This is a genomic window from Corynebacterium sp. HMSC065H09 (genome assembly GCF_001812845.1).
In the GTDB taxonomy this organism is placed as follows: domain Bacteria; phylum Actinomycetota; class Actinomycetes; order Mycobacteriales; family Mycobacteriaceae; genus Corynebacterium; species Corynebacterium jeikeium_D.
The window spans coordinates 1-57,671 of sequence record NZ_KV810576.1 but is presented as its reverse complement, the minus strand read 5'-3'; the positions used below and the strand labels follow the sequence as shown (position 1 = coordinate 57,671).

Annotated in this window: 43 protein-coding genes and 1 pseudogene (1 of these 44 running past the window's edge); 26 read left to right on the top strand and 18 right to left on the bottom strand. The window is 58.7% G+C overall.

Translation table 11 applies throughout. The annotated features are described in order from the left end of the window. Positions 1-1,082, top strand: partial view of an alpha-(1->3)-arabinofuranosyltransferase domain-containing protein gene (locus tag HMPREF2878_RS01500; RefSeq protein ID WP_070652736.1) — the 3' end only. The gene continues 2,551 nt to the left of window position 1, outside the view; the window shows 1,082 of its 3,633 coding nt (coding positions 2,552-3,633); its start codon lies off the left edge, out of view; the stop codon is at positions 1,080-1,082. A 6-nt stretch (positions 1,083-1,088) separates the two neighbouring features. Here HMPREF2878_RS01500 and HMPREF2878_RS01495 read toward each other — a convergent pair whose 3' ends face one another. After that, the gene (locus tag HMPREF2878_RS01495) at positions 1,089-2,297 is read right to left on the bottom strand and encodes an acyltransferase family protein (RefSeq protein WP_246821881.1); all 1,209 of its coding nucleotides are present in this window, start codon (positions 2,295-2,297) and stop codon (positions 1,089-1,091) included. Positions 2,298-2,553: 256 nt separating this feature from the next. Between HMPREF2878_RS01495 and HMPREF2878_RS01490 the strand changes: the two genes are divergently transcribed. Together HMPREF2878_RS01490 and HMPREF2878_RS01485 are read left to right on the top strand one after the other, a co-directional pair. After that, the gene (locus tag HMPREF2878_RS01490; protein ID WP_070601003.1) at positions 2,554-3,714 is read left to right on the top strand and encodes a cell envelope lipid trafficking protein PgfA; all 1,161 of its coding nucleotides are present in this window, start codon (positions 2,554-2,556) and stop codon (positions 3,712-3,714) included. Positions 3,715-3,806: 92 nt separating this feature from the next. Further along, entirely contained in the window at positions 3,807-5,639 is a 1,833-nt protein-coding gene (locus HMPREF2878_RS01485) for an MmpA family trehalose lipid delivery protein (protein WP_070652734.1), read from the top strand. Here the strand turns inward: HMPREF2878_RS01485 and HMPREF2878_RS01480 are convergent. Beyond that, complete coding sequence (locus tag HMPREF2878_RS01480) at positions 5,619-6,797, bottom strand: glycosyltransferase family 4 protein (RefSeq protein ID WP_070652733.1); 1,179 nt, start codon at positions 6,795-6,797, stop codon at positions 5,619-5,621. The genes HMPREF2878_RS01485 and HMPREF2878_RS01480 overlap by 21 nt on opposite strands. A gap of 93 nt (positions 6,798-6,890) precedes the next feature. Between HMPREF2878_RS01480 and HMPREF2878_RS01475 the strand changes: the two genes are divergently transcribed. The 5 genes from HMPREF2878_RS01475 (at position 6,891) to HMPREF2878_RS11090 (ending at position 11,672) form a co-directional block, all read left to right on the top strand. After that, positions 6,891-7,754, top strand: a complete 864-nt coding sequence (locus HMPREF2878_RS01475) for a class I SAM-dependent methyltransferase (protein ID WP_224784269.1) — start codon at positions 6,891-6,893, stop codon at positions 7,752-7,754. 98 nt (positions 7,755-7,852) lie between these two features. Continuing rightward, positions 7,853-9,430 carry a type I restriction-modification system subunit M gene (locus HMPREF2878_RS01470; protein ID WP_070652732.1) on the top strand — a complete coding sequence of 526 codons (1,578 nt, stop codon included), beginning with the start codon at positions 7,853-7,855 and terminating at the stop codon, positions 9,428-9,430. Further along, on the top strand, positions 9,423-10,460 hold the full coding sequence (locus HMPREF2878_RS01465; RefSeq protein WP_083310798.1) for a virulence RhuM family protein: 1,038 nt from the start codon (positions 9,423-9,425) through the stop codon (positions 10,458-10,460). The genes HMPREF2878_RS01470 and HMPREF2878_RS01465 overlap by 8 nt, the downstream gene beginning before the upstream one ends. Beyond that, a complete protein-coding gene (locus HMPREF2878_RS11365; RefSeq protein ID WP_141753107.1) occupies positions 10,457-11,233 on the top strand; it encodes a restriction endonuclease subunit S in 777 nt (258 codons plus the stop codon). Before HMPREF2878_RS01465 ends, HMPREF2878_RS11365 begins: the two co-directional genes overlap by 4 nt. Beyond that, positions 11,121-11,672 carry a restriction endonuclease subunit S gene (locus HMPREF2878_RS11090; protein WP_210387009.1) on the top strand — a complete coding sequence of 184 codons (552 nt, stop codon included), beginning with the start codon at positions 11,121-11,123 and terminating at the stop codon, positions 11,670-11,672. The genes HMPREF2878_RS11365 and HMPREF2878_RS11090 overlap by 113 nt, the downstream gene beginning before the upstream one ends. Positions 11,673-11,691: 19 nt before the next feature. Here HMPREF2878_RS11090 and HMPREF2878_RS01455 read toward each other — a convergent pair whose 3' ends face one another. After that, positions 11,692-13,095, bottom strand: a complete 1,404-nt coding sequence (locus HMPREF2878_RS01455; protein WP_049191019.1) for an Abi family protein — start codon at positions 13,093-13,095, stop codon at positions 11,692-11,694. 232 nt (positions 13,096-13,327) lie between these two features. Between HMPREF2878_RS01455 and HMPREF2878_RS01450 the strand changes: the two genes are divergently transcribed. The 8 genes from HMPREF2878_RS01450 (at position 13,328) to HMPREF2878_RS01415 (ending at position 27,912) form a co-directional block, all read left to right on the top strand. Beyond that, a complete protein-coding gene (locus HMPREF2878_RS01450) occupies positions 13,328-16,537 on the top strand; it encodes a type I restriction endonuclease subunit R (RefSeq protein WP_070652731.1) in 3,210 nt (1,069 codons plus the stop codon). Between the two features lie 238 nt (positions 16,538-16,775). Beyond that, complete coding sequence (locus HMPREF2878_RS01445; protein WP_070652730.1) at positions 16,776-18,011, top strand: acetyl-CoA C-acetyltransferase; 1,236 nt, start codon at positions 16,776-16,778, stop codon at positions 18,009-18,011. A 74-nt stretch (positions 18,012-18,085) separates the two neighbouring features. Continuing rightward, positions 18,086-20,317, top strand: coding sequence for a 3-hydroxyacyl-CoA dehydrogenase NAD-binding domain-containing protein (locus HMPREF2878_RS01440; RefSeq protein WP_070652729.1), 2,232 nt, complete (start codon positions 18,086-18,088; stop codon positions 20,315-20,317). A gap of 140 nt (positions 20,318-20,457) precedes the next feature. Next, positions 20,458-22,086, top strand: a complete 1,629-nt coding sequence (locus HMPREF2878_RS01435) for a protein adenylyltransferase SelO family protein (RefSeq protein WP_070652728.1) — start codon at positions 20,458-20,460, stop codon at positions 22,084-22,086. 479 nt (positions 22,087-22,565) lie between these two features. Further along, entirely contained in the window at positions 22,566-24,311 is a 1,746-nt protein-coding gene (locus HMPREF2878_RS01430; RefSeq protein ID WP_049191012.1) for a peptide ABC transporter substrate-binding protein, read from the top strand. 4 nt (positions 24,312-24,315) lie between these two features. Beyond that, the gene (locus tag HMPREF2878_RS01425) at positions 24,316-25,242 is read left to right on the top strand and encodes an ABC transporter permease (RefSeq protein WP_016421610.1); all 927 of its coding nucleotides are present in this window, start codon (positions 24,316-24,318) and stop codon (positions 25,240-25,242) included. After that, entirely contained in the window at positions 25,235-26,233 is a 999-nt protein-coding gene (locus tag HMPREF2878_RS01420; RefSeq protein ID WP_049171781.1) for an ABC transporter permease, read from the top strand. Before HMPREF2878_RS01425 ends, HMPREF2878_RS01420 begins: the two co-directional genes overlap by 8 nt. After that, positions 26,230-27,912, top strand: coding sequence for a dipeptide ABC transporter ATP-binding protein (locus HMPREF2878_RS01415; protein ID WP_070652727.1), 1,683 nt, complete (start codon positions 26,230-26,232; stop codon positions 27,910-27,912). Before HMPREF2878_RS01420 ends, HMPREF2878_RS01415 begins: the two co-directional genes overlap by 4 nt. A 346-nt stretch (positions 27,913-28,258) precedes the next feature. Here HMPREF2878_RS01415 and HMPREF2878_RS01410 read toward each other — a convergent pair whose 3' ends face one another. Further along, positions 28,259-28,930, bottom strand: a complete 672-nt coding sequence (locus tag HMPREF2878_RS01410; protein ID WP_083229239.1) for a YdhK family protein — start codon at positions 28,928-28,930, stop codon at positions 28,259-28,261. Positions 28,931-29,006: 76 nt separating this feature from the next. Further along, positions 29,007-30,491: a YeeE/YedE thiosulfate transporter family protein gene (locus HMPREF2878_RS01405; protein WP_070652726.1), complete on the bottom strand. Its 1,485-nt coding sequence runs from the start codon at positions 30,489-30,491 to the stop codon at positions 29,007-29,009. A gap of 204 nt (positions 30,492-30,695) precedes the next feature. Here HMPREF2878_RS01405 and HMPREF2878_RS01400 point away from each other — a divergent pair, with 204 nt between their 5' ends. Further along, positions 30,696-31,715 (top strand): hypothetical protein, encoded by a 1,020-nt coding sequence (locus HMPREF2878_RS01400; RefSeq protein WP_070652725.1) that lies wholly within the window; start codon positions 30,696-30,698, stop codon positions 31,713-31,715. Here the strand turns inward: HMPREF2878_RS01400 and HMPREF2878_RS01395 are convergent. The 3 genes from HMPREF2878_RS01395 to betT all read right to left on the bottom strand — a co-directional run bounded on the left by HMPREF2878_RS01395 (position 31,712) and on the right by betT (position 36,421). Then, the gene (locus tag HMPREF2878_RS01395; protein ID WP_083310797.1) at positions 31,712-32,530 is read right to left on the bottom strand and encodes a CDP-alcohol phosphatidyltransferase family protein; all 819 of its coding nucleotides are present in this window, start codon (positions 32,528-32,530) and stop codon (positions 31,712-31,714) included. The genes HMPREF2878_RS01400 and HMPREF2878_RS01395 overlap by 4 nt on opposite strands. Positions 32,531-32,671: 141 nt before the next feature. Beyond that, the gene (locus HMPREF2878_RS01390) at positions 32,672-34,240 is read right to left on the bottom strand and encodes an aldehyde dehydrogenase family protein (protein WP_070652724.1); all 1,569 of its coding nucleotides are present in this window, start codon (positions 34,238-34,240) and stop codon (positions 32,672-32,674) included. After that, positions 34,241-36,421 (bottom strand): choline BCCT transporter BetT, encoded by a 2,181-nt coding sequence (betT, locus tag HMPREF2878_RS01385; RefSeq protein WP_049190998.1) that lies wholly within the window; start codon positions 36,419-36,421, stop codon positions 34,241-34,243. It lies immediately after the preceding gene. Between the two features lie 347 nt (positions 36,422-36,768). Here betT and betA point away from each other — a divergent pair, with 347 nt between their 5' ends. Further along, positions 36,769-38,508: a choline dehydrogenase gene (betA, locus tag HMPREF2878_RS01380; protein ID WP_049193170.1), complete on the top strand. Its 1,740-nt coding sequence runs from the start codon at positions 36,769-36,771 to the stop codon at positions 38,506-38,508. 110 nt (positions 38,509-38,618) lie between these two features. Next, a complete protein-coding gene (locus HMPREF2878_RS01375; protein ID WP_070652723.1) occupies positions 38,619-39,725 on the top strand; it encodes an NAD(P)H-dependent flavin oxidoreductase in 1,107 nt (368 codons plus the stop codon). Positions 39,726-39,840: 115 nt separating this feature from the next. Here the strand turns inward: HMPREF2878_RS01375 and HMPREF2878_RS01370 are convergent, their stop codons facing one another. The 6 genes from HMPREF2878_RS01370 to HMPREF2878_RS01345 all read right to left on the bottom strand — a co-directional run bounded on the left by HMPREF2878_RS01370 (position 39,841) and on the right by HMPREF2878_RS01345 (position 45,971). Continuing rightward, positions 39,841-41,037 carry a globin domain-containing protein gene (locus HMPREF2878_RS01370; RefSeq protein WP_070652722.1) on the bottom strand — a complete coding sequence of 399 codons (1,197 nt, stop codon included), beginning with the start codon at positions 41,035-41,037 and terminating at the stop codon, positions 39,841-39,843. Positions 41,038-41,238: 201 nt separating this feature from the next. Then, positions 41,239-41,712, bottom strand: a complete 474-nt coding sequence (locus HMPREF2878_RS01365; RefSeq protein ID WP_049171799.1) for an Rrf2 family transcriptional regulator — start codon at positions 41,710-41,712, stop codon at positions 41,239-41,241. A gap of 112 nt (positions 41,713-41,824) precedes the next feature. Continuing rightward, the gene (locus HMPREF2878_RS01360; RefSeq protein ID WP_049171801.1) at positions 41,825-43,660 is read right to left on the bottom strand and encodes a phosphoenolpyruvate carboxykinase (GTP); all 1,836 of its coding nucleotides are present in this window, start codon (positions 43,658-43,660) and stop codon (positions 41,825-41,827) included. 298 nt (positions 43,661-43,958) lie between these two features. After that, positions 43,959-44,384, bottom strand: coding sequence for a DUF6802 family protein (locus tag HMPREF2878_RS01355; protein ID WP_049171803.1), 426 nt, complete (start codon positions 44,382-44,384; stop codon positions 43,959-43,961). A 34-nt stretch (positions 44,385-44,418) separates the two neighbouring features. Beyond that, on the bottom strand, positions 44,419-45,447 hold the full coding sequence (locus HMPREF2878_RS01350) for a hypothetical protein (RefSeq protein ID WP_070652721.1): 1,029 nt from the start codon (positions 45,445-45,447) through the stop codon (positions 44,419-44,421). Continuing rightward, positions 45,429-45,971, bottom strand: a complete 543-nt coding sequence (locus HMPREF2878_RS01345; RefSeq protein WP_070652720.1) for a hypothetical protein — start codon at positions 45,969-45,971, stop codon at positions 45,429-45,431. Before HMPREF2878_RS01345 ends, HMPREF2878_RS01350 begins: the two co-directional genes overlap by 19 nt. 324 nt (positions 45,972-46,295) lie before the next feature. On the opposite strand from HMPREF2878_RS01345, the gene trmB reads away from it, so the two are divergent. From trmB to HMPREF2878_RS01310, 7 genes and pseudogenes are all read left to right on the top strand, one after another. Then, the gene (trmB, locus tag HMPREF2878_RS01340; RefSeq protein WP_224433347.1) at positions 46,296-47,144 is read left to right on the top strand and encodes a tRNA (guanosine(46)-N7)-methyltransferase TrmB; all 849 of its coding nucleotides are present in this window, start codon (positions 46,296-46,298) and stop codon (positions 47,142-47,144) included. Between the two features lie 4 nt (positions 47,145-47,148). Beyond that, entirely contained in the window at positions 47,149-47,832 is a 684-nt protein-coding gene (locus tag HMPREF2878_RS01335) for an NYN domain-containing protein (RefSeq protein WP_070652719.1), read from the top strand. 122 nt (positions 47,833-47,954) lie between these two features. Then, positions 47,955-48,935 carry a lysylphosphatidylglycerol synthase transmembrane domain-containing protein gene (locus tag HMPREF2878_RS01330; protein ID WP_239272132.1) on the top strand — a complete coding sequence of 327 codons (981 nt, stop codon included), beginning with the start codon at positions 47,955-47,957 and terminating at the stop codon, positions 48,933-48,935. 62 nt (positions 48,936-48,997) lie between these two features. After that, the gene (locus tag HMPREF2878_RS01325; RefSeq protein ID WP_049171813.1) at positions 48,998-49,369 is read left to right on the top strand and encodes a DUF3054 domain-containing protein; all 372 of its coding nucleotides are present in this window, start codon (positions 48,998-49,000) and stop codon (positions 49,367-49,369) included. Positions 49,370-49,456: 87 nt separating this feature from the next. Then, a pseudogene (locus HMPREF2878_RS01320) lies at positions 49,457-50,982 on the top strand (peptide MFS transporter). A 252-nt stretch (positions 50,983-51,234) separates the two neighbouring features. Beyond that, positions 51,235-51,504, top strand: a complete 270-nt coding sequence (locus tag HMPREF2878_RS01315) for an ACT domain-containing protein (RefSeq protein ID WP_016421638.1) — start codon at positions 51,235-51,237, stop codon at positions 51,502-51,504. 14 nt (positions 51,505-51,518) lie between these two features. Next, the gene (locus tag HMPREF2878_RS01310; RefSeq protein WP_069359737.1) at positions 51,519-52,883 is read left to right on the top strand and encodes a PFL family protein; all 1,365 of its coding nucleotides are present in this window, start codon (positions 51,519-51,521) and stop codon (positions 52,881-52,883) included. An 18-nt stretch (positions 52,884-52,901) separates the two neighbouring features. On the opposite strand, the gene HMPREF2878_RS01305 is transcribed toward HMPREF2878_RS01310, so the two are convergent. The 4 genes from HMPREF2878_RS01305 to HMPREF2878_RS01290 form a co-directional block, all read right to left on the bottom strand. After that, complete coding sequence (locus HMPREF2878_RS01305) at positions 52,902-53,459, bottom strand: TM2 domain-containing protein (RefSeq protein WP_070652718.1); 558 nt, start codon at positions 53,457-53,459, stop codon at positions 52,902-52,904. Between the two features lie 215 nt (positions 53,460-53,674). After that, entirely contained in the window at positions 53,675-54,598 is a 924-nt protein-coding gene (locus HMPREF2878_RS01300) for a cutinase family protein (protein ID WP_070652717.1), read from the bottom strand. Positions 54,599-54,603: 5 nt separating this feature from the next. Next, positions 54,604-55,092, bottom strand: coding sequence for a DUF732 domain-containing protein (locus HMPREF2878_RS01295; RefSeq protein WP_016421642.1), 489 nt, complete (start codon positions 55,090-55,092; stop codon positions 54,604-54,606). A gap of 37 nt (positions 55,093-55,129) precedes the next feature. Continuing rightward, positions 55,130-57,241 (bottom strand): alpha/beta hydrolase-fold protein, encoded by a 2,112-nt coding sequence (locus tag HMPREF2878_RS01290; RefSeq protein WP_070652716.1) that lies wholly within the window; start codon positions 57,239-57,241, stop codon positions 55,130-55,132. Between the last annotated feature and the right edge of the window lie 430 nt (positions 57,242-57,671).

Here is a 57,671-nt window from a genome sequence, read left to right as displayed (position 1 = left end):
GCAGCCCCGATTCCGATGAAGAGGCGGAACTTTCCGCCGAGGATATAGCGGAGGACCTCACGCCGGTTCGTGTCCCGGTGGTACCGAATTCCTCGTCGCTGGCTCAGCGTTGGGTCTTTGGCCAGGAGATTCACGAGGGCACGCTGGTGCGCCTGTTCACCGTTCCGAAGCCGGTAAAGGTGAAGGTCGATGCTGATACCTGCCGCAGCAGCATCGGAGACCCGTGGGCCAGCCTCCAGCGCGGTGACGGTTCTGATCACCGCGGGCTGACCTGTGGTGAAGAGATTGAGCTCTCGCCGGGGCCATGGCGCATCGATGCCAAGTCCGATTGGGTATCGCTCACCTCGACTGACTACTTCGCACCGTCAGCTGAGCAGCAGAAAGCCACGCCAATCGACCTGAACAATCCTATTGACGCTGCCGACCACGATCGCATCGTGTGGTTGCCAATCTCTGTCAATGCTGGCCACGAGCTTCGTGTCGGAGGTGCCCCCATGAAGCCGGTAACGGTCTCTGGTTGGCAGCAGGGTTGGACGATTCCGGCTGGAATTGGTGGTGCAGTCGAGCTGACCTATCCACCGCAGCAGACCTGGCGTACTGGAATCCTCGCAGGCGGCGCACTCGCAGCTGTGTACGCACTGGTCGCTGTGGGGCTGGCTTTCGCTTGGCGACGATTCGCTCTCACCTCTCCGATTCCCGCATCTTCGCTGGGCAATGACTTGCCGCGGGCGGCTATTGGCATTGCGGCTGCCGCGACAGTGACCCTGGTATCCAGCTGGCCTGGCGTGGTCGTTGCCCTCGTGGTGGTTGCCGCTACCCTTGGTGCGGTTTTCTGGGCACGGAAGCGTGGGGACGTCGTCAAGCCATGGCTGAACGTGCGAAATGCACTAATTGTGGCGCTTGCTGCGATGATGTCGATTGCGGGCTTGGTGCTGGCGGCGAACCCATGGCCAAAGGATGACTACGCCGGTGCCGGCTGGCCGCTTCAGTTACTGCTGACGGCGGCGCTGACGATCGTGGCGTGCTGCTCGATGCTTTCCGGTGGCGGTGCTGATGACGACACCGACAACACCGCTGATTAAAAGCCGTTAGCGGTTGACCCAGACGCGTGCGAAGAAGCGGCGGGCAGGTTCCTCGACGAGCGCGTAGGAGGCGGCGGCCACCGGAATCGACAGTGCGACCGTGACAATGGTGACACTGAGCAGATGTCCGGTGAACAGCTTCACGCCAAGCAGCGGGAATGCAATGGAGAGCATCGCCACATGCCAGAGGAAGATACCGTACGACCAGCGCCCTAGCGCCTGCATGATGGGGTGTTCAAGGAAGCGAGACTCCGGCGCTATCGCCCAGGGGCCGATGATGGCGGCACCGAAGACCAGACCGCACAGCAGGCGGCGGGTGAATTCCCAGTTGGTGAGCTCGACTAGCCCTTCGGGACCCAGGTAGGAAGCCAGAACCAGCGCACCAACGGCGATCGCCAGCCACAGCGAACGGCGGCGTGCCCAGCGCTGCATGGTCTCCACCTTCGCGCGGGCGGCATCGGTATCGACGCCCTGGAGCGATTCCAGCTCGGCGAGAATCATGCCAGCTGCGAACCAGGAAAAGTAGGCAATCGGCTGAATATGCGGGTTAACGCCTTCTGGGTACGGCAGTGGCAGGTAGGGCCAGCCGAAGCTCAAGATCGCAAGCAGGGAAATTGCCACTATGCGGCGCCCCTGCTGGCGATGCGGGTCCAACCGGCTAAGCCCAATGGCAAACAGCGGCAGCGCGATGTAGAACGCGACCTCCACCGACAACGACCACAGGTGCGTCAACCCACCGTGCAGCGAGCCGGAGAAATACACCTGTGTCAGCGTCAGATTTGTTAGCCAAATCTTGAGATCCGCGCCGCGCCCCACCGGCAGTGCGATGAGCACAATAAGCACTAGCACCCAGTACGCGGGCATAATGCGCGCGACGCGCTTCTTGTAGTACTTCGCCCAGCTCTTCTTCCGTCCGCCGTCGGCATCGGACAATGCTTTACGACGGGGAATTCCGCCGTAACCCGAGCGGTGAGAACGCCACAACAGGAATCCGGACAGCACGAAGAATACGGCCACGAAGAAGTCGAAGCGGCCGAGGATGCGCTCCCACAGGGCTCCCACATCATGCCCGGTCTGGAATGCGACGTGCGTGCCGATGATGCCCATCGAAGCCACAGCTCGCAGGCCCTCCAGCGAAGGCAGGAAGCCTGGGCGGAATATGGTGGCAGAGCTCGATGCAGTGCTGGATCCCGAGCTGGATGCAGTGTTCGGCATAGCGCTCGACGCTGTGTCTTGCCTAGCGCTTGGAGCTGCCGCAAATGCCTTGGACGTCATAGTACTTTCTTACACGGATACCGGAATGAGTAAAATCACTTGTATTCTATTATGAAATAAGTCCTGTTCAGGCCGGTTTTTCCAAAACTCTTTTGTTTTCCCGACAAGTTATTTTTTAAAAACACACCACATAACTCCTAACTTCCTGCTAGGTTTTGCAGCAGAAAGTTACGTACAGTTAAAGGACTATCCGCTGATGAAGAGAACTCTCGGACATGCACTGATTATCATCGGTGCTGCATTGATTGTCATTGCCGTCCTTCTGCCAACCTTCCTGGTGCCTCGCCTCCGGGTCATCCCACTTGACACTGTGAGCGACACCATCACGGAGGTGCGCGACGGCACCCTGTTGGACTCCAGCCAGCTGGGCAAGAATGAGCCAACGCCAAACCGCAAGAATGACCCGCGTTGCAAGGCAGAGACGGACGAAGAGAAGCGCGACCTCCCGGTCCACTGCTTCATCAACGACAAGACTCCGATGCAGTCGAAGCGCCACGTTGAGATCGAGGAGCCGGCTGACGACAAGATCGCAACCCTCCAGGTCGGTACCACCCTGCTGCGCGATGACCGCGAAGAGCCGAAGAACCTCATCAATGCGACCCTCGACCGCATCACTGTTGACCGCAGTACTGCGTACCCGGTAGATGACCCGATCTCCAGCGTTGCTATTAACGCGCCCCAGGGTGGTTCGGACACCAAGCCGCCGACGTTCACCCGTCCGGGCATCCAGTACCAGTTCCCGTTTGGTGCCGAGAAGAAGTCCTACCCGTACTACGACGTCCAGGCGATGCGTAACTTCGAGATTGACTTCGTCGGTGAGGAAACTCAGGATGGCGTCAAGGTCTACAAGTACTCCATGACCATTCCGCCGCAGAACCTCTACGAGTCCCTGACCGAGCACTTCACTCGCGACGGCCGCAAGCTCACCGAGGCTGACAAGTCCTCGCTGGCTTCCATGCGCCTGAGCTTCCCGGCTCACAAGTGGGGCCTGGAGGGTGACGACGACGTCGAGTTGGATCGTTACTACACCAACGTCCGTACTGTTCGCGTGGAGCCAACCTCTGGCGTGATCGTCAACGGTACTGAAGAGATGTTCATGTTCTACGCCAAGGACGACAAAGAAGCGGAAGAAATTGCTTCCAAGGCTGGCCGTGAGAAGGAAGCCAAGGAGCAGAACCGCACCGCGATGAAGTACACCGCACAGTGGGACGAAGGCTCCAAGGGCCGTCAGATGGACCGTGCTAAGGAAGCCCGTAAGTCGCTGACTATCGGTGGCACTGTCGCACCGTGGATCCTCGGCATCCTCGGCCTGGTTCTCATCGTGATTGGCTTCCGCATTCGCAGCAAGTCTGCCTAAGGGACCAAGCCACGAGGCCCTTAAGATGCCTCAGGCACTCGCTTAGCTCGAGTTTCACTGAGGAAATCTAAAAATAATTTAATATAGGGCACGTGACACAACGTTTCCGCACTACTTTGACCCAGTCGGCTCGCTCTCATTCGGAGCGAGTCGCCTGGGTTTTTGTGTTGTCGTGGATTCTCTTGCTGACCGCTGCCGTGTGCTGGCCGCTCTTTGCCCCACACAAGGCACCGGCTGAGGGTCGCTTTGGGGCACCGATGTTTCTGCTGCGCGACATGGTCATCTCCAATCACCCACCGCTTACCGACGCGGCCCTGGGACTCGGCCCCGCTGCGGCACGAGCTGTTCCGCAGGACACCGCACTGTGGGCACTGGGCTACTTTGTGGATGCCAGCCATTGGGTGCGCTTCGCCATGGTGGGCGCCTGTTTGATTGGTGGTCTTGCAGCTGCTGAGCTCGCCCGCAGGTTCACTCGCCACGACTCTGGCACTAGTGGCGTATCCGGTGCCGGCCTTATCCCCATGACTCCGAGCTTGGCCAGTCAGCTGATCGCACCGACGATGCTGCTCTGGAACCCGTTCGTCGTCGAGCGTTTACTCCAGGGACAGTGGTCACTGGTCATCGCCGTATTGTTACTTCCTGCAGTAGTTCTGGCAACACAGATGGGTAGTGCTTTGTGGCGCACCAGCGCCATTGCCGCTGCGGGCCTCACACCGACCGGTGCCCTATTGGCTGGTATCACCGGCATTGCTGCCGCCCGCAATAACCGCGACCGCGCTTGGATTGCGGCCACAACACTGGCGGTCAGTTCACCGTGGTTGGTGGCATCTTTGCTTAACCCGAGTGCAGCTGGGTCCTCCGATGTTGCTGGCGCTGCCGCATTTGCGGCCCGAGCAGAGGCTCACGTCGGCACACTCGGCAGCCTGTTGGGGCTGGGTGGCATCTGGAATAAGCAGGCTGTGCCACTGACGCGCGAGGCTGGTTTTTCGGCGATCATGGTGCTGGCACTCCTGGTGCTTATGGGGCTGGGATTCCGTCGTGTCTGGCATTCGCAAGAGCGCTGGCGGGGGCTGATTATCGTCGGCGCCGTGAGCATTGTGCTCGTCGCTCTCGCCGCAACAACGCCGGGCATTTTGATGATGGGTTGGGCACTCGAGCACATCCCGGGGGCGGGTCTGCTTCGCGATGCACAGAAGTGGATCGCGCTCGTTGTCCCCGCCTATGTCATCCTCGCCGCCAGCGGTGCGGAGTACCTAGCACGCCGCGCGCGCAGTGCCACCGCCAATATCGGCCAGTGGTTGGCTACCGGCGTCAGCGCGCTCATCATCATTGCCGCTGTCCCCACGCTGCCCGCCGATGTCGCTCCGCTACGCCCCGTTCCGTCATGGGAGGGCTGGTCGGCGGTTTCCGGTGTCGTCGCGCTTGACGACGATCGCGTTGCGGTTCTGCCTGCCGGTTCTTACCGCATCATTGATGGGCGCCCTGTCCTCGACCCGGCTACGAAGATTTTGCCCGCTCCGGTGGTGAGCTCCGGCGAATTGATCGTCTCTGGGCAGTCGGTGTCTGGCGAGGGAACCACAACCGTTGAGCGCACACTGCTCGGTGGCGCGAAGAGGCAGGAGGAGCTTGCGTCTGCGCTCCAGAGCCTTCGAGACCAGGGCGTTGGCTGGGTCCTAGTGGAGAATTCGCCCGGCAACTTCGGCGATTCAGCTGACATTGTGGCAGCGCTAGATCCCGTCTATGAAACACCTGACCTGCAGCTATACCATGTCCCCGGCGTTATCGATCCGACCACAGAACCAAGCCAGGGGGCCTATACAGCTGCGTGGATGGCTTTTGGAATCTGGGCTCTTTGCCTGCTCGCTGGAATACTGGCTGGACTATTGGCTGGAGTAAAGGAAGCGCTACTGCCCCGCCGCAGGTAGCAGATTGTCCAGAGTTGGGTTTTCCAAGACATTCAGAACTGCCTCGCCGGTTTTGTCCCAGCCAAATTCTGCGGCACGGGCGACGCAGGCCTTGGACATGACGCGATGCAGTTCGCCGTTATCGAGAATCTGTCGTGTCTTGGTAATTAGGTCAGCTTCATCGCTGGCCAGCAGGCCAGTTTCACCGTCGTTGACCGAATCACGCAAGCCCGCCGAGGATCGGTAACCGACCGTCGGCACGCCGTGCTGTGCCGATTCGATGACGGCGAGCCCCCAGCCCTCCTTGCGCGAAGGCATCAGATGCAGACACGACTTGGAGAGGATGCGGTGTTTATCCGCCTCTGTGACCTGCCCGTGGAAGACCACGTGATCCGAAACGCCCTTGTCACGGGCATATTCCACGAGATTGTCGTGCCACCATCCCGAGCCAATAACATCGAGAATTGCACCTGGACGATCCTGCACAAGATCTGCGAGCACATCGATGGCGTGCTCAATCTGCTTGTGCGGGACCAATCGCGACAGCGTCACCAGATGCGGTGCCGGACCGTCGCACTCGGATAGGTCTGCCATGATTTCGGTCGACTGCAATTCCTCCGGAATCGGGTCCACACCATTGCGAATCACCGCGATGCGCCCCGGCGACACTCCAAGTTCTTCCAGTTCAGCGGCACTTGGCTCGGAAACGGTGATGTAGCGGCAGCGGCGGTGAACCATCGGCGACAGACGCGACTCGATGAACCACCCCAGCTTGCTAATAATCGGCCCTGCCACTGGCCACTGTTCGCGGTGGCAGTGATGTGTCAGCAGCACCGTCGGTGCGCCGGAGAAAATCCGCGCGAAAAAGGGGACACCGTTTTGGGTGTCGACCACGACATCCGGCTGGCCGCCGAGTGCCTTGGCAATTGGCCCCACACCAAGTCGCGCACCCAGCATCGCGGTCCAGGAGCGCACGTAGACGGAGAAGTTTCCACCAGCACGGGAGAAAGTCACGCCATCACGACGCGAAAGGGCTGGTGCGCCTGGGTAGTTGGCCGTGCGGAACACCACAGTATGGCCTTGGTCGGCAAGGTAACCTGCGACGCGCTCCAAATAGCGCTCACTACCTCCACCTTCGGGATGACCAGTGTCGCGCCAACACAACAGTAAGATTTTCATAACAATATGAGCCTAACGCTCGGCGCGGCTTTCGTTGCCGCTTTAGCTCAAATCCATACTCCCAAACCCAACCAGTCCATTAGATTGTTTGACGTGACCAGCTTTCGCTTTCCCGCTTTTATCGTCCCACCTGCCCTGGAAGAGCTGCGCAGCTTTGCTACGCTGTCGCGCTCATTCGGGTTGCTCAACGACTTCAAATACGAGCAAACCGATCCCGATATCTTCTATGGACACCTGGCCGAGGACACCATTGGCCTGCTAGAAGGAATCGCAGCTGGGGCGGATGGTGCGGTGGGGTCGACGGGCGCAGGGAGGCCGGTGGGCACGTCGTCAAGCGTTACGACGAACACCGCTCTGCGAGGCAAACGCATCCTTGATGTCGGCGGCGGCCCCGGGTATTTTGGCCGCGCATTTGCCCAGCGTGGCGTGGAGTATTACACCTGCGAGCCAGACGTGGGTGAGATGGCGGCGGCGGGGATCAAGCTGGAGTCGTCCGTACGCGGATCGGGGCTGGAGCTGCCATTTCGCGATGACGCCTTTGACCTCACCTACTCGTCGAATGTCGCCGAGCACGTGCCCGAGCCGTGGACGATGGGCGAGGAAATGCTGCGCGTAACCAAGCCGGGCGGGCTGGTCGTCTACTCCTACACCATTTGGTACGGCCCATTCGGTGGTCACGAGATGGGGATGACGCACTACCTGGGTGGCGACCGCGCGCGGCGCATGTATGAGAAGAAGCACGGCAAGCGGCCGAAGAACTACTTTGGCGAGTCCCTGTTCAAGGTCGGTTGCGGTGAAGGTTTGAAGTGGGCGCACGCTGCCGCGGAGGCCGGCGACTGTGAACTGCTGGCCGCGTTTCCGCGTTACCACCCGTGGTGGGCCTGGTGGATGGTTCACGTGCCGGGGCTACGTGAGTTCGCGGTGTCGAACCTGGTGCTGGTGCTGCGGAAGCGGTAGGGGGTCAGTTTCTCTCGGAGCGTGCTCCCCTGACTTCGCATTTTCCGCAACTAGACTGGGAGCTCAAGCATTTTACTGATTGAGCGGGGATTTTCACGATGAGCGACGCGGACCGGGCACAGCTGCACAGGACTATTTGGAACATCGCCAACGATTTACGTGGCAGCGTGGATGGTTGGGATTTTAAGTCTTATGTGCTCGGCATGATGTTCTACCGCTTTATCTCGGAGAAGCTCTCCGAGTACATCGACGAGGGCGAACGCGCCGCTGGAAATGAGGACGCGGACTACGCTTCCCTTTCTGACGAGGATGCTGAGTGGGGGCGCGCCAGCATCGTCGAGGAAAAGGGCTACTTCATTTTGCCCTCTGAGTTGTTTACCAACGTCTGCCAGCAGGCGGCTGACGAACACTACCGCGAGAACCTCAATGAGCGACTGCAAAAGGTGTTCAAAAATATCGAAGCATCTGCAAAAGGCACCGCTAGCGAAAGCGATCTTCAGGGGCTTTTCGACGACATCAACCTGGACAGCAACAAGCTTGGTAACTCAGTCATCGAACGCAATAACAAGATCTACGATCTGATGAGGCATATCGGCAATATGCCGCTCACCGTTAAAGCCGATGACAACTCCATCGACTTATTTGGTGATGCCTACGAGTACTTGATGGGCATGTATGCCTCTCAGGCAGGCAAGTCCGGAGGCGAGTACTACACTCCGCAGGAAGTCTCTGAGCTGCTGACTCGAATCACTGTGGTGGGCAAGAAGAGTGTGAACAGGGTGTACGACCCGGCTGTCGGCTCCGGTTCGCTGCTGCTGAAATTCAAGAAGGTGCTGGGCGAAGGTGGTGTCCGCGAGGGCTACTACGGCCAGGAAATCAACCTGACCACGTATAACTTGGCACGCATTAACATGTTCCTGCACGATGTGAACTTCGATAATTTCGACATTGCGCTGGGCAATACCCTCACCGAACCTGCGCACTGGGATAACCAACCCTTTGAGGCGATTGTGTCCAACCCGCCCTACTCCATCAAGTGGGAGGGCGATAACAATCCTCTGTTGATTAACGATCCACGCTACGCACCGGCGGGCGTCCTGGCCCCGAAATCGAAGGCCGATTTGGCTTTTACGATGCATATTCTCTCGTGGCTTGCGACGAACGGCACTGCCGCAATTGTTGAGTTCCCCGGTGTGCTTTACCGCGGCGGCGCGGAGAAGAAAATCCGCAAGTACCTGGTGGATAACAACTATGTGGATACGGTTATCCAGTTGCCGCCGGATCTTTTCTTCGGCACCACGATCGCGACCTGCATCATCGTGCTGAAGAAGTCGAAGAAGGACAATTCGGTTCTCTTCATCGATGCCTCGGCAGAGTTTGAGCGCAGTGGCAACAAGAACCGACTGAATGAGAAGAACCAGAAGAAGATTCTGGATGCCTTCACTGCCCGCGAGGATGTGGAGTATTTCACCAAGCTGGTGCCCGCTGAGGAGATTGCGGATAACGACTACAACATCGCAGTTTCCTCCTATGTCGAGCCTGAGGACACCCGCGAGGTCATCGACATCGTGGAGCTGAATAAGCAGATTGTTGGCATTGTGGAGCGCCAGCGCCAGCTGCGCGAGGCAATCGATGAGATTGTGGCAGATCTTGAGGGAACCCGCACCGATGTCTGACACGAACGGCGACATGAACATGGCGTCTGCTGGCGAGCTGGTGATGTTCCGCACGGATGACGGCGCTACTCGCATCGAAGTACGGCTTGTCGACGAAACCGTCTGGCTCACTCAGGCCCAGATGGTGGAGCTGTTCCAGTCGTCGAAGGCGAACGTCTCCGAGCACATCAGGAATGTGTTTGCGGAAGGCGAGCTCGAAGAGGATTCAGTTGTTCGGAAATTCCGAACAACTGCGGCCGACGGAAAGAACTACCAGGTCAAACACTACAACCTCGACGTGATTATCTCCGTGGGCTACCGAGTGAGGTCCCTGCGGGGTACTCAGTTCCGGCAGTGGGCACTAGGTGTCTTGCGCGAATACCTGATAAAGGGCTTCGCCATGGATGATGAGCGCCTGAAAGAGGGCGGAGGTGGAACGTACTGGCGTGAATTGCTGGAGCGTATCCGCGATATTCGCTCTAGCGAGAAGGTCATTCATCGTCAGGTTCTTGATTTGTACGCCACCAGCGTGGATTACGATCCGCGGGCCGCTGTGAGTAAGCAGTTCTTTGCGACGGTCCAGAATAAGCTTCATTTCGGTGCTCACGGCCACACGGCAGCCGAGGTGGTTTACGAGCGTTCGGACGCCACAAAGCCAAACATGGGGTTGACGAATTGGAAGGGCGAACGCGTCACTAAGGCCGAGGTGGAGATTGCCAAAAATTACCTTTCCGAGGACGAGCTAAAACGCCTGAATACCTTGGTTTCCGCCTACTTCGATGCGGCAGAATTCCGTGCGCAGATGCACCAGCCGACGTATATGGCGGACTGGATGGATCACCTCACCACAATGATTGCGGCCATGGGCGGCAAGTCTTTGGAGGGAGCAGGAACGGTTTCCCACCGTCAAGCAGTACAGAAGGCCCATGAAGAATACGAGAAGTACAAAACTGTGATGGATACCCAACCCAGTGGCGTGGAACGGGATTATCTCAAGGAAATCACTGCAGTTCAGAAACAGATTCAGCAAACACCGAAGGAGCAGAAGTGAACCAGATTGAAAAGCTCATCGAGGAACTCTGCCCGAATGGTGTGGAGCACAAACCGCTGGGCGAGGTTGGCACTTTCAGTCGTGGTGGTGGGCTCCAGAAGAAAGACTTCACCGAAAGCGGTGTCGGCTGTATCCACTACGGCCAGATTTATACCCACTACGGAATCTGGGCTACGGAAACTAAGTCGTTTGTCAGTGATGACTTCGCCGCTAAGAAGCGGAAGATGTTACCTGGCGATGTGTTCATCGCTACCACGTCTGAAAACGATGAGGATTTGGGCAAAGCCACGGCTTGGCTCGGCACTGAGGAAATTGTTACAAGCGGCGACGGTTATGTCTTTCGACACAGTATGAATCCAAAGTTTGTTTCATACTTTTTTAATAGTTCACTTTTCCACCGATCAATCGAGCGCTGGATTACTGGAACAAAAGTTCGTCGTATTTCTTCAGCGGCAATGTCGAAAGTGATGGCACCATGCCCTCCTTTAGAAATCCAACAAGAAATCGTAAAAATTCTCGATACCTTCCAATCGCTGGAAGCGGAGCTGGAAGCGGAGCTGGAAGCGGAGCTGGAAGCGAGGAAAAAGCAGTATGAATTTTATCGTGACCAACTGCTGACGTTTACCGAGAGAGAGAGTCCGGTGGGTGACCTTGAACGAAGTGGCCCAACGCATTTCCTCTGGTGGTACGCCTCGGTCCGGGACAAAAGAGTTTTACAACGGCTCAATCCCGTGGTTACGTACCCAAGACATCGACTACAGGGACGTCTATAAAACCTCAGCATCTATTACTGATGCAGGCCTCAATTCATCTTCGGCGAAATGGGTTCCAGAAAACTCCGTAATTGTGGCGATGTACGGTGCAACAGCAGCGAAAGTTGCGGTTAACAAGATTCCACTGACCACCAATCAAGCCTGCTGCAACATCACTGTAGATAGTGATATCGCACACTATCGATACGTTTATCACTGGATTGCTAAACAATACTTTATTTTGAAAAACCTAGGTGAAGGTTCCCAAAATAACCTTAACGCGAGAAAGATTAAGAACTTCCCAATCCCCATTCCTCCCCTCGAAGAGCAGCAGCGCATCGTGAATATTCTCGACAAGTTCGATGCACTCGTGAACGACCTCACCTCCGGCCTGCCAGCCGAAATTGAGGCGCGACGCAGCCAGTACGAGCATTACCGTGATAACCTATTCAGTTTCTAAGACCATTAGCAAAGCCAAATTAAAGGGATAATAAGGATGACACATACCGTTCGGCAGCATCCTTAACGCCTTTAGGGTTCTTATCTATTTCCTGAATAGGCGCATCGGAGAAACCATTTTTCTCATTTACCCCAAGCCACCAATCGTGCATGAACTTGTCAGAATTTAAATCTTTCCACTCTTTAGCGTATTTACACAAGACTTCATTAACATCCGCCACGCTTTCATTGACGAAGTTAAATGTCTCTTCGAACTGGAATTTAGGATAGTATCTCACTTCACCGATTAGATACGAGAAAATTGCCCCCTTCCCACGCAGGTATTTAAGGAAGTCTTTCCTTCCCCTCTCATTTCTCTCAGGAGAAAACAACTTCACCAACTGAGATTGCCTTATGCAATCTATGTCTGTTACACGGTCAACCAAGTCAGAAATCTCTGTGTTTTGGCGATACTCACCTGACCATATAGGCGACTCTTCCCACCCTTCAGGAAATCCCATATCTCCAATATTGACATGATTTAGCTCCGTGAATGATTTTATTAGAGCAATAATTTCCTTTGCCCATGCAGTAGATGGATCAATTCGACATAACAGGAAGTGTATTGCCACTATCGTTTTATAGAGTTTGTGCGGCAATTTATTAAAATCAGGTAGGTACGGATCGGAAATCTTCGGAGTAGAAAGTGATGTATCAAATACCCGGTTCCAGATCCGTGAATAATGCGCACAGCAGTTTCGAACATACCGAAGATGATTTATCCAATTGGCTAGCGAAGGATAATCACCCTTGCCTCTTTCGCTCACCAAACCAGCTCTCATTGCAATAAGAGAGCAATCCTCTTCGGGAAGTTGTGGAAAAAGTCGACTGAGATTCCCAAACGACATAATCTCAGTCGCCGCCCATACAGGCAAATGCGGACCATACTTCTTTCTAAAATGACTGACAAAATCCCCCTGACTTCTTTTCTCTTCACGGGTATAGTCAGCCAACCACTCCGCATGATATGACATCCTGATAGAAGTAGGCGCTGCAGTCCAAACCGTTCTTTCTCTCCTAAGCATAGTCGGCAATCGATGGGCGAAGGGGTCATGGGCCCCCAAGCGATTCCCTATTTGTCCCCTCATCCATATTTCGATTATTCGGAGCGCCTCAATTAATTTTTTTCTTACTTCGTCATCAAACTCATAAAGATTAATTATATCGGAGAACTTTACACCAGGATGGAACTCGCCGCCGTCCTTAAAATAATAAGCATATCCTGAGAATCGAAAATAGCTGCAATTTTGGAGGAATTTTTTTGCAGTTTCCATATCGTCAATTAACAATCCATGTGACGACAGCTTGGTTATCTGCGAATTTAAATCAAAAGACTTTTTCTTGTATTTGCTTTTACGATACGAGTTATACTGGTCAGTTTGCATAAAAAAGAGTAGCCGCCTCTCTATACAGAAAGGTCGGCTACTCGTGATGTCATCAATTTAGCCGGGGACGGACATACCTTCAACTGCAACTACCCCCATGGGGGGTGTTTTTGGTGCCTCTCAAGACGTTTCCTCGTCACGCTTTGTTTGGTCTTTCTCGTTCGCCTGTAGGTTACTAGGTTAAGCACTCGCTTTCTTTATTGGCATCGACTCGATGGATAGGGCAGGCTGTATGAATCAGGACGGCGTCGGCAAGCGACGAGTAACCAAGTACGACCCAATTGCTGTCGGTGAGCAGAGCACGGTCGTCGCGGAATACCAGGCCGAGGAGCGCACCTCGGAGGACTACCAAACCGAGGCACAACTGGAGCAGGAACTCATCAACATCCTCCAGTCGCAGGCCTACGACTACCTGCCCATCCACAGCGAAGCAGACCTCGTTGCCAACCTGCGCCGTCAACTCGAAACTCTCAACCACGTCACGTTTAGCGACGCGGAATGGGAACGGTTCTATCGCACCTGCGTCACCAGCGCCAACGACGGAATCAAGGAAAAGACCCGTCGCATCCACGAAGACCACATTCAGGTTCTTACGCGTGACGACGGCACGAGCAAAAACATCCGACTGCTGGATAAAGCAAATGTCCATAACAACCAGCTGCAGGTCATTAACCAGTACGAGGTGGAAAAGGGCGAAGGCGGTGCGAAACACTCCAATCGTTATGACGTCACCATTCTGGTCAATGGCCTTCCCATGGTGCACATCGAGCTCAAGCGCCGTGGCGTAGATCTGCGTGAAGCCTTTAACCAGATCAGGCGCTACCAGCGCGACTCTTTCTGGTCTGGTGATGGTTTGTTCGATTATGTGCAGCTGTTCGTCATCAGCAACGGCACGCTGACAAAGTACTACTCCAACACCACCCGTGAACTACACATCAAAGAAACGGGAGGAAAAGGCCGCCCGGCGCGCGGTGCTAAGAGCTTTGAATTCACATCGTGGTGGGCTGACGCAAATAACAAACCCATCCGGGATCTTGTTGGCTTCACTAAGACATTTCTGTCCAAGCACTCGCTTCTCAATATTCTGACTAAGTTCTGCGTCTTCACTGCTGCGGAAGAACTACTGGTGATGCGCCCATACCAGATCGTCGCCGCTGAGAAGATTCTGCAACGAGTTGAGATTTCCAATAACTATCGTGAACGCCTTGGCACCACGGAGGCTGGCGGCTACATCTGGCACACAACCGGTTCGGGGAAAACCCTCACCTCATTCAAAGCCGCACAGCTGGCTAGCAAACTTTCGCATGTAGATAAGGTTCTCTTCGTCGTCGACCGTAAAGACCTCGACTACCAAACCATGCGTGAGTACGACCGCTTCCAAAAGGGCGCTGCGAACTCCAACACCTCGACCGCCGTGCTGAAGAAGCAGCTGGAAGACGACGACGCATCCATCATCATCACCACAATTCAGAAGCTGTCGAACTTCATCGCAGGCAACAAACACCACGATGTCTACGGCAAGCACGTGGTCATCATCTTCGACGAATGCCACCGCTCCCAATTCGGTGACATGCACACTGCCATCACGAAGGCGTTCAAGAAATACAACCTCTTCGGTTTCACCGGAACGCCCATCTTCGCCGACAACTCCACCAGCGGAACCAAAGCCAACCTCAAAACCACCGAGCAGGCTTTCGGCAAACGACTCCACTCCTACACCATCGTTGACGCCATCAACGATAAGAATGTCCTGCCCTTCCGGATTGACTACGTCAACACCATCTCGGTTGGAAGCGTTAAGGACAAGGAAGTCGCAGGCATCGACACCGAAGGCGCACTCCTGGCGGAGCCACGCCTGAAAAACGTCGTCGACTACACGCTCGAACACTTCGCTCAGAAAACAAAGCGGGAAACCTTCTACGAACACCGCGTTGTCGAGAACGTATCCGCCTCAGCAAAGGCCCGGCACCGCGGTCGGATTAAGGAAATAAAGAAAGAACAACGAGTTCGTGGCTTCAACGCTATCTTCGCCACCGCTTCTGTTGAGGCTGCCTACACTTACTACAACCTCTTCAAAAAAGCGCAAGTATCACTGCCAGAAGCAGAGCGCCTGAAGATTGCCATGATTTACTCATTCGCACCAAATGAGGCCGAAAAGGATGAGTCACCGACGATTCCGTCGTCAAGCGAAAAGAAAAGCGATGCGGCAGCTACTGCCGTGGCCGACGAGGCAGGCCTGCTCCGTGAAGAAGGCATGGAGCCCGAGCAGCTACCCAAGGTTGCGCGCGATTACCTGGAAGCGGCGATTGCCGACTACAACGGGTATTTCAAGACCAACTACGACACCTCCGCCGAGAAATTCCAGAACTACTACAAAGACCTCTCCCTGCGAATGAAGAACAGGGAAGTCGATATGACCATCGTGGTCAACATGTTCCTCACCGGATTCGACGCCACTACCTTGAACACGCTGTTCGTGGACAAGAACCTGAAATACCACGGGTTGATTCAGGCATTCTCGCGTACCAACCGAATCCTCAATTCCGTCAAGACGTACGGCAACATTGTCTGCTTCCGAGACCTCGAAGACGCCACAAATCAGGCGCTGCGGCTCTTCGGCGATACCAAGGCGCAAAGCGTGGTACTGCTTAAGCCCTACGCTGAGTACTTTGCCGAATATGCCAAGCTAGTGAAGCGACTGCTCCAGGAATACCCGCTGGATAAGGTCATTGTTGGCGAGAAGGCGAAGAAGGAGTTCATCAAGCTCTTCGGCGCGATTCTGCGTGTCCAAAACATCCTGACTTCCTTCGACCAATTCGCTGTTGACGCGCTGTTGACGCCGCGCCAGGAGCAGGATTACCGCAGTATCTACCTCGACCTTTTTGCGGAATTCCGTACTGAAAGCGACGGGGACCGGGAGTCCATCAATGACGATGTCGTCTTCGAGATGGAGCTAATCAAGCAGGTCGAGATCAATGTCGACTACATTCTCATGCTCGTCGAGCAATACCGTGAAACCCACGGCAGCGACGAGAGAGAAGAAATTCGTGCCCAGATTTCTCGTGCTGCAAACTCCAGCCCATCGCTGCGGAACAAGCGCGACCTGATTGAAGAGTTCGTCAACACAGTGAGCCTGACACAGCCTGTTGACGAGCAGTGGGAGGAATTCATCAGAACCAAACGCACGGCAGAGCTCAATGCGATTATCACTGAAGAGAAGCTGCGGATGCCCACGGCGCAATCTTTTATTGAAGAGGCGCTGACCACCGGCATTGTCAGCACGCTTGGCACCGGAATTGTTCGAATTCTTCCGCCAATGTCGCGGTTTACCCCAGGTAATGAGCGTGAAAAGGTCAAGACACGGGTGCTGCAGCGCATCCAGGCCTTTGTCGAGCGCTATCGGAACTTGGGGTTCGCGGAGGATGATGGAGAGGCGGCTTGATGGTTGCGGGCGGGCGTAACGATTGGGCCTTCACATGGCAGACCGTTACCGCCTCGCTTCCGCGAAGCTGTGTTTAAAACTACTTATGTAATTACCCCCGGTTTCTCCCATAACCCCAGGTGAGAGACTACGGCGAGTTAACTTTCTCCCCAGCACCCCTCAAATCACCCCCGGCAATCCGCCATTCGTTATAGAGTGACGCACGACACTTTACGACGAATCTGTGAGGTAAAAACACATGACTTCCGCCACCATTCAGCCGGGCGGCGAAGCCTTCATCTACGAGGCAATTCGCACCCCGCGCGGCAAGGGCAAGAAGGACGGCTCCCTCCACGAGGTACGCCCGGTATCACTTCTCGTCGGCCTCATCGACGAAATCCGCAATCGTTTCCCTGACCTGGACGAAGAGCGCATCAGCGACCTCATCGTGGGCTGCGTCAGCCCGGTCGGCGACCAGGGCGCGGACATTGCCCGCACCGCAGCACTCACCGCAGGTCTGCCGTACCGCACCGGCGGTGTCCAGATCAACCGCTTCTGCGCTTCGGGCCTCTCCGCCATCAACTTGGCTGCTCAGAAGGTCCGCTCCGGCATGGACGAGCTCGTCCTCGCCGGTGGCGTCGAGTCCATGTCCCGCGTGCCAATGATGTCCGACGGCGGCGCAATGGCAATGGATGCACAGGTCTCGTTCGCAACTGACTTCGTCCCGCAGGGTATCTCCGCTGACCTGATTGCATCGCTTGACGGCTTTGACCGCGAGTCCCTCGACGAAATGGCTGCACTCTCCCACGCCCGTGCCGCAAAGGCTTGGTCTGAGGGCCGCTTCGACCGCTCCGTCGTCCCGGTCAAGGACGCTAACGGCCTGACCATCCTCGACCGCGATGAGACCATCCGCGAGGGCGTCTCCGCAGAGTCCCTGGCCGGCCTGCGCGCAGCCTTCACCATGATGGGTGAGCAGGGTGGCTTCGACGCAGTTGCACTGAAGAAGTACCCGCAGCTCGAGCGCATCAACCACGTCCACCACGCAGGTAACTCCTCCGGCATCGTCGATGGCGCTGCACTGACCCTGGTTGGTTCTGAGAAGGCCGGCGCAGACATGGGGCTCACCCCACGCGCACGCGTTGTCGCCACCGCTGTCAATGGTGTCGAGCCGACCATCATGCTCACCGGTATCGAGCCGGCCGTCCGCGAGGCTCTGGCCAAGGCCAACCTGACGGTCGACGATATCGACGTGTGGGAAATCAATGAGGCGTTTGCCGCCGTCGTCAAGCATGCCCAGCAGAACCTGGGCATCGACTACGACAAGCTCAACATCAACGGTGGCGCAATGGCCATGGGTCACCCGCTGGGTGCAACCGGTGCCATGATCACCGGCGCCGCAATCGACGAGCTGCACCGCACCGGTGGCCGCTACGCTCTCATCTCGCTCTGTGTGGCTGGCGGCATGGGTGTTGCAACCATCATCGAGCGCGTCTAAAGCAAACCGGAACGAAACTCACAGCGACAATTACCGCGGTCACACCGCGATAACCACAAAGGACTGACTGATTTATGAGCACAGATAACATGTTCCGGTGGGATCAGGACGACGCCGGAATCGTCACCCTCACCATGGATGACCCGAATGCGCCGGTCAACACCATGAACAAGACCTTCCAGGACGACATCCGCGCCACCGTGGAGCGCCTGGAAAACGAAATTGGCGACGGCTCTGAGACCTCCATCAAGGGCATCATCATCACCTCTGCGAAGAAGACCTTCTTCGCAGGCGGCGACATCAAGCAGATGTCCAAGGCCACTGAAGACGATGCAGCTGACATGTTCGGCATGGTCGAGGACATGAAGGCCTCCCTGCGTCGCTTGGAGAAGCTCCCGGTGCCGATTGTTGCTGCCATCAATGGCGCAGCACTGGGCGGCGGCCTCGAGGTCGCGCTGGCTGCTAACCACCGCGTTGCTGCCGATGCCCGCGGTTCCAAGATTGGCCTGCCAGAGGTCACCCTCGGCCTGCTGCCGGGTGGCGGCGGTGTCTCCCGCGTCGTGCGCATGCTGGGCATCCAGGACGCGCTGATGAAGGTCATTCTGACCGGCGCCCAGATGAACCCAGGCAAGGCTCTCGCAGCTGGCCTCGTTGACGAAGTTGTTGCTCCGGAGCAGCTCATCGACACCGCTCGCGCATGGCTGACCAGCGAAGACGCCAAGGCAGCACAGCCGTGGGACGAGAAGGGCTTCAAGATCCCGGGTGGCGACCCGAAGACTCCTAAGTTCGCGATGAATCTGCCGTCCTTCCCGGCAAACCTGACCAAGCAGCTCAAGGGCTCCCCGATGAAGGCTCCCCGCCTTGCGATGCAGGCTGCCATCGAGGGCTCTCAGGTCGACATCGACACCGCACTGCGTATCGAGTCCCGCTACTTCACCGAGCTGGTCACCGGCACCCAGTCGAAGAACATGATGCAGGCGTTCTTCTTCGACCTCAACCACGCTCAGGGCGGCGGCTCCCGTCCGCTGCAGGCTGATGGCACCCCGTACCCGAAGCGCGAGTTCAAGAAGGTTGCCGTTGTCGGCGCCGGCATGATGGGCGCAGGTATCGCCTACGTGTGTGCAAAGGCTGGCATGGAAGTTGTCCTGAAGGACATTTCCCTGGAGAACGCCGAGCGCGGTAAGTCCTACTCTGAAGGTCTGGAGGCCAAGGCTCTCAAGCGCGGTCGCACCACTGAGGAGAAGTCCGCAGCGCTGCTGAACCACATCAAGCCGACTGAGTCCTACGACGACCTCTCCGACGTCGATCTGGTCATCGAGGCCGTCTTCGAGAACACCGACCTCAAGCACAAGGTTCACGCCGAGATCGAGGCTGCAGTTCCGGAGACCTGCATCCTGGGCTCCAACACCTCCACCCTTCCGATCACCGAGCTGGCTTCCCACGTCAAGCGTGAGAAGGACTTCATCGGCCTGCACTTCTTCTCCCCGGTGGACAAGATGCAGCTGATTGAGATCATCTCCGGCGACAACACCGACCCGGCTATCCTCGCCGCTTCGCTGGACTTCGCTGTTGCAATCCGCAAGATCCCGATTGTTGTCACCGACTCCCGCGGTTTCTACACCTCCCGCGTCATCGGCACCGTCATCAACGAGGCCCTGCGCATGGTCGCTGAGGGCTACGACCCGGCCATCATCGAGGCCGCTGGTCGCCAGGCTGGTTACCCGGCACCGCAGCTCCAGCTTGCCGACGAGCTGAACCTCAAGCTCATGGAGAAGATCGCTGGCGAGACCCGCGCTGCCGCCGAGGCTGCAGGTCAGACCTTGGACGAGGGCGGCGTACCGGCTTTGGTCGAGGCCATGCTGCACAAGTTCGAGCGCCCGGGCAAGCTCGAGGGCAAGGGCTTCTACGAGTACGTCGACGGCAAGCGCTCCGGTCTCTGGCCGGGCCTGTTCAACGAGCTCCGTGAGGAGCTGAATATCACCCCGCCCGCTCCGGAGGACACCGACCTGCAGGAGCTGGTCGACCGCATGCTCTTCATCGAGGCCATCGAGACTCAGAAGTGCGTCGACGAGGGCGTTCTGCTTCACGACGCCGACGGCAACATCGGCTCCATCTTCGGTATCGGCTACCCGGCCTGGACCGGTGGTACTCGCCAGTTCATTAAGAACTACGACGGCGCCACTGTTGTCGACCCGGACGCAGCTCACCCGGAGCGCCGCGGTGTCGCAGGCTTCGTCGAGCGCGCCGAAGAGCTGGCCGCTAAGCACGGCGAGCGCTTCAACGCTCCGGAGTCCCTGAAGAAGTAGGACTACCCCGAGCGCACCCCGGTTGCTGGAATTGTTCCAGTAACCGGGGTTTTTCGCCTTCGAGGCCACGTCAACGGCGTAGCACCGCTGAACGCACCAGCGCGCCAACCCCAATCCGGCCTACCCGTTAAACTGCGCACATGGCTAGAAACGTCGCTGATCTGCCCACCGCACTGCCTGAACTCGCTATCGACCAGCAGGGGTTTGATGCCCCATCGCCGCAGTTGGTCATGCTTAACGACGAGCTCGCAACCCAACTCGGCCTCTCCCCGCAGTGGCTCCGGTCAGACGCTGGCCTGAAGTTCCTCACTGGCCGCGGCGCCGATCACGGAGTCGACAGCGGCGCCGGCACCCCACCCGGCGCATACACAACCCCGATGGCCACGGCCTACGCCGGCCACCAGTTCGGTAACTTCGCAGGCCTACTCGGTGATGGTCGCGCGCTCTTGCTTGCCACAGTTGAGGCTGAACCGGGGCTGACTGGGCTGCACTGTCCGCCTAACCAGCCCGACTGCCCCAAAGAGACAACCCACAGCGACAGCACCCAGGCCTACGAGATCCAAGCGAAAGGCACCGGCCCCACGCCCTTTTCCCGTGGCGGTGACGGCAAAGCCACGCTGACCTCCGCGCTGCGGGAGTACCTCATCAGCGAAGCCATGTATGCGCTCGGCATCCCCACCACCCGCGCGCTGGCGGTCATCAAAACCGGCGAAGAGATTTACCGCGGCTCGCAAACCCCATTCGACAACACCGACCCCACCACCGAACTTCAACCGGGTGGCATCGTCGTGCGCGTAGCATCCAGCCACCTGCGAGTTGGCACGTTCGAGCTGGTCGCTCGCTCCGGAACGGACACCGGAATCATGGATCGGCTCATCGAGTTCGCCGCGCAGCGGCATGGCTACGAGGGTTCGGCGGAGTCGGTTCTCCGGGACGTCGTCAAGCGGCAAGCCAATCTCGTTGCGGCGTGGCTGGCCTGTGGATTTGTCCACGGCGTGATGAACACCGACAATGCCAGCATCGCGGGCGAGACCATCGACTTTGGGCCGTGTGCGTTTCTGGATGCGCACGATCCGCGGGCGGTGTTTAGCAGCATTGATCGCGGCGGTCGATACGCGTTCGGCGCGCAGCCAACAATCGCGGGGTGGAACATGTCGAAGCTCGCGGAGACTTTGCTACCGCATTTCGCAGGCACCCCGGAGGAAGCCCTCGCACGCGCCCGCGACCTCCTGGGCGAATTCGCCGACGAGTTCACCGATGCGCTCAGCCGCAGGTGGCTGCCCAAGTTGGGGATTCTCCCCTCGCTTTACGACGAGCCGCTGGCCATCCCCCTGGTGCAGCAGTGGCAGGCGTTGCTGGCGAAGTTTGGGCTCGACCATACGAATGCTCATCGGGCGCTGATTGAGGTTCTGGCCGATGGTGATGGGGATACAGTTGCTGCGTTGGCTGCGCTGACCAGGCTGACCGCTGATCCTGCGTTCCCCGCCGCCGCGGCTGAGTGGGGGCAGTTGTGGAAGCAGACGCGGGAAGAGCTGGGAATCGACCAGACGACGGCCCTGACACTTATGGAGGAAACGAATCCGCTGTATATTCCGCGAAACTACCTGGTCACGGAAGCGTTAGCGGCGGCAGGGGCGGGGGATCTGACCGACTACCGGCACCTGCTGGAGGCGGTAACCAACCCCTTTGAGTCGCAAGACGTCCCTGCGGGGTTCACGGAGCCGGCACCGCGGGAGTTGGGTGCTTTCCACTCGTACTGTGGGACTTAATGCGCTGCCTCTCCGCCTCCTCCAAAGTCCACTTCCTCTTCCAAAGCCCACTTCACGACACAGGTGTCACCTCGTGCCAGCTGTGGAGGTGGCATGAGGTGACACCTGTGTCGTGAAGTCGCGGATGGGGCCGGACAGGAGCCCGGCGGTGGGACAGCCAGAAATTCAGCAGCCCCAACCCCTGCGGGGGTGCCAGGATGTTACAACGTTGCACCACTGCACAGGATTAACTCCCCAATCGAGGGTAAAAGACACCGTCAAATAAGGGATGGTTCGCCTGATTAATACTCATATGTTTTTTGGACTTGTATGGTTAGAGACTGTATTGAACGGTCGTATCCAAACCTTAGAGCCCACCACACCCAAGTTGTCACCACCACCATTGCCTATGCAGGTGGGAGGTGGGTATCTAAGTCATTTGGAGTGAGCCGATCACCAAATTCATATCGCCTATCTGGCAGAATCTAGAAAGGCTCGCGATGCATAGACCCGTTGCCTCCGGCCCCTTCCACACCCGGCAGAAACTCCGGCGGAAGCTCCGACAGCGAGAGAAGTCCCGTGCCACAAAACTGCACGCAACAACGCTCAGCGGAAAAGGAAAGTTCACGCTGCATGTCCGCCAGATCCTGGCGGCTTTGCTGGTAATCGCCTTGCCAGGAAGCGCGCTCGCTGCCTGCAGCACTGACCAGCAACAGGTCGGCGCGGGGTTCATTGTGGTCCAGAACTCCGAACCACAGTCGCCGCTGTACACCACTGACACCAATGAAACCGGTGGTGGCGATATCCTCCGCATGCTCTACTCAGGTCTGGTGCGCTACGACACCGACGGCTCGATGATCCTGGACCATGCGGCAGAAATTAAGCCCAACGAGGACTCGACTCATTTCGACATCACGCTGAAACCGGGCTGGACCTTCCACAACGGCGAACCAGTCACCGCGCAGAGCTACATCGATGCCTGGAATTACGCTGCCTACGGACCGAACCTGCAGAAGCAGCAGTCCTTCTTCGCCAACGTGCAGGGTTTTGATGCAGTCTCGGGAGAAAAGGCCACGGAGAAAACCCTCTCCGGCCTGAAAAAGGTCGATGACCTGAGGTTCACCGTGGATCTGACCAACCCAGATTCCTCCTTCCCGCTCAGCCTCGGCTATGTCGCGTTTATGCCGCTGCCGAAGGCCGCGTTCGAAGACAAGAAGGCTTTCGGTGAACACCCAATCGGCAATGGACCGTACAAGATGGCCGAAGGCCGCGCTTGGCTGCACAACAACCAGCTAACTGTGGTTCGCAATGATGACTTCGCCGGTGAGCACAAGGCCCGTAACAACGGCCTGGTATACCGCTTCTACTCGGACGTGGACACCGCATATGCAGACCTCCAGGCCGGCCGCCTGGACACGCTGCCACGCACAATTCCACCAACGGCTCTCGCCAGCTTCCAAACCGACTTCCCCGACTCCAGCGCAAATGTCCCGACCTCGTCTTCGCAGTACTTCGCAATTCCGCGAAATCTGCCAGGTTTTTCGGGTGAAGAGGGCAAGCTTCGTCGTCAAGCGATTTCTATGGCGATTGACCGGAAACTAATCACTGAGAAGATTTTCTTCGACACCCGCACCCCGGCGCGCGAGTTCAGCTCGTTGACGCTCGGTGACCTTGACCCGAACGTACCTGGCCAAGAGGTGCTGGAATACAACCCGAAGAAGGCCCGCCAACTGTGGGCCGAAGCCAACAAAATTGCGCCGTTTACCGGCTCGTTCGACATCGCCTACAACGCCGACGGCGGACACCAGCAGTGGGTCGAAGCGGTGACCAACATGATTGGCGAGACCCTCGGCATCGATTCCCACGGCAAGGCCTACCCGACCTTCAAGCAGCTGCGCGATGAAATCTCCAACGAGACCATCACCAGCGGCTACCGCACTGGCTGGGCAGCTGACTACCCATCTGTGGCCAACTACATGATCCCGCAGTTCGTCACCGGTGGTTCCTCGAATGACAACCACTACTCCAATCCGGAGTTCGACAAGCTGATTCAGGAGGCGGCCTCGGCAAAGAGCGCAGACGATGCCAAGCCAATTTATGTCAAGGCTCAGTCTGTGCTGATGGAGGACCTGCCAGCGATTCCGCTGTGGTACCCCAATGCTTCGGTGGCGTGGAACCCGAAGCTGCGCAATGCCGTAGTGATGTGGGACGGCATCTTGGACTACCCGATGATTGAGAAGGACTAGCACCATGGGTTGGTATATCGGAAAGAGACTCCTGCAGATGGTGCCGGTATTCTTCGGTGCCACACTGCTGATTTATGCAATGGTCTTCGCCATGCCAGGCGACCCCATCGCTGCACTGGCTGGCGATAAGCAGCTGCCACCGGAGCAGGTCGCAGCACTGCGCGCCCACTACCACCTGGATGAGCCTTTCCTCGTCCAGTACTGGGAGTACCTCAAGGGCCTGTTCACCCTGGATATGGGCGAGACCTTCTCCGGTCGCTCGGTCGGCGAGGAAATCGCGCTGGCCTTCCCTATTACAATTCGCCTGGCTCTGATGGCCGTTGCCATTGAGGCCATTTTCGGTATCGGCCTCGGCGTTATTGCCGGTATGCGCAAGGGCGGCTTCTTCGACTCCACCGTTCTGGTGATGTCCCTGCTGGTTATCGCAACTCCGACCTTCGTGCTCGGCTTCGTGGCCCGCTACCTCTTCGGTGTGCGCTGGGAGATTGTCTCCCCCACCGTTGGTAGCGATGCCTCCTTTACCTCCCTGCTGCTGCCGGCATTCGTGCTGGGTCTCGTCTCGGTTGCTTATGTTCTGCGACTGACGCGCTCCGAGGTCTCGTCGGCACGCCATGCTGACTTCGTACGCACTGCCCGCGCCAAGGGCTTGCCAACCTCTGAAGTCACCCGTCGCCACATCTTGCGCAACTCGCTAATTCCCGTTGTGACCTTCATCGGCGCTGATCTCGCGGCTCTGATGGGCGGCGCAATTGTCACCGAGGGCATCTTCAACGTGCCAGGTATCGGTGGCCTGATCTTCCACGCCGTCCAGATTGGTGAAGCTCCCACCGTGGTCAGCATCGTGACCATCCTGGTGGTTATTTACATGTTCGCCAACTTGCTCATCGACTTGCTCTACGCAGTCCTGGATCCGAGGATTCGTTATGCCTAAGCCAGATTCGACGCAGTTAGATTCGACTCAGCCAGAAAAGCAGGCCAACGCCGTGCATACCGGCACCGCGCAGGCCAACACCGCGCAGGCCCCCGCCGCGCAGGCGACGAACCCCGACCACAAGCAGTTGCCGGATACCCCACCACTGGGGCTCTGGGGTTCGGCCTGGCAGAACCTGCGTTACCGCCCACTGTTCTGGGTTTCCGCATTCATTATTTTGCTCTCCATCGCAGTGGCCGCGTTCCCGTCACTGTTCACCTCTGTGGATCCGACGGCGGCAAACCTGCGTGACTCGCTGGCCCCGGCCCGCGACGGCCACCCGATGGGCTTCACTCAGCAGGGCTACGACGTCTACGCCCGTGTCATCTACGGTGCCCGCGCCTCGGTCATCGTCGGCATCGGCGTCACCCTGGCCGTGACCGTGGTGGGCATCATCCTCGGTGCCATCGCTGGCTATCTTGGCGGTTGGGTCGACGCGGTGCTCTCCCGCATCACGGACATGTTCTTTGCCATCCCCCTGATTCTCGCCGGCATCGTGCTGATGCAGCTGTTTACCGAACGCACCATCTGGTCCGTGGTCTTCGTGCTCGCTGCTTTCGGCTGGCCGCAGATGGCGCGCGTGGTGCGTTCCTCGGTGATCTCGGTGAAGAACGAGGAATACGTCACCGCCTCCAAGGCGCTCGGTCTGTCCAGCACTGGCATTCTCTTCCGCCATGTGCTGCCGAACTGCCTCGCCCCTGTCATCGTCATGGCCACGACCTCGCTGGGTATTTACATCGTCGCCGAGGCCACGCTGTCCTACCTGGGCATTGGCCTGCCGACGACCACCGTTTCCTGGGGCAACGACATCTCTGTCGCACAGCAGGTGCTCCGCCAGGCCCCGTCCAACCTGTTCTGGCCAGCACTCGCCCTGGCGATTACCGTTCTCGGCTTCATCCTCATGGGTGACGCTTTGAAGGATTCTCTCGACCCGAAGGAGCGTCGTCGATGAACACCGACACCAATACTTCCGCAGCGCCCATTCTCACCTTGAAGGATGTCTGCATTGGCTTTCCGACGACCACAGCGTCCGGCCGCCGCAGTAAATCGTTGACCGATGTGGTGCATGACGTCGACCTGGAGGTTTTCCCCGGTGAGACGGTCGCCATCGTCGGTGAGTCCGGCTCGGGTAAGTCCACCACTGTCCACGCCGCGCTGGGGCTGTTGCCCGGTGATGGTGAAGTCACCGGTGGCACCATCACCTTCGATGGCCGTGACATCACACACTTGACAGACCGCGAGTTTGTTAGCATCCGCGGCAACGGCATTGGCCTGGTCCCCCAGGATCCGATGACCAACCTAAATCCGGTGTGGACTATCGGTTCCCAGATTAAGGAGGCGCTGCGCGCCAATAACATCGCCACCGGCTCTGAGGCCCACAAAAAGGCGATTGAGCTGCTGGAACAGGCCGGCCTGCCGAATGCTAAAAAGCGCATCGACCAATATCCGCACGAGTTCTCCGGTGGTATGCGCCAGCGCGCACTTATCGCGATGGGCTTGGCCGCGCACCCAAAGCTACTGATTGCCGATGAGCCCACTTCCGCACTCGACGTGACCGTGGCGAAGAAGATCCTCGACCACCTCGACAAGCTCACTAGCGAACTCGGCACGTCCGTGGTGCTGATTACTCATGACCTCGGTTTGGCTGCCGAGCGCGCTGACCGACTCGTCGTTATGCAAGCAGGACGTGTCGTGGAGACCGGCCCTGCCCTGGAAGTCCTCACTCGCCCGCAGCACCCATACACCAAGCAGCTGATTGCGGCCGCGCCGTCGCTGGCTGCCCGGCGCGGTGATCGCGTGGTGGCGGCGCCGACGACATCGGATGCGGATCAGAAGGAGATTCTGGTCGCGAAGAACTTGGTGCGCGACTTCGCCATCCCGGGCAATCGTCCGTGGCGTAAGGACTCCTTCCGCGCCGTCGACGACATCAGCTTCACGCTGCGTCGCGGTCGCACCATCGGTATCGTGGGCGAGTCCGGTTCCGGCAAGTCCACCGTGGCCAACATGGCGCTGGGGCTACTCGATCCCACCGAGGGCGAAGTGCTTTTCGACGGCAAACGCGTCCAGGGCCGGAATCGTAAAGAAGAGCTGGAACTGCGGCGTCGCATTCAGCCGATTTTCCAGAACCCGTATGCGACGCTGGACCCGATGCGTACAGTGCACTCCTCCATTGAGGAGCCGCTGCGGATTCACAAGATTGGTACCAAGAAGGAACGTGAACAGCGCGTATTCGAGCTGCTCGACCGCGTCGCGCTGCCCGCGGAGATGGGTCGCCGCTTCCCCGGTGAGCTGTCGGGTGGCCAGCGTCAACGTGTTGCGATTGCGCGTGCACTGGCCCTGAACCCTGAGGTTGTGGTCTGTGATGAGGCCGTGTCCGCCCTGGACGTAGTGGTCCAAGCGCAGGTGCTCGAATTGCTTGCCGAGCTGCAGGAAGAGATGGATTTGGCCTACCTCTTTATTACGCATGACCTCGCTGTGGTGCGACAGGTGGCTGACGAAATCATCGTGATGGAGCACGGCAAGATGGTTGAGCACCGTCCTACCGACGATCTCTTCGACCACCCGGAGAAGGAATACACCCAGCGGCTGCTGGACGCTATTCCGGGCGCTTCGCTGGATTTGGATTTGTAGCTGGGCGGTGCCGCGCCCCACCCCACACACCCCCACACGGCACTTCACTCCACCCTCTGGGCGGGGCAGATCGCACTTCACGACACAGGTGTCACCTCGTGCCAGCTGTGGAGGTGGCATGAGGTGACATAGGTGTCGTGAAGTCTCTAAGCGATTTTGAGTCGGGGTGAGTCGGTTGCGAGAAGAGAGAAAAGCGCCCGGACGGTACCGCCCGGGCTCAGCAAGTCGTTTGGGAATACGAAAACCGGGCAGCGCACCGGTATGCGCGCGACACCCGGTTTTGACTGATGGAGAGAAATCGCAGTGACCAGCCTAGAAGTAGCCGACTGATCAAACCGACTACTAGTTAGTCCTCCGGTGCGAGCTCGCTTTCGGTAACCCACTTGTGGTTCTTCATGGTCATGCCATCTTCGTCGATATCAACCATGTAGACCGGCTCCTGCGTGGAGTAATCAACAGTGCCCTTGGCACCCTTCATGCCCGCCATGTGCTCGGCATTGATGGTGATCTCGGAGCCGTCGGCAAGCGGAGCCTCGCCTGGGTTCTCCAGCTCCTCATGAACGACCCAACGGTGATCCTTCACCGGTTCACTGCCATCGGTCGGAGTGTAGGACACGGAGTACGTGGTGGTGTTGAAAACACCAACAACCTTGCCATCTGCACCCTTCATGCCCGGCATGTGATCAGCCAGAACCTTCACTTCACTGCCGACCGGGAACTTCGCGTTGTCAGCCGGAGCCATTCCCTCGGGAGCCGGACCGCCATCGGCCGGGTGATCATGGCCAGCCATCGCATCGTCATCATGGTCGCCGTGCTCACCGTGGTCATCGGCATCGTCCATGTCATCCATGTCGTCCGTGTCCTCAGAGCTGGTTGCCGTTGCCGACGAGCTGGTCTCGCTAACAGTGCTGCTTGCTTCGGTATTAGTCGAATCATCGGAGGAGCAACCGGCCAGCGCAAGCACGCTGGCGGCACCTGCGGCTACAAGCGCATTAAGTGGTCGGATATTCTTTGCCATGGTCAAGCTCCTTTGTTGTTGATGTCAATCAATCTATGCCCTCACCCTACCGACGCTCCCCTAGCGCCACCAGGACTTATCGCCCTCGGCGAACGGAAATCGTCCAGCCGGCCTCACCGGTCTGCTCAAAGTTGGTGACCTCGTGGCCATCCTTCGCAGCCCAGCGCGGAATCGCATCCGTGGCCTGGGTGCAGTCGAATGGAATCACCAGCTCCTCGCCGACCTCAATCTTGTTGATTGCATCCTTGGCCTCGATCAGCGGGAATGGGCACACCGCGCCGACGGTGTCGAGCTCATAACGCCCGCCACCCAGCGGCTTTAGCTTGCCGTCATCCTGCTTGACGACGCTCCGGTCGAGCAACGCCACCGGAGCGACAGCAAAGGCACCCGCCAGCGGGGAGGCCTCGGTGCCAGCGGCACCGGCACCTTCGCTACCCGGCAGGGACACAGGCGAAGTAGCAGTCGAAGTGACCGGAGAAGTTGCCGATACCGCCGTGTCGTTGGTGGTGGAAGGGGTGCTCGGGACGTCGTTAAGCGAAGATGCGGACGGCTTCAGCCAGAGCTTGGCGGCGATAGCGACACCTGCGGCGATGGACGCCAGCGCAAGCCAACCCTGGTAGCTGAACAGCGAGGTCTGGACCATGCCGTTACCGACGGTGCAGCCGCCGGCCCACGCAGCGCCGACACCCATGAAGATGCCGCCGACGACCGAGCGTGCACCCTGGGTGGCGTCCGGGACGCGGAGGCGGAATTCACCGGAGGCCTTGGCCGCGATGAAGGAGCCGACGAGGATGCCGAGGACGAGGAGGACGCCCCAGTCGAAACGCTCGGTGTCACCAGTAACAACGTAGTTGGCGAGGTTGGAGGACGGAGTCGTGATGCCGAGGCCGTCGTTGCGGCCGGTGGCGGCGGACAGCGGCCATGCGATAACGCCAAGTACACCGACGATGGCGGCGGTGGCGTACACGTGCCAGGTCTTTTCAGTCAGAATGTGCGCGAGACCGGACTTGCGCGGCGCCAGAGTGGCCGGGCGCGGGCCGGAGAATTCTTCGCGCAGGAAGCGGACAGCGAAGTATGCCGTGACGGCGCTCAGCGCGATGACCAGTGGCCAGATGCTAATGCCCAGAGAGGCGTGGATGCTGGTCAGGCCGACGGTGCGGTCCTTCAGGGAATCCTGCAGGCCGTTGAGGAAGCCAGTCTTCATGGCAGCAGCGGATAGGGCGTAAAAGACCAGTGCGATCCAGGAGCCGATCAGGCCCTCACCGGAGCGGTACCAGGTACCCGAGGCGCAGCCACCGGCCAGGACGATACCCAGTCCGAAGATAACGCCACCGACAATAACGGCCAGCGGTGCCAGCTCGTTGTATTCGGGAGTAATCACGCCGGCGCTGGTCAGTGCGGCCAGGCCGATGGCGTGGACGGAAATAACAATCAGCAGGGCGACAAAGCCGCGCCAGCTGCGCTGAGTGAAGATATCGCGCAAGAAGCCGGTGACGCAGAAGCGTCCTCGCTGCATAACAAAGCCGAGCACGGCACCCAGCGCTAGTCCTGAAATGAGCATGAGAGTGTTTCTCCTAAAATTATGAGCCAGTCCGCCATCAAAGCCATAATGAACAGACCTGTCTATTAGTGGATTAGAAGCTACTCTACACAGCGAAAAAAGTCCAACTTAATGAAGTTTTCACAGGGTAGAACACCTGCCAATAGACAGACCGAACCGTATAGTTGCTGGTGAGAAGCGCAAGTTGTGGCAAGCTAAAACACTATGAGCGCACAGAATTCAGCCCTGGTTGGACACCAGCGACACCAGCGGCTCCTTGCGATGCGCTCGATACTCGACCTTCCTTTTACCCATGCTTTCGCCCTTGACCCTCAGGCGGTCATCGATATTTCCGGCGTGGCCCGCCTCAACGAGCTCAATGCCAAAAATGTCGTGACAATCGACAGCTTGCGTTCACTCGCCCACACCAACACGCAGGACTTTTACGCCATCGATGACGCGGCAGAAGCTCTGGGCACCGCCTTGCGAATGGCGATTTCCTCCCGGCAGCTACTCTGGTTCAGCTCGCTGCCCGAAAGTGATGTGAAGAAGGTACAAAACATCCTCGGCGGCGACATCGTTCATGTGGTGGGCCCGGAACTGGCCGTCGATAAGCTCGATGGCAGTACCCTCGAGCTTCCCACTGCGCTGAAACAGCGCGGAGAACCACTGGTGCCCATCGCTATCTCGCCAAGCGAGCTGGTGCAGGCCTGGGCACACGGCAGTCTCGAGCAGCAAAAACTGCTCGCTTACCTGCTGGAGGGAACAAATACGCTGGTCATGCAGCAAAAGGATCTGCATGCACTACGCAAAGTCGGGACCAAACTCATCGAGCGCAACCCCGTGTGGCGCCTGCTCTACAACCCGAAAGTGTTGGCCTACCTGGTGGTGATGGTCTACTCTTCGCTCCGCGCGCTACCTGTGGTTTTCGTCCCCGGATTCCATGGCAATGTCTGGGTGCTGTGGAGCATCGACATCATTACCGCTATCCCCTACACCTGGGGAATTGTCGAGATGATCACCGGCCGCTCATTCGGCCGAAGAATGCTGGGGCTCCTGATCACCCTAGTGACTTTCGTCTCGCCTTACGTCTACTTCTGGGCCAATGGGCGCGATTATCCGATGTGGGTCACCATCTTTGTCATCGCGTTAATTGTCGCAGCCTGCGCCGTCGAATACGTCCGCTGGCTGCGCGACCGCGCCATCTCCGCAATCCTGCGCCAACCACCCACCAACTGCCGCTAGCGACCGCTAAGCGAGCGCCGCACGCCGCCAATAATCAGCCAGGCACCGGCGGCAACGTTGACAGCCACAAGCCCGTGGATAGACGCCTTGCTTAACGACGCTGCCATCGTCTCACTTGCGATAAGCATGCCGGTCGAGACAATCCAGATGAACGTTGCGGCAATGTTGGCAATCCGGCCGCGTTCCACGCGGAATGGATGCGTGTAGTGCAGCGGCACCAGCGTCATTGCGCTGAAGATAAAAATGGCAGCGATGCACACCGCCATGGGCGCGTTCCATACCCACAGCAAGACTGCCACGATGTTCCACGCGGCAGGGAAACCAACGAAGTAGTAGTCGCCGGACTTGGCGGCTTCGTTGGCATAGCAGAACATCGACGACACCAGGACCAAAATAATCAGGGCAATCGCCAACGGCCGTGGCCCCAGTGGCAGATACATAACCATGAAAGCCGCGGGTATGGCGGTCCAGGTGAGATAGTCGACGATGTTGTCCACCACTGCGCCGTTAAACCACGGGACGACTTCCTTGATGTGATGCTTACGCGCCATATTGCCGTCGACACCATCGACGACGAGGGCAATGCCCAGCCAAAACCACATCCAATGTGGGCGGCCCTCCAACAGTGCGACCGCAGCCAGCGTTGCCCACACCAAACCGGTCAGCGTAAAGGCATGCACAGCCCAGGCGATGACATGCTGGCGCCGGGTGAAGCGGGTGAAGGTCGCGGCGGTGCTGGCAGTATCGGCGCAGGCAGTATCTGGCCCACTGGCGGCACTAGAACTGGCATTGTCGGAGCGGGTAGTAGCGTTCACGGCAGATGTCCTTTAGAGAACAAATGCGCACAACTGCAAACCTTTATCGCAGTTGTGCGCAGAGTCGATTTTTTCAATCGGTGAGTATAACGGCCGATGGGTCGTTTTCCCGTATTTTTACTCGGACTTGTGCCGAGTTATTTAACGACGATCCTCGAACCAACCGGTAACAGCCGGTGCTGTGTTCTCGTAGACCAGCTTGGCTTCGGTGTACTCCTCCAGGCCGGTCGGGCCCAGCTCACGGCCAATACCGGACTGACCAAAGCCACCCCACTCGGCCTGTGGCAGGTAGGGGCCAAAGTCGTTGATCCAGACGGTACCGTGACGCAGCTCGCGGGAAACACGCTCAGACACCTCGCGGTTAGATGTCCACACCGCACCGGCCAGGCCGTATTCGGTGTCGTTGCCAATCTCGATGGCCTCGTCAACCGTGGTGAAGGTCTCCACCGTCACTACCGGGCCAAAGGCTTCGTCGTGAACGCAGTCCATTTCGCGGGTGACCTGGTCAATCACGGTTGGGAGGTAGAAGTAGCCGTCGGCAAGCGAGGCGGAACCATCGGCGGTGGTACCTGCGGCGATCTCGCCGCCTACGCGCACACGAGCGCCCTGCTCACGAGCTCGATCGACGTATGCCGCGACCTTATCCAAGTGCTGCTTCGAAATCAGCGCACCGGTCTCGGCCTTCTCGTCGAGCGGACCGCCGAGCTGGATGTGTCCGGCGCGCTCGACCAGATCGTCGACAAACTTCTCGGCGATGGACTCCTCCACAATCAAGCGAGCGCCCGCCGAGCACACCTGACCGGAGTGCAGGAACGCAGCATTGAGGGCATTGTCCAAAGCGGCTTCGTAATCGGCGTCGGCGAAGATGATGTTCGGGTTCTTGCCGCCGAGCTCAAGCGCGACCTTCTTCACAGACTTAGCCGCTTCACCAGCAATAATCTTGCCAGTGACAAGACCGCCAGTGAAGGAGACCATGTCCACCTTCGGATGCGAGGACAGCGGTGCGCCCGCTTCGGCACCAGCTCCGGTAATGAGGTTGGCAACGCCCGCCGGAACACCCAGATCATCGATGACGTGCATGAGTAGAATTGCTGTGTGCGGAGTCAGCTCCGCCGGCTTGAGCACAAAGGTATTGCCCGTGGCCAGCGCCGGTGCGACCTTCCATGCGGTCTGCAGCAGTGGGTAGTTCCACGGCGTAATCAGACCACAGACACCGACGGGCTCACGCACAAGACGCGCGACGACGGACGGGTCATCCGCATCCACGAGACGACCGGCATCATTGCCTGCAAGCTTCCCGAAGTACTCAAAGCAGGCAATGATGTCATCCATATCGGCTGCCGCCTCAGGCAGGCGCTTGCCGGTATCCATAGCCTCTGCCCAGGCAAATTCGTCCTTGCGCTGCCTGATGGCAGCACCGATATCGAGTACCAACTTGCTGCGCTCAGCTGTGCTCCAGGATGCCCAGGAACCTTCTCCGGTACGTCGGAAAGCAGCGTCGGCGGCGGCGATGGCGCGCTCGGTGTCGGTGGCGTCTGCTTCCGCGACCTCGGCGATGAAAGAGCCGTCGGCCGGGCACTCGATGGTGCGAGTGTTGCCAGCGGCTGCAGCGGACCAGGTGCCGTTGATAAACAGCGTGGCGGCCCCTTCGTGAGATTTGGCGGTCTCGGGTGCGAGAGCCTTATCAGTAGTGGAAGGCTTAAAGGTCATTTAGGAATCCTCCTTGGCATAGTCATCAGACCATTCGCGGACAGGTTCGGCATTATCGGACAGATCTGAGGTGCCCGGGAGATCAGACTGCATATGCAGGAACTCCAAGTGCCGTTCGTAGAGGTCGAGGACGTCGGAAATCAGCTGCTCTTGGGTGTAGCCATAGACGTCGTAGCCGAGCGAGCCGGTAAGCGTGAAGACCTCGAGGCGGTAGTAGTAAATATCAGCATCACTGTCCAGGTGTACCAGGCCAGCGAAAGACGGCGTCAAGTGTTCAACCGGATAGACCTGGTAGCGGAAGCTCATCTCCTCGCCGAAACCGACCTGCAGGTCAATCTGGTCGATGCCAACTTCTTCTGCTGGTTCACGGTGCAGCGTCACTTCGCCGCCACGGTCCCTGATAGCTTCTGCCACCTGTTCAAGCGCGGGCTGTACCACTCGGTCGAGGTAGCGCATGACTGGCTTCTTGCCCGGGAAGGACATGGAGCGGGCAAGTCGCTTACGCCAGTCGCCCTGTTCGCCATCTACGGCGCGGCCCGACATCGCCCCATGGAGGGCTCGACGTGTCGAATCCTGTTGCAGCAGCTCCAGTCGCAGCGACTTAAAGAGGCCATACATCACCAGATAGATGACAAAGGCGAACGGCAGGCCCATCACAATCGTCGCGGACTGCAGTGTCGGAATACCGCCGACGTAGAGCATCGCGATGGTCAGCACACCGACCACGACAGCCCAGAAAATACGGGTCCACTTCTTACCGTCCTGCTGTGTGTCGGTGATCTTCGAAGTGAAGTTACTCATCACCAGTGCTGCCGAGTCAGCCGAGGTGATGTAGAGCAGCAGACCGATCAGGGAGGCGACTGCCGCCACCAACATCGGTGCCGGGTACTGCTCTAGCAGAAGGTAGAAGGCGCGCTCCGGGTAATCCAATGCAGTCTGCCCAAACTCCGAATCGCCACCGATAACCAGGTCCAGAGCCGAGTTACCGAACACCGATACCCACATCAGAACGAAGAGGAATGGAATGGTCAGCGTGCCGACGACAAACTGACGCAGACTACGGCCACGGGAAATGCGAGCCAGGAACAAACCGACGAACGGTGCCCAGGCCACCCACCAAGCCCAGAAGAACAGGGTCCAGGAGTTCAACCATTCCTGCGCTCCGGAGAACGCGTAGGTATCCATAGTCATGGACGGGAACTTCGAGACGTACTCACCGACGTTCATCACCAGTGCGTCAAACAGGAACGCGGTGCGGCCGGTAACCAGGATGTAGAGCATCAAGCAGATGGCCAGGCCAACGTTGAGCTCCGAGAGACGACGAATTCCCTTGTCGACACCGGAAACTGCGGAGGCGATAGCCACCGATACGGCCACGACGATTAGAGCGATCTGCCAGGACGTACTCTCATCCACCCCGAACAGCACACGCAGGCCGTAATTCAGCTGGACGACGCCGATACCCAGCGAGGTTGCGACACCGAAAACGGTACCCAGCATCGCCGCGATTTCGACCGCTTCACCAGCGGGGCCGTGGATGCGCTTGCCGATAATCGGATAGAGCGCCGAACGAATGGTCAGCGGCATGTTCAGGCGATACGCGAAGTAGCCGAATGCCATACCCATCAGAGCGTAGAGTGCCCAACCGGTCACGCCATAGTGGAAGAGCGTGAACACCACTGCCTGACGTGCAGCTTCGATGGTCTCCGCGTCTCCGGTCGGCGGGCCATAAAACTGTGCCACCGGCTCCGCTACCGAGAAGAAGAGCAGGTCAATGCCGATACCCGCCGCAAAGAGCATAGAGGCCCAGGAGAACAGACCAAACTGAGGCTTGGCGTGATCGGGGCCGAGCTTAATCTGTCCCGTTCGCGAGATAGCGACGTAGAGCATGAAGAGCACTGCCACCGTCGCGGTCACAATATAGAACCAGCCGAAGTTCTTCGATACCCAGGCGACAATGCCAGCTAGGGTGTCCGCTGCATTGTCCGGGGCAAAAATAGCCCACAGGGCAATGGCAAGAATGCCAACACCTGAAATAATAAATACAGGCCAGTTGACCTCAGGCTCGGAGGTCACACTCGCTTGCGCTTGTTGTGGAGGGGCCGACTGCGATCGCTGCATTCCTTGCGACGATCCAGATTTTTCCTCCGTTACCTTCTCAGTTGGCGGAGTATCAGACATAGGAAAATCCTTCAGATTCGGGAACTAACCCAGCATACCTAGTTTGAATAATCCCTCAAGTTTAAGAATCGATTCAGAAGAATTCTCCACCCCAACATCAACATCTTCACCTGCATATTTATCCAGTTTTCAAGGCGTTTAAAATCATTCCAACTGGAATTGAATACCAATTGTGTGGCATTCTATATAGGTGAAGGGGATTTGAGATACGCCTCCGGCCACTTATTCCAATATCAATATATAGGGCCTGCCTTTAAATATTACTTGGGGCTTATCGGGGCTTATCGCAGTCCTTGAAAACCAGTCCGATATACATCGGCAAACAACCTACGGAGGTACACCAGAACATGGGAGCTTTCCCGGCTGTCTTCAACTTCGGTAAAAAGAATGGCAACACCACAGTCGAACACCGCGACGTCGTCATCGTTGGCGCGGGCTCTGCCGGCTCTGTGCTGGCTAACCGGCTGTCCGCAGACCACACTCAGCAGGTGCTCGTACTCGAGGCCGGCCGCATGGACTCCCTCTGGGACCTCTACATTCACATGCCTTCGGCGTTCTCCTTCCCAATCGGTAACAAGTACTACGACTGGAAGTACGAATCCGAGCCGGAACCGGAGATGAACGGTCGCCGTATCTACCACGCCCGCGGCAAGGTCGTCGGCGGTTCCTCCTCCATCAACGGCCAGATCTACCAGCGCGGTAACCCCATGGACTACGACAAGTGGGGCGACACCAAGGGGCTGGAGAACTGGGGCTGGAACCACGTTCTGCCTTACTTCAAGCGCATGGAAAATGCACTCGGCTCCGACAAGGACGACCCGCGCCGTGGCCACGACGGCCCACTGCGCATGAAGCGCGGTCCGGCCGATTCTCCGCTGTTCAAGGCCTTCTTCAAGTCTGTCCAGCAGGCCGGCTACAACTACACCCCGGACGTCAACGGCTACCGCCAGGAGGGCTTCGGCCCCTTCGACGCGAACATCGACAAGGGCCGTCGCCTCTCCGCTGCCCGCGCATACCTGCACCCGGCTCTGCAGCGTCCAAATCTGGAGCTTCGCACCCGCGCAGAAGCCACCCGCATTCTCTTCGAGGGCACCAAGGCCGTCGGCGTGGAGTACGCCTGGAAGGGGCGCACACGTCAGGTGCGAGCAGACAAGGTCATCCTCTGCGGTGGCGCTTTCAACTCTCCGCAGCTGCTCGAGGTCTCCGGCATTGGCGATGAGAAGGTCTTGAATGCCGCCGGAGTGAACGTCGTCAAGCACCTGCCTGGTGTCGGCGAGAACCTGCAGGACCACCTGGAGGTCTACATTCAGTACAACGCCACCCAGCCGGTGTCTTCACAGCCGTACCTGGAGAAGTGGCGTTGGCCGTTCATTGGCCTGTGGTGGCTGCTCACCCACAAGGGCCCGGTGGCAACGTCGCACTTCGAGGGTGGCGGTTTCGCGCGCTCCAACGACAACGAGCCCTACCCGAACCTGATGTTCCACTTCCTGCCGCTGGCCATGCGTTACGACGGCACGAAGATCGATAGCCCGCACGGTTTCCAGTTCCACGTTGGTCCGATGTACTCGGATGCCCGTGGCCATGTCCACATCACCTCCTCGGACATCAAGGTCAAGCCGTCGATCCTGTTCAACTACCTGTCCACTGATCAGGACCGCCGTGAATGGGTCGAGGCTGTGAAGGTCTCCCGTAAGTTGCTGGACACTCCGGCAATGAAGGAGTACACCGACGGCGAGATTTCCCCGGGTGCAGATGTGCAGACCGACGAGGAGATTCTCGAGTGGGTCCGCAAGGACGCCGAGACCGCACTGCACCCATCCTGCACCTGCAAGATGGGGCCGGCCTCCGACGAGATGGCCGTGGTCGATCCGGAAACCATGCAGGTTCACGGCACCGAGGGCCTCTACGTGGTTGACGCTTCGGTCATGCCGGGCATCACCAATGGCAATATCTACGCACCGACCATGATGATTGCCGAAAAGGCCGCTGACCTCATCGCCGGCAAGACCCCGCTGGCACCGCAGGACATTCCGTTCTACCGCGCTGGCCAGGGTATGCCGCTGGATCCGCCGGAGAGCACCAAGTAGTCCTTGAGTTCTTGAGGCGGTAGCGCGGCCTCTATTGCACAACGCCGTTCGTCGGCACCGGCCGGGTTCTCCCACGCGGGGGAATCCGGCCTTAGTGTTACTCTCGCCCTATGAGCAGCACAACCTCGCAATCACCCGAAAACCTCCGACGCTCATCAATCATTCTCGCACCGATGGCCGGTGGCCCATCCACGCCCGAACTCGTCGCTGCCGTTTCCAATGCTGGCGGGCTTGGCACCCTTGCCGCCGGCTATCTCACTGTCGAAAAGCTCACTGAACAGGCACAGCAGACGTGCACACTGCTTGACGACGGCAAAGGTTTCGGCATCAACCTCTTCTGCCCCAACACGGCTGACGCCGGTGTCGGAACCTCAGAGGAGGAACTTGCTCAGTGGACCGCTTTTCGTAATCGTCTGGCGCCGGCTGCTGCCCACTTCGACATCGATTTGCCTGACACTCCGACCTGGTCAGATGACTACTTCTCGGCGAAAGTCGAGGCAATTCTCGCTGATGATTTTCTGCCCAATCCCGATGCCCTGAAGTTCGTCTCCTTCACCTTTGGCCACCCAGACAACGAGGTCATTGCTCGGGTAAAGGAATCAGGCCGCAAAGTGATTTTGAATGCGACCTCAATTGAGGGTGTACGGGCGGCGACGGAGGCTGGCGCTGATCGCATTGTCCTGCAGGGACTAGCTGCGGGTGGGCACCGCGCATTTGTGAAGGGGAAGGATTCGTCCGACAGCATTGGGGCCTCTGTAGAAGAGCTCGCCCAAGCAGTCACCGAAGCATGTGCGGTAACCGATGTACCTATCATCGCCGCTGGTGGGGTGGGTAACCGAGAGGACGTCGTCAAGCTTGTGGAAGCCGGCGCGGTGGCTGTGCAAGCTGGCACACGGTTCCTCACCACCGCGGAGGCGGGTACGAAGGAGACGCACCGACGGGCACTGCGTGATTTGGTGGGGCGTGACACCGTTTTGACTCATGCCTTTTCCGGCAAGCCAGCGCGTGCCATCGAGAACACGTTTACCCGGGAGTTTTCTAGGATCGCGCCGGAGCTTTACCCGCAACTACACTACTTGACCACGCCGATTCGCGGCGCGGCGAATAAGGCCGGCGATCCTGAGTATCTCAACTTATGGGCAGGTATTGCTTTTTCTCAGTGCGAGAACCAAACTGCGGGCGATGTTGTTGCGGAGCTTTCCGGCTCAGCCGAGTAATACGAAGTCACCGAAGCCACAAACAGCACAATGACCAGCCCCGGACATATTTCGCGGCTGGTCATTCGGTTTTATTTGTGACGACGGCTTTTATGGCGACGGCGCGGTTGTGGCGCTAAGCGTCTAGCAGCCAATCGTTCGGGCTGAACAGCTCGAAGTGAACGTTATCGCGAGCAACACCGCGATCGCCGAGCTGCTGGCGAATGGCCTGCAGGAAGCCATTGCCACCACAGAGGTAGTACTGAGCGCCCTCCGGCAGCTCCGCATCCGCCAGATTCATCAAATCCGGCTCGTACCACACCTGCTGGCGAGCATTGGCCAATGCGGCGACAGCATTGTCACGCTCTGCGCGCAGGGCATCTGCGGTTTCTGCGCGGTCCGCGTGGAGAACGACGACATCACGCTTGGAATCGGCAGCCACCAGGGCATCCAGCATGCCGATCATCGGAGTTGCGCCAATACCTGCGGAAATGAGCACCACCGGGTCATCGGACTTGGTGTCCAACACCAGGTCGCCTGCAGGCAGAGAGATCTCGATGGCATCGCCCGGCTGCACCTTTTCCCACAGCTGTGTGGAAACTTCGCCAGCCGGCAGGTCCTCGGAGGCATCGACACGACGAACCGCGAAGGTCAGCACACCTTCCTTGCCACCGACCAGAGAGTATTGACGTAGCTGGCCGGCGCCGTCCGGCATGGTCTGACGCACGGAGATGTACTGTCCCGGGAGGTAGGAAACGGGGGTTTCGTCGTCAAGCTTGACGGAGAATACTGCGACATCATCACCGCGGTCTTCACGAGAGACGACGTGAGCGGCGCGGAAAACATCACCTGCTTCGACACCGAGGTCGTCATAGAGCCCCTTCTCGAAGTCGATGAGAACACGCTGCATCTCCAGGTAGACGGCATCCCATGCGTCGCGGACAGCTCCCTGAAAGACCTCTGAGGTAAGAATCTCCTCGATGGCATCGAAGAGGTGCTTGTGCACGATTGGGTACTGCTCCGGCTTGATACCAACGGAAATGTGCTTGTGGCCGATGCGGGAAAGCAGTTCCTCCGGGGCAGGAGCGTCTGGGTCGACCAGCGTAGCTGCGAAGGTAGCGACGGATGCCGCCAGCGCCTTCTGCTGAGCCCCCTGCTTCTGGTTGCCGCGGTTGAAGGTATCGGCAATGAGTTCGGGGTGAGCAGCGAACATCCGGTTGTAGAAGTTCGGCGTGATTTTCTCGATGTTGGCACCGACGACGGGCAGGGTTTGGGTGACGACTTCGGCCTGCTCTGGAGTCAGGCCGTTCTTGTTGACATTCAGGTTTGGCATGACTTCACACTATCACCATATTGCGCATTTTGTTTGCGCAATATTGTTTGTTGGCGCCAAAACTAGTCTTTGCAGTTGCGAATCAACCGCTTTTAGCTGCAGAAACGGCGCCGCCAAAAGTCTTGACAGACAAGCTTCGACAGCACCACTCTCAGCTCTTTTCAAATCGAAATCAGGCCTTCAGTTCTACGCCTAAACCACCTAAACCGGACGAATATTGAGCCTCGACCCCTCAGACAAGCTACCTCCCTCGGAAGTATCACCATCCGCACCATCAACCGACTTGGCGGGAATGAGATCAGCAATCAACACCGGATCGAGTGCCGCGAAGAACGCCTCCTGTGCAGCCGCTAACTTGCCACGCAACAGGCACGTCGGCAGCAATGGACAGTCAGTGCCGACACAATCGACGACCTCGTTGTTTTCCAGAGTGCGCAGCAGCTTGCCGACGGATTTTTCCGTAGCCGAATCTCGCAGATAGATGCCACCATTGCGCCCCTTGACCGCTTCCAAGAAGCCGAGCTCCACAAGCCGCGAGACAACCTTGGAAACATGCGCGCGAGACGCATTGAGAGACTCCGCTACCTCGGCAGCGGTGTATTTGCGCCCCGGCTCCCCCGTCGCCATCAAAGTGATGACACGCAGGCTCAAATCAGAGAAAAGCGTTAGTTGCATTGCGTGTCATCCTTCATCGTTGTACTGCACAAACCACCCCCTTGCCAGCCACTTCGGGCAACAAGGGGGTGGTTCTAGGTTCTAGCTTTTAGCAAGGCTAGCTAGCAAGATCTTAGTCCTGCAGGCTCTTCTCGATACGAGCCTTCAGAGCCTCGAACTCGTCCCAGACTTCCTGCGGAACGCGGTCGCCGAGGAACTTCAGCCACTCCTCGTTGTCCGGGAGGTCACCCTGCCACTTAGCAGCCGGTGCCTTCAGGGCTTCCTTGACATCGGCGAAGTCGATGTCCAGGCCAGTCAGGTCCAGGTCCTCTGCCTTAGCGGTGTGACCAACAACGGTCTCCTTGGCGCCAACGCGACCCTCAATGCGGTCGATGATCCACTTGAGAACACGGGAGTTGTCGCCGAAGCCCGGCCACAGGAAGCGGCCGTCTTCGCCGCGGCGGAACCAGTTGACCAGGAAGACCTCTGGCATCTTGTCGCCGCCCTTGACACCCATGTCAATCCAGTGCTGCAGGTAGTCACCGACGTTGTAGCCAATGAACGGCAGCATTGCCATCGGGTCGTGACGCAGGGAGCCAACCTTAGCCTCAGCGGAAGCAGCGGTCTGACCGGAAGCCAGGGTTGCACCGATGAAGGTTGCGTGGTTCCAGGACAGAGCCTGGGTCACCAGCGGCACAGTGTCCGGGCGACGGCCACCGAACAGGATGGCGTCAATCGGGACACCCTGCGGGTCGTCATACTCCGGTGCGGCGACCGGGCACTGCGAAATCGGGGTGCAGTAACGGGAGTTCGGGTGCGAGGACAGCTCGTCGGAATCCGGAGTCCAGTCATTGCCCTTCCAGTCAATGAGGTGCTCCGGCTTGCCTTCCATGCCTTCCCACCAGACGTCGCCATCGTCGGTCAGTGCGACGTTGGTGAACAGGGTGTTACCGGCCTCCATGGTCTTCATGGCGTTCGGGTTGGAGGAGTAGTTGGTACCCGGTGCAACACCGAAGAAGCCGTTCTCCGGGTTGACAGCGTACAGGCGGCCGTCCTCACCGAACTTCAGCCATGCGATGTCGTCACCGACGACCTCGGCCTTCCAGCCCTCGATGGTCGGAGTCAGCATAGCCAGGTTGGTCTTACCACATGCAGACGGGAATGCAGCGGCGATGTGGTAGGCCTTGCCCTCTGGGTTGGTGAGCTTCAGGATGAGCATGTGCTCGGCCATCCAGCCCTCTTCCTTAGCCATGACCGAAGCGATACGCAGTGCGTAGCACTTCTTGGCCAGGATGGCGTTTCCGCCGTAGCCGGAACCGTAGGACCAAATCTCCTTGGTCTCCGGGAACTGGGTGATGTACTTCTCATCGTTGCACGGCCATGCAACGTCCTCCTGGCCCTCCTCCAGCGGAGCGCCAACGGAGTGCAGAGCGTGGACGAAGTCCCCGTCCGGACCAATCTTGTCCAGGGCATCCTGACCCATGCGGGTCATGATTCGCATGGAGAGAACCACGTACTCCGAGTCGGTCAGCTGAACACCCAGCTTCGGCTCCGGGTCGGTAATCGGACCCATGCAGAACGGAACGACGAACATGGTGCGACCCTTCATGGAACCGCGGTAGTGCTCGGTCATTTCCTTCTTCAGCTCGACCGGATCCGCCCAGTTGTTGGTCGGGCCAGCGTCCTCTTCCTTTTCAGAAGCGATGAACGTGCGGGACTCCACACGAGCAACGTCCTTCGGGTTAGAGCGGGCAAGGAAAGAGTTCGGGCGCTTTTCCTCATTCAGCTTGATAAGAGTTCCCTTATCAACCAGGTCCTGGGTAAGGCGGTTCCACTCTTCTTCCGAGCCATCAGCAAAGACAACCTTGTCTGGCTGGGTCAGTTCTACGACCTCAGCAATCCAGCGCAGCAGTTCGGCGTTCTCGGTCGGGGCCTGGCCCTCGAGACCAGGAATAGAAGGTGCGGACATCAGTTCTCCTGACTCATTGATTCGCGTCTTAATTTAAGGCTACCGGGGGATACCGAAAGTTGCCGGGCCCCACATCGACAATCGGCTCGTTCCCTCATTTGCAAGCCGTTACATCACGGCTTTACAACAAATAATTTTCCTCGCCCCATTCTTGCGACCTGTTCATTTATGGCTATAACCAGCGAATAAGGCCAGCCTCACCACATAAAATTACAACCATTAACCCTTTGGCTGCAGTTACCCCCATTTGTAAGCAACCGAGACACGGGTACCCCCGCGCGCAGCGGTTCCAAAGTCATTAGCCCCAGCTGCCCCGCGCAGACTGCTCCCATGAGTACGCATCCCACTTCCCCGCTGCTGATACCGTTTCCGCTGCCGCTCCGCCTATCGCGTCAGCAGCCCTCACATCATCGCTGCTCCAAGACTCCCAAGTGCCGTCAAAACGGACCGTCGTAACGTGATCCACCGTGCCGTCACCGTCTAAATCCGAATAGATCGACAACCCGGAGTCGTCGGCAAGCGTAATTGACCCCTCGTCGTCGCCGAGGTCGTAGAGCTGCCCATCGACCTCCACGACCAACCCGGCGCCACCAACGTCCGCAGACTGCCCATCAATCGGCGTCGCCGCCTCCAAACCACACGGCGTAGCGGGCGAACGCACCTCCACCCCGCCCTCGGACGCGGGTTGGTCGGAAAAGTACTGCAGTAATGAAAACTCATCCATCGTGATATCCCCCTATTCCTCTTGGCTGTCACGGCTATCGTGCAGGCGCTCCGGTGTACTCCGCCAGCTGTTCTATTCGCCATCCCGGACCCCGCGCACCAAGGGCTTCGCGCACCGTCATCTCCACGGACTGTGTCCATTTTCGCCGCAGATGGGCGAGGTAATTTGCCCGCCACTGCGCGGTGCGTTGGCGTGCGTTACGACGAATCGTTGCGCCCACCGCCACCACCGCAACGCCGAGGCCTATTGCAAGTGCGACCAGCTGCGCCACAAGCGTCGGCACCCCAACCCACATCAGCACCCCGTGGACGATCCGCACTGCGCCGACCGCCGCGCCAAGCGAGGCCACCGCCACCAGCGCGTCCATGGCATAACTGGGGCGAGCCGGACTTTCTGGAGCGGGCACCGGGATTTCCACATGAAGGCCCAATTCGTCGCCACACCGCTGCTGCAGCCGCGTCGCTGCAATTTCGGCACGGTCCTGAAGTTCCGCTTGGTCACCCGCAGGGCCGTCAGCCACTTCCTGGAGCGCATCCCGCACTGCACTCTCAGCTGCCAACTGCATCTTCCGCTGCAATCGCGCCGCCGCCCCGGCTCCGCGCGATCGCTCCTGCGCCAGCTGAGCTCGCACGTTTCGAGCCCGGCGCGCACTCAGTGTTTCCCCCGAGTTTCTGGGCGGGCCTTCTGCCAGCAGAACCAGGGTTCTGGCCATCCTCTCGTCCAGCGCTCCCATCGGGATTGTGCTGTCGATTTCCTGGCGCCAGGCCTCGGCATACTCACCATTGCCAATCAGGCCAACTGCAACGCGGCCGGTGGCCTGGCTAATTGCTGCAACCGTGCTGACGCACTCCCGCGTGGGCTGCACCTCGCTGTCTGCAACATAGAGCACGACGGCGCTGCGTTTATCCACAAACTCCAGCCGACGTGGCGGCGTCGCAGTGTCAACGATCTGCGAGAAGTCCGCGCGGTCCGCCGCGTCCCCGGCTTTGGTGACAAGAAGCGGTGGCTGCTCAGACCCCTCCGCCGAGACCGGGCGTGGCTCAACTACGTCCGGTGTTGCCATAGCAACTCCTCCAGGCTGTCTCTAGCCGCGGGAAAGGCTGCCGCGATCTCAGTCAACTGCACTGCGAGTAGCCCGTCATCATCGCGTGATTCGTCTTCCGCACCGTAGCGTTCAGCAATCTTCCGCAACGCGGAGCTGAACAAAAAGGTGTGTTCAGCTGTCTCGTTTGTGGTGATGTCGCAGTACTCGTCGGCAAGCGAATGGCGAATCGGTTGTTGCTCGATGACCAGCGCGACAGGGGCGGACAGCTTGTCGGCCAGCTCCGCGTGACATTGCGAAAATGCCTCGCGCACAGCGGTTTCGCGCACGCCCCTGCGCAATCGCGCGCAGATTATCGGTGGCCGTTTCTCGCGCTCAAGCGCCTTGGCGACGCACACCTCCGCGCCGCTCGTGTTAGCGGTGTCCGAGTGCGCGGCCTGCCGTGATGACAGCCAGTCCACCACAGCACCGCGCAACGACGACGATGTAGATCCCGTTGTCGGCTGTGTTGTTTCCGTGACATCAGTTGCGGAAATAAGGTCCATTAGGCCTAGTCCCCTCCCATAAATCCCCTGCGTGGTTTAGTTAAAACCTGCGTAACCCCCATACGACCCGTAGGCCAGATTCCGCGCCCTGAAACGCTGCGCTAGGCAGACCCCAAGCACCGCTTCAACCAACGAATAAGCGCGGCTTCGCGTTCAGCCTACAGCGGACCGCGGATTCGGCAAGTCGGCAAAACAAATTGCCCCGCCGTGCCGCCAGTTCAGGACGACGCGGCATCGTCAACCGGCGTGAAACCGCCAGGACAACAACAAAAATCCTAGGGGCAATGATTGGATAGTTGGCCGATGTCGTGGACAATAGGGAACGTGACTACTTCTGATTTTTCTGAAAATATCGAACAGCCTGCGGTTTCGCAGGAATCCGAACCATTGCCAACTCGCGCAGACGAGCAGGCGGAGCAACCGCATGAGCGCCAGCCGAAGAAGGGCGAATTGCCTGCAGGTCGTCCGGAAAAGACCCAATTCGACGATGGTCTTGACTACCCGCGCATCGGCAATCTGTCCTTCCGCCGCGGCACTTTGACTCCCAACCAGGAAAAGATCTGGGAAGATAACTGGGACACTTACGGCAAGGTCCTCTCCGACGAGGTCATCGACGTGGAGGAATGGTTCGGCCGCAAGGGACCGACCATCGTCGAGATTGGCTGCGGCACCGGCACGTCCACCGTGGCTATGGCTCCGCAAGAACCGGACCACAACATCATCGCCGTTGAGCTCTACCGCCCTGGCCTGGCGAAACTGCTCTCCGCCACCGTGCGCAATGAAGTGTCGAACATCCGCATGGTCCGCGGCGACGGCGTCGAGGTCCTGCAGCGCATGATCGAGCCGGAGTCGCTGGCCGGCGTACGCCTGTTCTTCCCGGACCCGTGGCCGAAGGCACGCCACCACAAGCGCCGCATTGTGCAGTCCGGCACGTTGCGCCTGATTTCTTCGCGTCTGAAGCCCGGCGGCATTTTCCACGCCGCCACCGACCATGCGGACTACGCCGAATGGATCGAGGAGCTCCGCGAGGTCGAGCCGACGCTCGAGCCCATCGCCTGGCCCTGGCCGGAATCCCCCATGCTTCTCGACCGACCGACGACCAAGTTCGAAGCCCGCGGCCTGAACCTCGACCACGACATCCACGAGTTCATCTGGCGCAAGAAAGAGGCATAGGAACATGAGCACTACCCACAACACCTCTGCCAGCTACAACACCACCGAGACGCACCCCACCGCGCTGCTCGTGTGGGACGCGCCGAACTTGGACATGGGTCTCGGCGCCATTTTGGGCTCCCGCCCGACCGCCGCGCACCGCCCGCGCTTCGACGCCGTGGGCAAATGGCTTATCGACGAAGCCGAGCGCGTATCCCACAAAATCGGTTCCGATGTCCTCCCCGAGGCCACGGTGTTCACCAACGTCAACCCGGGCTCAGCGGAGATTGTCCGCCCCTGGGTCGAGGCTCTGCGCAATGTCGGTTTCGCGGTCTTCGCAAAGCCGAAGATCGAAGAGGACACCGACGTTGACCCGGACATGATTGCGCACATCCAACGGCGTTACGACGAGGGCGTGTTGCGCAGTGTCGTCGTTGCGTCCGCCGATGGCCAGAATTTCCAGGAGCTGCTGGAAAAGCTCGCATCCGAGGGGATTCGGGTAACCGTCATCGGTTTTCACGAGCACGCTTCCTGGGCGCTGGCCTCCGATGCGATTCGCTTCGTTGACCTGGAGGAAATCAAGGGCGTCTTCCGCGAGCCGCTACCGCGTATCGATCTCGACCGCCTGCCTGATGGCGGTGCGTGGCTGCAGCCGTTCCGTCCGCTCACTTCGTTGCTCAAGGAGCGCGACGGCAAGAACGACGACTAGGGAGACCACTGCGGCGACGTCTAGGGAGACGAACAGGAAGACGAACAGGCTTCTTATTTATGTCACGACTTAAAAAAGTCCTCAAAACCGGCAATTCGAGCTGGCTACGATCGATAATCCTCGTGGCCCTCGTGATTGCCGGTGTCGTCCTGACGGTAAGAAACTGGGACAGCGTCGTCCAGGGGCTCCAAATCCTTGCGGATGTCGACGCTAAGTGGCTGTTCATCGCTATTTTTTCCGTGGCTTTTTCGCTCTACGCGATGGCGGAAGTGATGCGTCTGCTGTTGCGAGCTGGAGGCGTAAAAGCAGCCACTCGCCGTAGCACCAATGCGCTAACCCTCGCATCCAACGCGTGGGCGGTCACCGTTCCCGGTGGTGCTGCATTCTCCACGGCGCTACAGATTAAGCGCATGATGCAGTGGGGCGCATCCGCGGTCCTTGTCAGCTGGTTCGTGCTTTTTTCGGGCGCGTTGTCGTTTTTAGGTCTGGCATTTCTGGGGCTTGGCAGCCTCTTCTTCGTCGGACAGGGTGGCACGACCGCGGTGCTCATCGCTATGGCAATTGCGGTTTTACTAGCCACCATTTTGCTGTGGCGGATTTCGCAGAACCCGGCTTTTCTCAACAAGACAGGCGCGTGGTGTCTGCGTGTCTTTAACAAGATTCGAAAGAAGCCCGCGGACACCGATGTCGACCGACTTGAAGAGTCCGTCAAACAGCTGACCAGCGTGAAGTTGCCCGTGCAAACTTTGGCTCTTTCCTTCACCTGGTCCTTTATCAACTGGGTCGCGGAAATTGTCTGTCTCTACGCCGCCATCCGTGCCGTTGGTGTCGATGACATCTCCGCTACGAAGGTGCTGCTGGCCTTCGTAACCGGCAAGCTCGCTGGTTTCATCCAGGCCACACCGGGCGGCATCGGCACTGTCGAGGCCGCTTTGACCGCGGCTCTCATCGCAGGCGGCACCACCGGCGCCGAGGCCTTTGCAGCGGTGCTGGTCTACCGCATCGTTTCCTTCGTCCTGGTGGCAATTGTGGGCTGGATTATCTACGCCCTCGGCTTCGACCACAAGGATCAGCCCGAGCATCAGCCAGTCGCTGACCGCTAATGGCTTCCTCGCCGCTGGTCGCTGGTCCCCCACCAATCTGAGGGGTCGCTAGACTAAGAAGCATGAACACACGCGTATCGACGTTCTTGATTGACATCCTCGCCATCTTTATTTTCGCCGTGTTAGCGCGCCTGGCTCACAACACTCCCGAGGATTCTTTTACCTTCATCAATATCCTCGATACCTGGTGGCCGTTCGCATTCGGTGTCCTCCTGGGCACCGCGCTGATTAAGAACGAGCCGAACCCGCGTGCAGTGAGTTCAGGCGCAATTGTGTGGCTCGGCACTGTCGTCGTCGGCCTAGCTGTGTGGGCCACCCGCAATTCGGCAGTCCCGCACTGGTCCTTCATTCTGGTTGCCTCAGTCATGAGCGCCTTGCTGCTGCTGGGTTGGCGAGCAGCGTCGAATGCGGTTGCTCGTAAGTCTCTGGACTAAGCCTTTGGCCCCGTTCCTAACCCTTCGGTTTAGTTCACTGACTAAATCTGGTTTTTAATTTTTGCGCCACGCCTCGATAATTGAAGAATGGACAAATCTTCTGACGAGGCTCTCGGCAATCAACCAACTGCTGAGACCCAACGAAATCATAAGCCCGCAGGGTCCAGCGAAGAACGCACGTTCATGGGCCAACCGTGGGGTCTCGCCAACCTCTTCGGCATCGAAATGTGGGAGGCTTCAGCTTCTACGGCATGCAGGCCATCTTGGCTTTCTACATGTACTACGAGACCACTCAGGGCGGTCTCGGCCTGGACAAGGGTGCTGCTACCTCCATCGTCGGTGCTTACGGCGGTCTTGTCTACATGGCCGCACTCGTTGCCTCTCTGGTTGCCGACCGTATCCTTGGCTCGGAGCGGACACTGTTCTACTCCGCCATCCTGGTCATGATTGGCCACATCTCCTTGGCATTCATCCCCGGCGTGATTGGCCTGGCTATTGGCCTTGTCTCCATCGCGATTGGCTCCGGCGGCGTGAAGACCAACGCACAGGTCGTGCTGGGTCAGCTCTACGCCAAGGACGACCCGCGTCGTGATGCCGGCTTCTCCATCTTTTACATGGGCGTCAATATCGGCGCCCTGTTCGGCCCACTGCTCACCGGCTGGATTTGGGGCATGAAGGGCTTCCACTGGGGCTTCGGCCTTGCCGCTATCGGTATGGCTGCCGGCCTGGTTCAGTACATCCTGATGCGCAAGTCCACCATCGCCGAGGCTGGCCATGAGATTCCGAACCCGCTGCCGAAGAAGCAGTACCCGGTATGGATTGGTATCGCAGTGGTCATCACTGTTGTCTCGGTTACGCTGGTTTCCACCGGAATTGTTCCGGTCACTACTCTTTCCACTGTGGTCACAGTGATTGCACTGATTGCCGCTGTGGTGCTGTGGTGGCAGATGTACTCCTCGCCACTTACGACGAAATCGGAGAAGACTCGTCTGGTCGGCTTCATCCCGATGTTCGTCTCAGGCGTGCTGTTCTTCGGTATCTTCCAGCAGCAGTTCACGGTGCTGGCCATCTACTCGGACATCCGCCTCGACCGCGAGATCTTCGGTTGGGAAATGTCCCCGGCCTGGATTAACTCGATCAACCCGATCTTCATCATCGCCTTCTCGATGGTCTTTGCAGCCGCCTGGTCCAAGCTTGGTGACCGCCAGTGGTCCACCCCAGTGAAGTTCGGTGTCGCCAACATCATCATCGGTATCTCGCTGTTCTTCTTCATCCCATTCTCCGGTGGCGGTGAGAACTCCACTCCGCTGTATGCGATTATCTGGATTCTCTTCCTGTTCACCATGGGTGAGCTCATGCTGAGCCCAGTCGGCAACGCCCTTGCTACCAAGGTCGCTCCGGCAGCATTCCCGTCGCGCATGATGGCCGTCTGGCTGATGGCAGTCGCTATGGGTACTTCACTGGCAGGCACCCTGGCCGGCTTCTACAACTATGAGGATGCCGCTGCTGAGAACACCTTCTTCATCACCCTGGGTATCGCCTCGGTTGTCCTGGGCTTGATTCTGCTCGCCCTGCGCAAGTGGATTGTCAAGGAGTTCGTCGACGTCCGATAGGGCCGTAGGGCCGGATCCGTAAGGCTGGCCCCCGCTCTGGCACAGCCCACGCCCACGCCCACGCCCCTCCCCCTCCTCCCCACTTCACGACACCTATGTCACCTCATGCCGCCTCCACAGATGGCACGAGGTGACATAGGTGTCGTGAAGTGTTTTTTGGGTGGCTCTGAACATGCTTCGCTACAAACCTGCCACCAGCACAACCGCCATCCACAAGTTTTCCCCGCCTCCCCACCGGCTAAAATTGAGGCCATGTTTGCCATCATTACCGTCACCGGCGAGGATCACACCGGCATCATCGCCGCCGTCACCACTGCTCTGGCGGAGCAGGACGTCAACATCGTCGATGTTTCCCAGACCCTCATGGATAAATGGTTCACCATGATCCTGCGGGTGGAGTTCAACGAGAAGGCCACCCCTATCAGCACGCTGCAGGGTTACATGGATTCCGTCGGCAAGCGGGAGGGGCTTGTCATTCGAATCCAGTCTGAGGCGCTGTTCAACGCCGTCAACGAGATTTAAAGGGCGCGACCAGGATGGATTTCAACTTCGCGCAATCTAAGTTCCTCGACACTATTGACATGATCGAGAAGTACCGTCTGGATATCCGGACGGTCACCATGGGGATTTCCCTGCTCGAGTGCTCTCGCTCTGAAATGGAAGCCACCGCACAGGCCGTGTATGACCGCGTAACCAGGCAGGCCGCTCGCCTCGTGGAGGTCTGCGAGGGTATCGAGGCGGAGCTGGGCATTCCGATCGTCAATAAGCGCATCTCCGTCACACCAGTTTCCCTCATCACGGCCGGTTGCGAAGGCGATCCCACAGTGGTTGCCAAGGCGCTCGACCGCGCCGCCCGCGATTCTGGGGTGAACTTCCTCGGCGGCTACTCGGCGCTCGTCGAAAAGGGCGCGACGACCAGCGAGAAGCGGCTCATCGACTCCATTCCCCACGCTCTTAGCGAGACCGAATTGGTGTGCAGTTCGGTCAACGTTGCGTCGTCACGCGCGGGCATCAACATGGATGCGGTGCGCCGCATGGGCGAGGTAGTGAAGGAAGCTGCGGCGCAAACCGCTGACCGCAGCTCGATTGCCTGTGCCAAGCTGGTGGTTTTCGCCAATGCGGTGGGCGACAATCCGTTCATGGCCGGCGCGTTCCACGGCGTCGGGGAGCCCGATTGTGTCGTATCCGTCGGCGTTTCGGGTCCGGGGGTGGTCGATCGCGCGCTCGGCGATCTACAGGGCGCCAGCTTCAACGAAGTCGCCGAGGAGATTAAGAAGGCGGCGTTCAAGATCACACGTACGGGTCAGCTGGTCGGCACGATGGCGTCGGAGCGCCTGGGCGTGCCTTTTGGCATCGTGGATCTCTCGCTCGCGCCGACCGCTGAGATGGGTGACTCCGTCGCTCACATCCTCGAACACATGGGATTGGAGCAGGTCGGCACGCACGGCACCACTGCCGCGCTCGCGCTGCTTAACGACGCCGTCAAGAAAGGCGGCCTGATGGCTTGTTCACGCGTCGGTGGACTGTCCGGGTCGTTCATCCCGGTCTCTGAGGACAAGGGCATGATTGATGCTGTCCGTGCGGGGTCGATCAGCATGGACAAGCTGGAGGCGATGACCTCTATTTGTTCGGTGGGCTTCGACATGATTGCAATTCCTGGTGACACGCCTGCGACCACGATTTCCGGCATGATTGCCGACGAGGCCGCCATCGGTGTGATGAACCACAAAACCACCGCCGCCCGCCTCATTCCGGTGCCGGGTACCAAGCCGGGCGATGAGGTGAACTTCGGTGGTCTGCTCGGATATGCGCCGGTCATTGATGTCAATGCCAAGGGCAATGCCGAGTTCATTGCCCGTGGCGGCTACATCCCCGCCCCGGTGCACGGGTTCAGGAACTAGCGGCTTCGGACGAGGCTCCTACGATTGCAGGCGGCGCCCATTTGCGTCATAGGCGTAGGAGCCGCTACCGACGAGAATCAAAATGAACTCGATAAATGCCCAAATGCTGACGCCGATAATGAGGAAGAAGCCAACCAGGAAAATGGCGGTAATCCAGCCGAATACCGTCAGTGCTAGCTGAATAGCACCACGCGAGTTGTGCCCCAGGTAGAAATTGTGAACACCGAGGGTGCCCAGGAAGAAGGCAAGCAGACCCGCTGCAATCTTGGACTTATCCGAGACAGGGGAACCTGCGACCCCGTAGCCCTGGTGCGGGTTCGGGCCGCTGAAGCCAGCGGAATACGCCGGCACCTGCTGGTTTGGGTAACCACTCTGATACGGGTTCGAGTACCCGTTGTGGAAATTGTGCTGGCTCGGGTCCTGATAGCCCTGCCCCACGTTCGGCTGCTGCGGTGGGTATGGATCCGAGTACGGCATACCGGAGCTGTAAGCACCCGAGCTGTTAGCGAACTTCCCCTTGGACCTCGGCATACCGTCTTCGTCGAAATCTCCATATGGGTTTGTCGGATTCGTCATTGCACCCTACCTTTTCGCCTAGATTTCCCCGGTCATGAACAGCAGTTCCTTGGGCGATAATAACCGGTTCCGTCAGACTGCTTCCTGCAACTTTGTCAATTTCTTTCGAAATTTTAGTGAAACTGTTGTTTTGGAATATTAAACACCAGTTCTTGAGCAAGATTCTAACAGCAAGTCCCCGTCGGGGGCGTCTCGCACATTGTGAGCTGCCTCGACTACCGCGCCAGCGATTGCTCAATCAGTTCGCGAGCCCAACCCTCAGTCCAGGCCAGCGGAGTCGTCCCCGGAATTGCCGCATCATTCGTGGCGTAGGTCGCGTGCGCACCCGCGCCGGTAATCATCTCCTGCGCTCGCGCAATCGCATCAGCCACTGCCGGAGGAACATCACAGAAGGAGTCCGATGGCACGCAGACATTCTGGACCTTGTCATTAAGAGGCCCAAAGCCGTCTCGTGGACCGCGCATCGTTGCGCCCGGAACCACAGCCTGCACAATACCGCCGAGCGGCTGCAACGACAGCTCGACACCCACACCAGCCAGCGGAACGCCCTGGTTCACGCCCTGATTGGGGTCACGCCGCGGGTCGCCCAACAGAGCCACGCCCGCGATGCGCTCGGCCGGAACGACACCGCGACCATTGCCGATGTCAGAGGCCAAATCACCTGCAATAGCGGCACCCTGGGAGAAGCCCATCAGGACGAAGTCCGTCAGCGGACACTGCCCGTGCAAGTCAGCCATTTCCTTAGCGGTGACATCGCGCCCGACTGCCTGCGAATCATCGTAAGTGAGTTGGTCGGGCAGCTGATGCGTCTTAATCTGTGCCGGGTACGGCGTAGTCCAGACCTTGACATCACCCTCCGAGTAGGACCCTGAGATCGAGTTCGTCAGGCCAAGCAGCAGCGAATGCGGGTTCGCGGTCGGGGCCATCGGATCATCGTCAGCACGCGATTCCGCAGTTCCGGGCACGGCGATAACTTCTACCGCCGGGCACCACTCGGGTTGTTCGGCCAGAACCCCGCCATCGTCACCGGGGGTCGGTGGGGTTTGACCGCCTTGGTCGTCGTTAAGCCATTGCACTACGCCGAAGCCAATAGCGGCCACCAGCACAATGACCGCCAGAATTGTCAGCACTTTACGCATGAGTGCTAGCAATACGCCTTTTTAGCGGAGCTTGCAATAGTCTTCGCCACTTCTTCGGCGCTTTCCTGTGAGCGCCCCTGGGCGACCAGCTGCCCGGCAATCGCCAGCGCGATGACTTCACGCTCCTCCTCCGGTGCGTCCGCGCATGCCGCGCGACCTGTGCCGATGAGCTGATCCTCCACCCCATCAACATCGATTCCCGCTTTTTCCAGCGCTCCGAGGTATGAATCGTCCGCCTCGCTGAGCTTCATCTGCCCATCGGGCGCTTCGTCCACGCGCTTAGCTTGGGGATCTGTGATCTCCGGCGCAGACTTTTCGCTCGACTTCGGCGCAGAAGTCTTCGTGCTTGACGACGTCGTGGAGGTCTTCGTAGTCGTCGACGAGGTGACCTCCGAGGACTCCACTGTGGAACTGCCACAGGCGGCCACTCCGAAGGTCAGCAGCGCAACAGCTGTGGTTGTAGCCAGTGTCCGGAAGGACTTGTTCATGGACATTTGTCTATCCCTTATTCAGTGCCCTGCTTTGGTTGGCTTACTTGTCATCAGCGTTGTCGGCGGCTGGGGCCGGCGCTTCTGGCTTATTGCGCTCTTCGACAATCTTGCCGTTGAGCTGACGAATCCAGCCACCCTCGAACTGCTGTTCAAGACCGCCGGCCTTGACTGGCTGCAGTGGGCCGACCGGGTAACCGAACGGGCCATTTTCGTAGCCAGTGCTGCCCCAGTGGTCAGTGATGTCGTTGGAGCGCACCGGCTGCGCACCAGTTTCCGGAGTCCAGTAAATGGCACCGTGCTCAAAGCGCTGGAAAGCGCCGCGGGCGAGCTTGACCTCGTCGCCGTCGACAGGCAGACCCAAATCGGACTCGGCGCCACCGAGCTCCTTGTAGACACGGCCGATTTCACCACGCACGATGCGAGGTTCTTCGCCGCCAATCTTGACGATGGTGCCACCCTGGAAGTCTTGGGCGACACCGCCCGGAATATCGCGGTGGTTGGCGACTGGGTAGCCCAGCGGACCGGTCTCGAAGCCGGCCTTGCCCCAGACGTTCATAATGTCACCGGTGACTTCGTGGGCTCCGCCTTCCGGAGTCCAGTAAATCGAGCCCTTTTCAAAGTGGACGAATCGTCCCGAGCCATCCGGCGTAGCCAATTCGTTGGTCACTGGGTAGCCGAGCGGCGAGGACGGACCGCCGAGCTCGTTGTAACGCGAACCGATGCGCCCCCAGACCACATGTGCCCCGGAATCCGGGTGCCAGTAGGCGGTACCGCCGGTGAAGTCCTGAGCCACGCCATTCTTGGCGACACCATACTCATCCGACAGGCAGGTGCCGATTCCCGGCAGCGATGCGACGGCCTTTTCAATCTCGCCGCCTACACGGCAGACCGCGCCACGATCGGACTCCGGCAACTGGAGTGCATCGGCCAGCGTTGGCCAGGCCTGACTGACCTCGAATTGCCAGTACGGCCAGGTGTGAGTACCCGAGCTCCGGAAGTTCACAACCGGCTCGACGCCCTTTTCACGAGCATTCCGGATGAAGGTCTCACTGGTCATGCGGGAAAGCACTTCCAATGCGTAACCGGTCGGATTGTCCGGCTTCGTCGGATCGATCTGCGACGGCACGTCCCACTCACCGGTGTTGCCGTTACCCGCCGAGATGTACAGCGACATGCCCTTGAGCTTGTCGATGTTCAGCTTCGGATCATTGTCCTTCCAACGCTGCGAACCGAGCGGGCCCCACATCTTCGTCGCGTCATAGCCACCGGTGTTCTTCATCGCCAGAGAGATTGCCTGCGGCATGCCCGGCGAAGTCATGTCTAGGTAACCTGAGAGGCTACCGGCAAACTTCCACAGCTCCGGCGAGTGTGCTGCGACGTTGTAAGCACCGGTAGCGCCCATGGAGATACCGATGATGCCGCGTTCATCGTTGCCGCGGAAGCCGTTGGTGATAACCGGCACGAGCTCCTTGGTAATGAAGCTCTCCCACTTGTAGTTCTGACCGTTATCCGGCTGATCCCAGTCAGAGTAGAAGGACGATGTACCGCCGGCGGGCATAACCACCAGGACATTCTTGTCCTCGTAGAAGCGTTCGATATTGGTAGCGCGAATCCAACCGGAGTAGTCATCAAACGATGCCATACCGTCAAGGTGGTAGACGCTCGGGAATGTGCGCTCCTTGTCGCGGTACCAATCGCGCGGCAGCAAAATCTCAACCTGAATTGGCTTCTCCGGCATGGCAGCCGAGCGAATGTGCGCAATGACGTGGTGATCTGTGTACCACTCGACTTTGTCTACGCTGACTCCGCTGGGCAGGTTCGCCACTGCGGGAGTATCGACTTTAAATGGCGTACGCTCCGGCCCTGGCATCGGCTTCGGCATGCCCAGGCCAGGTAGCTGCGCACCAGCAGCTTGCGCTGCTTCAGCGGCCTTAGCAAGGTCTCCCAGGTCTCCAGATTGCGCCAACTGCCCCTGAACGGCCTGAAGTTCCTCGTAGCTAGGCAGACCTGGCTGAGCTGGCTCGGGAGCCGCCACTGCAGCAGGGGCACCGAGAGCGAGAGTCAACGGTAGTGCCAAAAGTGCGGTCAACGCCCGTGATGACTTCCGGCTGTTGCCGAGTCCACCACGGAGGAATCTAGCGGTTACGCGCATAAGAGGGCTTCCCTTTACAAAGTCGCTGGTTGAAATTATTTGAGACGTTGAGTGTTGCACCGGCACCGATTAGGCACCTGCAGATAGCATCACGCGGCGCTTGAGCTATGCGTTTACCGTTCGGCTTCGCAGAATTACGTAGTGACCAGCAACGTATCCGAAGGTTCCCCTCCTCCGGCGTGCCGCTGCAAGAAGAATCTCACACACGATCTGCGAAACATACGGTATAGCTACCTGAATAGCTTCACCCTTTACTTTAAGGTTCGACTCTCATGTTTACCCTCTTACGGGTAAAAACCGTGGAGACACACGCAAAAGGAACTGAATTCAAGCTTTGACAGCGCAACTCTTTGCGCCCCTCTGTAGGCCGTTACCCACACCTTCCACTCAGCATCCAAACCGGGTTAAGTAGCAAAAAGTGTGTCTGACT

Bases quoted from the DNA above. Each gene is read 5' to 3' on its own strand.
- HMPREF2878_RS01495 (WP_246821881.1), bottom strand. From the start codon at position 2,297: ATGCCGAACACTGCATCCAGCTCGGGATCCAGCACTGCATCGAGCTCT.
- HMPREF2878_RS01490 (WP_070601003.1), top strand. From the start codon at position 2,554: ATGAAGAGAACTCTCGGACATGCACTGATTATCATCGGTGCTGCATTG.
- HMPREF2878_RS01480 (WP_070652733.1), bottom strand. From the start codon at position 6,797: ATGAAAATCTTACTGTTGTGTTGGCGCGACACTGGTCATCCCGAAGGT.
- HMPREF2878_RS01470 (WP_070652732.1), top strand. From the start codon at position 7,853: ATGAGCGACGCGGACCGGGCACAGCTGCACAGGACTATTTGGAACATC.
- HMPREF2878_RS01465 (WP_083310798.1), top strand. From the start codon at position 9,423: ATGTCTGACACGAACGGCGACATGAACATGGCGTCTGCTGGCGAGCTG.
- HMPREF2878_RS01455 (WP_049191019.1), bottom strand. From the start codon at position 13,095: ATGCAAACTGACCAGTATAACTCGTATCGTAAAAGCAAATACAAGAAA.
- HMPREF2878_RS01450 (WP_070652731.1), top strand. From the start codon at position 13,328: ATGAATCAGGACGGCGTCGGCAAGCGACGAGTAACCAAGTACGACCCA.
- HMPREF2878_RS01445 (WP_070652730.1), top strand. From the start codon at position 16,776: ATGACTTCCGCCACCATTCAGCCGGGCGGCGAAGCCTTCATCTACGAG.
- HMPREF2878_RS01440 (WP_070652729.1), top strand. From the start codon at position 18,086: ATGAGCACAGATAACATGTTCCGGTGGGATCAGGACGACGCCGGAATC.
- HMPREF2878_RS01435 (WP_070652728.1), top strand. From the start codon at position 20,458: ATGGCTAGAAACGTCGCTGATCTGCCCACCGCACTGCCTGAACTCGCT.
- HMPREF2878_RS01430 (WP_049191012.1), top strand. From the start codon at position 22,566: ATGCATAGACCCGTTGCCTCCGGCCCCTTCCACACCCGGCAGAAACTC.
- HMPREF2878_RS01425 (WP_016421610.1), top strand. From the start codon at position 24,316: ATGGGTTGGTATATCGGAAAGAGACTCCTGCAGATGGTGCCGGTATTC.
- HMPREF2878_RS01420 (WP_049171781.1), top strand. From the start codon at position 25,235: ATGCCTAAGCCAGATTCGACGCAGTTAGATTCGACTCAGCCAGAAAAG.
- HMPREF2878_RS01415 (WP_070652727.1), top strand. From the start codon at position 26,230: ATGAACACCGACACCAATACTTCCGCAGCGCCCATTCTCACCTTGAAG.
- HMPREF2878_RS01410 (WP_083229239.1), bottom strand. From the start codon at position 28,930: ATGGCAAAGAATATCCGACCACTTAATGCGCTTGTAGCCGCAGGTGCC.
- HMPREF2878_RS01405 (WP_070652726.1), bottom strand. From the start codon at position 30,491: ATGCTCATTTCAGGACTAGCGCTGGGTGCCGTGCTCGGCTTTGTTATG.
- HMPREF2878_RS01400 (WP_070652725.1), top strand. From the start codon at position 30,696: ATGAGCGCACAGAATTCAGCCCTGGTTGGACACCAGCGACACCAGCGG.
- HMPREF2878_RS01390 (WP_070652724.1), bottom strand. From the start codon at position 34,240: ATGACCTTTAAGCCTTCCACTACTGATAAGGCTCTCGCACCCGAGACC.
- betT (WP_049190998.1), bottom strand. From the start codon at position 36,421: ATGTCTGATACTCCGCCAACTGAGAAGGTAACGGAGGAAAAATCTGGA.
- betA (WP_049193170.1), top strand. From the start codon at position 36,769: ATGGGAGCTTTCCCGGCTGTCTTCAACTTCGGTAAAAAGAATGGCAAC.
- HMPREF2878_RS01375 (WP_070652723.1), top strand. From the start codon at position 38,619: ATGAGCAGCACAACCTCGCAATCACCCGAAAACCTCCGACGCTCATCA.
- HMPREF2878_RS01370 (WP_070652722.1), bottom strand. From the start codon at position 41,037: ATGCCAAACCTGAATGTCAACAAGAACGGCCTGACTCCAGAGCAGGCC.
- HMPREF2878_RS01365 (WP_049171799.1), bottom strand. From the start codon at position 41,712: ATGCAACTAACGCTTTTCTCTGATTTGAGCCTGCGTGTCATCACTTTG.
- HMPREF2878_RS01360 (WP_049171801.1), bottom strand. From the start codon at position 43,660: ATGTCCGCACCTTCTATTCCTGGTCTCGAGGGCCAGGCCCCGACCGAG.
- HMPREF2878_RS01355 (WP_049171803.1), bottom strand. From the start codon at position 44,384: ATGGATGAGTTTTCATTACTGCAGTACTTTTCCGACCAACCCGCGTCC.
- HMPREF2878_RS01350 (WP_070652721.1), bottom strand. From the start codon at position 45,447: ATGGCAACACCGGACGTAGTTGAGCCACGCCCGGTCTCGGCGGAGGGG.
- HMPREF2878_RS01345 (WP_070652720.1), bottom strand. From the start codon at position 45,971: ATGGACCTTATTTCCGCAACTGATGTCACGGAAACAACACAGCCGACA.
- HMPREF2878_RS01335 (WP_070652719.1), top strand. From the start codon at position 47,149: ATGAGCACTACCCACAACACCTCTGCCAGCTACAACACCACCGAGACG.
- HMPREF2878_RS01325 (WP_049171813.1), top strand. From the start codon at position 48,998: ATGAACACACGCGTATCGACGTTCTTGATTGACATCCTCGCCATCTTT.
- HMPREF2878_RS01315 (WP_016421638.1), top strand. From the start codon at position 51,235: ATGTTTGCCATCATTACCGTCACCGGCGAGGATCACACCGGCATCATC.
- HMPREF2878_RS01310 (WP_069359737.1), top strand. From the start codon at position 51,519: ATGGATTTCAACTTCGCGCAATCTAAGTTCCTCGACACTATTGACATG.
- HMPREF2878_RS01305 (WP_070652718.1), bottom strand. From the start codon at position 53,459: ATGACGAATCCGACAAACCCATATGGAGATTTCGACGAAGACGGTATG.
- HMPREF2878_RS01300 (WP_070652717.1), bottom strand. From the start codon at position 54,598: ATGCGTAAAGTGCTGACAATTCTGGCGGTCATTGTGCTGGTGGCCGCT.
- HMPREF2878_RS01295 (WP_016421642.1), bottom strand. From the start codon at position 55,092: ATGTCCATGAACAAGTCCTTCCGGACACTGGCTACAACCACAGCTGTT.
- HMPREF2878_RS01290 (WP_070652716.1), bottom strand. From the start codon at position 57,241: ATGCGCGTAACCGCTAGATTCCTCCGTGGTGGACTCGGCAACAGCCGG.